46 protein-coding genes and 2 tRNA genes (2 of these 48 only partly in view) are annotated in these 57671 nt (G+C 60.1%); 21 read left to right on the forward strand and 27 right to left on the reverse strand.

What is annotated here, in order from left to right; all coding sequences use genetic code 11:
• Both QMG46_RS13000 and QMG46_RS13005 read right to left on the reverse strand, forming a co-directional pair.
• On the reverse strand, positions 1-316 hold the 5' end (the start) of the coding sequence (locus tag QMG46_RS13000; protein ID WP_281848254.1) for a TonB-dependent receptor family protein. Its footprint begins 1793 nt before the window's first position; the window shows 316 of its 2109 coding nt (coding positions 1-316); it begins with the start codon at positions 314-316; the stop codon falls past the left edge of the window.
• 12 nt (positions 317-328) lie between these two features.
• Positions 329-1078 carry an HpcH/HpaI aldolase family protein gene (locus QMG46_RS13005; protein ID WP_281852890.1) on the reverse strand — a complete coding sequence of 250 codons (750 nt, stop codon included), beginning with the start codon at positions 1076-1078 and terminating at the stop codon, positions 329-331.
• Positions 1079-1433: 355 nt separating this feature from the next.
• On the opposite strand from QMG46_RS13005, the gene QMG46_RS13010 reads away from it, so the two are divergent.
• A tRNA-Arg gene (locus QMG46_RS13010) sits at positions 1434-1510 on the forward strand.
• 321 nt (positions 1511-1831) lie between these two features.
• Positions 1832-2323, forward strand: a complete 492-nt coding sequence (locus QMG46_RS13015; protein ID WP_281848255.1) for a hypothetical protein — start codon at positions 1832-1834, stop codon at positions 2321-2323.
• A gap of 94 nt (positions 2324-2417) precedes the next feature.
• Here QMG46_RS13015 and QMG46_RS13020 read toward each other — a convergent pair whose 3' ends face one another.
• Positions 2418-4004 carry an MASE1 domain-containing protein gene (locus QMG46_RS13020; protein ID WP_281848256.1) on the reverse strand — a complete coding sequence of 529 codons (1587 nt, stop codon included), beginning with the start codon at positions 4002-4004 and terminating at the stop codon, positions 2418-2420.
• Positions 4005-4332: 328 nt separating this feature from the next.
• On the opposite strand from QMG46_RS13020, the gene QMG46_RS13025 reads away from it, so the two are divergent.
• The 4 genes from QMG46_RS13025 to QMG46_RS13040 all read left to right on the forward strand — a co-directional run bounded on the left by QMG46_RS13025 (position 4333) and on the right by QMG46_RS13040 (position 11416).
• Positions 4333-6837 (forward strand): membrane-bound PQQ-dependent dehydrogenase, glucose/quinate/shikimate family, encoded by a 2505-nt coding sequence (locus QMG46_RS13025; RefSeq protein WP_281848257.1) that lies wholly within the window; start codon positions 4333-4335, stop codon positions 6835-6837.
• 19 nt (positions 6838-6856) lie between these two features.
• The gene (locus QMG46_RS13030) at positions 6857-8569 is read left to right on the forward strand and encodes a lipase family alpha/beta hydrolase (protein ID WP_281848258.1); all 1713 of its coding nucleotides are present in this window, start codon (positions 6857-6859) and stop codon (positions 8567-8569) included.
• A gap of 90 nt (positions 8570-8659) precedes the next feature.
• Positions 8660-9022 (forward strand): DUF2946 domain-containing protein, encoded by a 363-nt coding sequence (locus QMG46_RS13035; protein WP_281848259.1) that lies wholly within the window; start codon positions 8660-8662, stop codon positions 9020-9022.
• Positions 9023-9145: 123 nt separating this feature from the next.
• Positions 9146-11416, forward strand: coding sequence for a TonB-dependent receptor (locus QMG46_RS13040; RefSeq protein WP_281848260.1), 2271 nt, complete (start codon positions 9146-9148; stop codon positions 11414-11416).
• Positions 11417-11582: 166 nt separating this feature from the next.
• Here QMG46_RS13040 and QMG46_RS13045 read toward each other — a convergent pair whose 3' ends face one another.
• The 7 genes from QMG46_RS13045 to QMG46_RS13075 all read right to left on the reverse strand — a co-directional run bounded on the left by QMG46_RS13045 (position 11583) and on the right by QMG46_RS13075 (position 20539).
• Positions 11583-12959 carry an MFS transporter gene (locus tag QMG46_RS13045; RefSeq protein WP_281848261.1) on the reverse strand — a complete coding sequence of 459 codons (1377 nt, stop codon included), beginning with the start codon at positions 12957-12959 and terminating at the stop codon, positions 11583-11585.
• Between the two features lie 185 nt (positions 12960-13144).
• Positions 13145-14089: a dihydrodipicolinate synthase family protein gene (locus QMG46_RS13050; RefSeq protein WP_281848262.1), complete on the reverse strand. Its 945-nt coding sequence runs from the start codon at positions 14087-14089 to the stop codon at positions 13145-13147.
• Positions 14090-14123: 34 nt separating this feature from the next.
• On the reverse strand, positions 14124-14981 hold the full coding sequence (locus tag QMG46_RS13055; RefSeq protein WP_281848263.1) for an IclR family transcriptional regulator: 858 nt from the start codon (positions 14979-14981) through the stop codon (positions 14124-14126).
• A gap of 306 nt (positions 14982-15287) precedes the next feature.
• Positions 15288-16808, reverse strand: coding sequence for a CoA-acylating methylmalonate-semialdehyde dehydrogenase (locus tag QMG46_RS13060; RefSeq protein WP_281848264.1), 1521 nt, complete (start codon positions 16806-16808; stop codon positions 15288-15290).
• Between the two features lie 13 nt (positions 16809-16821).
• On the reverse strand, positions 16822-18327 hold the full coding sequence (locus QMG46_RS13065) for an aldehyde dehydrogenase (RefSeq protein WP_281848265.1): 1506 nt from the start codon (positions 18325-18327) through the stop codon (positions 16822-16824).
• A 34-nt stretch (positions 18328-18361) separates the two neighbouring features.
• Positions 18362-19750, reverse strand: coding sequence for an MFS transporter (locus QMG46_RS13070; protein ID WP_281848266.1), 1389 nt, complete (start codon positions 19748-19750; stop codon positions 18362-18364).
• A gap of 54 nt (positions 19751-19804) precedes the next feature.
• Entirely contained in the window at positions 19805-20539 is a 735-nt protein-coding gene (locus QMG46_RS13075) for an enoyl-CoA hydratase/isomerase family protein (protein WP_281848267.1), read from the reverse strand.
• Between the two features lie 119 nt (positions 20540-20658).
• Here QMG46_RS13075 and QMG46_RS13080 point away from each other — a divergent pair, with 119 nt between their 5' ends.
• Entirely contained in the window at positions 20659-21366 is a 708-nt protein-coding gene (locus tag QMG46_RS13080) for a GntR family transcriptional regulator (RefSeq protein WP_281848268.1), read from the forward strand.
• A 494-nt stretch (positions 21367-21860) separates the two neighbouring features.
• Positions 21861-24086: an NHL domain-containing protein gene (locus tag QMG46_RS13085; protein ID WP_281848269.1), complete on the forward strand. Its 2226-nt coding sequence runs from the start codon at positions 21861-21863 to the stop codon at positions 24084-24086.
• 93 nt (positions 24087-24179) lie between these two features.
• Here QMG46_RS13085 and QMG46_RS13090 read toward each other — a convergent pair whose 3' ends face one another.
• The 4 genes from QMG46_RS13090 to QMG46_RS13105 are packed head-to-tail and all read right to left on the reverse strand — an operon-like array spanning position 24180 to position 27372.
• A complete protein-coding gene (locus QMG46_RS13090) occupies positions 24180-25391 on the reverse strand; it encodes an epoxide hydrolase family protein (RefSeq protein WP_281848270.1) in 1212 nt (403 codons plus the stop codon).
• A gap of 49 nt (positions 25392-25440) precedes the next feature.
• Positions 25441-25761, reverse strand: a complete 321-nt coding sequence (locus QMG46_RS13095; RefSeq protein WP_281848271.1) for a DUF1634 domain-containing protein — start codon at positions 25759-25761, stop codon at positions 25441-25443.
• Positions 25758-26621: a sulfite exporter TauE/SafE family protein gene (locus QMG46_RS13100; RefSeq protein ID WP_281848272.1), complete on the reverse strand. Its 864-nt coding sequence runs from the start codon at positions 26619-26621 to the stop codon at positions 25758-25760. The genes QMG46_RS13095 and QMG46_RS13100 overlap by 4 nt, the downstream gene beginning before the upstream one ends.
• 10 nt (positions 26622-26631) lie before the next feature.
• Complete coding sequence (locus QMG46_RS13105) at positions 26632-27372, reverse strand: GntR family transcriptional regulator (RefSeq protein ID WP_281848273.1); 741 nt, start codon at positions 27370-27372, stop codon at positions 26632-26634.
• Positions 27373-27434: 62 nt separating this feature from the next.
• On the opposite strand from QMG46_RS13105, the gene QMG46_RS13110 reads away from it, so the two are divergent.
• The gene (locus QMG46_RS13110; protein ID WP_281848274.1) at positions 27435-27926 is read left to right on the forward strand and encodes a DoxX family protein; all 492 of its coding nucleotides are present in this window, start codon (positions 27435-27437) and stop codon (positions 27924-27926) included.
• 121 nt (positions 27927-28047) lie between these two features.
• On the opposite strand, the gene QMG46_RS13115 is transcribed toward QMG46_RS13110, so the two are convergent.
• Complete coding sequence (locus QMG46_RS13115) at positions 28048-28662, reverse strand: isochorismatase family protein (protein ID WP_281848275.1); 615 nt, start codon at positions 28660-28662, stop codon at positions 28048-28050.
• A 268-nt stretch (positions 28663-28930) separates the two neighbouring features.
• Between QMG46_RS13115 and QMG46_RS13120 the strand changes: the two genes are divergently transcribed.
• Entirely contained in the window at positions 28931-29842 is a 912-nt protein-coding gene (locus tag QMG46_RS13120) for a LysR substrate-binding domain-containing protein (RefSeq protein ID WP_281848276.1), read from the forward strand.
• 23 nt (positions 29843-29865) lie between these two features.
• On the opposite strand, the gene QMG46_RS13125 is transcribed toward QMG46_RS13120, so the two are convergent.
• Positions 29866-30657 (reverse strand): pirin family protein, encoded by a 792-nt coding sequence (locus QMG46_RS13125; protein WP_281848277.1) that lies wholly within the window; start codon positions 30655-30657, stop codon positions 29866-29868.
• A gap of 405 nt (positions 30658-31062) precedes the next feature.
• Between QMG46_RS13125 and tehA the strand changes: the two genes are divergently transcribed.
• Complete coding sequence (gene tehA, locus QMG46_RS13130) at positions 31063-32076, forward strand: dicarboxylate transporter/tellurite-resistance protein TehA (RefSeq protein ID WP_281848278.1); 1014 nt, start codon at positions 31063-31065, stop codon at positions 32074-32076.
• Positions 32077-32149: 73 nt separating this feature from the next.
• Here the strand turns inward: tehA and QMG46_RS13135 are convergent.
• The 8 genes from QMG46_RS13135 to QMG46_RS13170 all read right to left on the reverse strand — a co-directional run bounded on the left by QMG46_RS13135 (position 32150) and on the right by QMG46_RS13170 (position 39166).
• Positions 32150-32225: transfer RNA gene (locus tag QMG46_RS13135), tRNA-Ala, on the reverse strand.
• A gap of 621 nt (positions 32226-32846) precedes the next feature.
• Positions 32847-33335 (reverse strand): PhzA/PhzB family protein, encoded by a 489-nt coding sequence (locus tag QMG46_RS13140; protein ID WP_281848279.1) that lies wholly within the window; start codon positions 33333-33335, stop codon positions 32847-32849.
• A 44-nt stretch (positions 33336-33379) separates the two neighbouring features.
• Positions 33380-34225 carry a PhzF family protein gene (locus QMG46_RS13145; protein WP_281848280.1) on the reverse strand — a complete coding sequence of 282 codons (846 nt, stop codon included), beginning with the start codon at positions 34223-34225 and terminating at the stop codon, positions 33380-33382.
• Positions 34226-34230: 5 nt separating this feature from the next.
• Positions 34231-34815, reverse strand: coding sequence for a pyridoxal 5'-phosphate synthase (locus tag QMG46_RS13150; RefSeq protein ID WP_281848281.1), 585 nt, complete (start codon positions 34813-34815; stop codon positions 34231-34233).
• A gap of 41 nt (positions 34816-34856) precedes the next feature.
• Entirely contained in the window at positions 34857-35228 is a 372-nt protein-coding gene (locus QMG46_RS13155) for a hypothetical protein (RefSeq protein ID WP_281848282.1), read from the reverse strand.
• Positions 35225-37090 (reverse strand): anthranilate synthase family protein, encoded by a 1866-nt coding sequence (locus QMG46_RS13160; protein WP_281848283.1) that lies wholly within the window; start codon positions 37088-37090, stop codon positions 35225-35227. The genes QMG46_RS13155 and QMG46_RS13160 overlap by 4 nt, the downstream gene beginning before the upstream one ends.
• Positions 37087-37713, reverse strand: a complete 627-nt coding sequence (locus QMG46_RS13165) for an isochorismatase family protein (RefSeq protein ID WP_281848284.1) — start codon at positions 37711-37713, stop codon at positions 37087-37089. Before QMG46_RS13165 ends, QMG46_RS13160 begins: the two co-directional genes overlap by 4 nt.
• A 31-nt stretch (positions 37714-37744) precedes the next feature.
• Positions 37745-39166 (reverse strand): class II 3-deoxy-7-phosphoheptulonate synthase, encoded by a 1422-nt coding sequence (locus QMG46_RS13170; RefSeq protein WP_281848285.1) that lies wholly within the window; start codon positions 39164-39166, stop codon positions 37745-37747.
• A 361-nt stretch (positions 39167-39527) separates the two neighbouring features.
• Here QMG46_RS13170 and QMG46_RS13175 point away from each other — a divergent pair, with 361 nt between their 5' ends.
• The 7 genes from QMG46_RS13175 to QMG46_RS13205 all read left to right on the forward strand — a co-directional run bounded on the left by QMG46_RS13175 (position 39528) and on the right by QMG46_RS13205 (position 50130).
• Positions 39528-40574: a methyltransferase gene (locus QMG46_RS13175; RefSeq protein WP_281848286.1), complete on the forward strand. Its 1047-nt coding sequence runs from the start codon at positions 39528-39530 to the stop codon at positions 40572-40574.
• Positions 40575-40719: 145 nt separating this feature from the next.
• A complete protein-coding gene (locus QMG46_RS13180; protein WP_281848287.1) occupies positions 40720-41049 on the forward strand; it encodes an antibiotic biosynthesis monooxygenase family protein in 330 nt (109 codons plus the stop codon).
• 93 nt (positions 41050-41142) lie between these two features.
• On the forward strand, positions 41143-42357 hold the full coding sequence (locus QMG46_RS13185) for an FAD-dependent monooxygenase (RefSeq protein ID WP_281848288.1): 1215 nt from the start codon (positions 41143-41145) through the stop codon (positions 42355-42357).
• A gap of 70 nt (positions 42358-42427) precedes the next feature.
• A complete protein-coding gene (locus QMG46_RS13190) occupies positions 42428-44086 on the forward strand; it encodes a flavin-containing monooxygenase (protein WP_281848289.1) in 1659 nt (552 codons plus the stop codon).
• Between the two features lie 592 nt (positions 44087-44678).
• A complete protein-coding gene (locus QMG46_RS13195; RefSeq protein ID WP_281848290.1) occupies positions 44679-45443 on the forward strand; it encodes a PAS and helix-turn-helix domain-containing protein in 765 nt (254 codons plus the stop codon).
• An 853-nt stretch (positions 45444-46296) separates the two neighbouring features.
• Complete coding sequence (locus tag QMG46_RS13200) at positions 46297-48819, forward strand: TonB-dependent receptor (protein WP_281848291.1); 2523 nt, start codon at positions 46297-46299, stop codon at positions 48817-48819.
• 249 nt (positions 48820-49068) lie between these two features.
• Positions 49069-50130, forward strand: a complete 1062-nt coding sequence (locus QMG46_RS13205) for a glycerophosphodiester phosphodiesterase (protein ID WP_281852891.1) — start codon at positions 49069-49071, stop codon at positions 50128-50130.
• 190 nt (positions 50131-50320) lie between these two features.
• Here the strand turns inward: QMG46_RS13205 and QMG46_RS13210 are convergent, their stop codons facing one another.
• Complete coding sequence (locus QMG46_RS13210; RefSeq protein ID WP_281848292.1) at positions 50321-51817, reverse strand: hypothetical protein; 1497 nt, start codon at positions 51815-51817, stop codon at positions 50321-50323.
• Between the two features lie 310 nt (positions 51818-52127).
• On the opposite strand from QMG46_RS13210, the gene QMG46_RS13215 reads away from it, so the two are divergent.
• Together QMG46_RS13215 and QMG46_RS13220 are read left to right on the forward strand one after the other, a co-directional pair.
• Positions 52128-53105, forward strand: coding sequence for a phytanoyl-CoA dioxygenase family protein (locus QMG46_RS13215; RefSeq protein ID WP_281848293.1), 978 nt, complete (start codon positions 52128-52130; stop codon positions 53103-53105).
• A 245-nt stretch (positions 53106-53350) separates the two neighbouring features.
• The gene (locus QMG46_RS13220; protein ID WP_281848294.1) at positions 53351-55000 is read left to right on the forward strand and encodes an MASE1 domain-containing protein; all 1650 of its coding nucleotides are present in this window, start codon (positions 53351-53353) and stop codon (positions 54998-55000) included.
• Here the strand turns inward: QMG46_RS13220 and QMG46_RS13225 are convergent.
• Together QMG46_RS13225 and rnd are read right to left on the reverse strand one after the other, a co-directional pair.
• Positions 54978-55439 (reverse strand): hypothetical protein, encoded by a 462-nt coding sequence (locus tag QMG46_RS13225; RefSeq protein ID WP_281848295.1) that lies wholly within the window; start codon positions 55437-55439, stop codon positions 54978-54980. The genes QMG46_RS13220 and QMG46_RS13225 overlap by 23 nt on opposite strands.
• 229 nt (positions 55440-55668) lie before the next feature.
• Entirely contained in the window at positions 55669-56787 is a 1119-nt protein-coding gene (rnd, locus tag QMG46_RS13230; protein WP_281848296.1) for a ribonuclease D, read from the reverse strand.
• 103 nt (positions 56788-56890) lie between these two features.
• Here rnd and QMG46_RS13235 point away from each other — a divergent pair, with 103 nt between their 5' ends.
• On the forward strand, positions 56891-57671 hold the beginning of the coding sequence (locus QMG46_RS13235; protein ID WP_281848297.1) for a formylglycine-generating enzyme family protein. 1163 nt of this gene lie beyond the right edge of the window; the window shows 781 of its 1944 coding nt (coding positions 1-781); its start codon is at positions 56891-56893; the stop codon falls past the right edge of the window.

The raw sequence follows: 57671 nt of genomic DNA on the forward strand, positions 1-57671 counted from the left end.
CGCGAAGCATGATCTGCGGCAGTACGCCGGTGCCGGTCTCGTCGAAGATCTTCACGCCAGGCACGTGCTGCAGGGCATCGTCCAGCGAACGATACGCGCCAGTGGAAAGCGCCTTCTGGTCGATCACCTGGCGGCTGCCCGCATAAGTGCGTACGTCTTCGACTTTCGATGCGCCCAGTACATTTCCCTGGACGGTAACGGCCTGCAGATCGCGCGGCTTGGAGCTGTCGACCGTGTCGTCGGCGTAGGCTTGCGCGCAGAAAAGAGCGCAGCCGATCGCAACGCTGAGGCACTGGGGGCGGTACTTGAAACGCAAGGTCTGAATCCTTCAGGAAGCGGCGGTAGTTGGAGAGGAAACATGGAGCTCACGCCGCCGTTCGCGCAGCGCCGTCATCAGCAGCCCGCGGTCTTCGCCGGCGAGTAGCCAGCGCGGTTTGCGTGCGAGCCAGTAATCGCGTTGTTTTTCGTCGCGAGGGTTGGCGCAGAAGGGCACACCCGCAGCATCGCAATACGCCGCCATACGCAGTAACTGATCCCAGATGCGATCGTGCATGGGTTGCGGTCCCAGGCCCATGTCGAGCGCGAGATCGAGGGCGCCTTCCATGACTAGAGAAATGCCGGGTACGGCAAGGATCTCGGGCAGGGCATCGATACCGGTCGCGCTTTCGATCATCGGTACGACGCGGATGGCGTCACGGGTCCAGGCGATGTAATCGTCGAGCGAGGTCTTGCCGAATCCGGTGACTCGCCCGCCGGTGATGCCGCGTCGACCGAACGGTGGAAAATGTGCAGCCTTGACTGCGCGCTCCGCTTGTTCGGCGGTTTCCAGACGCGAAATCACTACGCCTCTCGCGCCGGCGTCCAATACACGTCCGATCAATTTTTCATCGACTTCGGGTACGCGCACCCAGGGTTCGCACTGACCCAGTTCGCAGGCGCGTATGGCGTGCTGAAGTTGATCGGGCGAGAGCAGTTGATGCTCCAGATCCAGCACGACGAAGTTGTAGCCGGCATGCCCGAACATCTCGCACAACAAGGGCGACGGAACCGAGTTGAGTAATCCGACGGAGCAGGGCATGGCTGGCCAGGCGGCAAGGGAACCCATGCAAGTTATCGCGAATGCGAACCATTATCAATAGCGATAATGCCAACGGAGCCACAACTTTTGTGCTTTGCAGAAAGCGGCCGCGTTGGAGATTTTTACAGGATCAGAAAAAAGCCCGCCCATTCGTCATCCCGGCGTAGGCCGGGATCTAGTGACTTTGTGGTCGGTTGTCGCGAGAGCTACCAAGCATCTGCTCTGGCGCGAAACCGGTAACCGAAGCCACTGGATCCCGGCCTGCGCCGGGACGACGAGTAGTAGGAAGGACTACACCATCATTGCCCACTCGTGCTTTCCCCACATCCCCGTTCCCCGCTATCCTTTATCGGATGGCCCCGTAGCTCAGCTGGATAGAGCGACGCCCTCCTAAGGCGTAGGTCGCCCGTTCGAATCGGGCCGGGGTCACCAGTGATGAGGTCATGTGCGATGTTCAATCGCATCGATGACTCACCCTTATCGAGGGTAAATGGCAGGCGTTTTAATCGCCTGATTACAGCATTTTGTTCACTTGGCTACCGGTAGTGTATCGCCCGGTTTGGGGCCAGCAACGGCCTGAACTGCGGCTCGAGAGCCGGTCATTCTGAGACTCTCATCACGTCGGGGGGCGGTGCCGGATGGCGCTGCCGAGCCGCCATTTGCCATGCTGGCACTAGTCCAGGGAACATTCCTCGCGCCAGGTAGGGTTGGCTTACCAGGCTTTTTTCATCCACCTTTAAAGGGGACGTCGCCATGTTCGGTTCGATCAACTCGCAAAATCGCTTCTCCCGCCCTGCCGTCATGGCCGGTCTGCTTGCGCTGGCACTTTCCACGCCGGTGTTGGCCGATGACCCGCAGAGCAATGGCCTGGGTCAATCCTGGCCGAATGCACAGGACGTAAGCTCCAGTCCGAATTTTCACGTGTATGTGTTCGTACGCGATGGTGTGCGCTACCTGCAGGTCAACGACACGAACGGCCAGGTACGTGGCGCCGTTGCTGCTGCCGCTGGCCAGTTCCTGGTATTGCCGCTGGGTTCGGATTCGCAGCGTGTGAGTACACCGCAGACACCGGCCGCGCCGGTGCCGTCGGGTGTACAGGCCGGTACGCCGCAGACGGTTTATTCCGATAGCACTTCGCAGACGCAAGTCACCGTGACTCCGCTCAGCAACGGCACCATGCTGATGAGCACGAGCATCTGCAAGAACCCCGAAGACTGCTCTTCGGCTGCCGCTGGGGCGAAGTAACCACGTCGCCCCACAGTAGTGGGGATGGAGAATGGGGCGAGCGTGTCAGTACAGAAAGTGGGAGTGTTGAAGTTGCATAACGGGCTTCGGCGCGTTATGCAACTTCAGCTTCTGTGAGAAGCAGGGTAATACGCGGGCGGCCTTCGGTGGATCGCATTCTTACGTTGCCACCGTAGACTTTGGCCTGGCCGCGTAATGCTTCGAGATCCATACCGCTTGCGCCAAGGTGGCGCTGCAGCATGCTGCCACGAATGAAAGGCTCGTTAGCGGCTTCGCCACCTTCGATACTCATCAGCGCCCAGACCCGCTCGCCAGTGACGCCAACGCGCAGGCGCAGATGGATGCGTTTGCTGTGATATTGCGTACACAGGTGCAGCGCCGCTTCGCATGCAAGGCGGTAAAGCGCGATGGGCAATGCCGGCCCCAGTTGACCCGGCGCACGATTTTGAACGTCGCAACGATAGGCGACGCCTGCTTCATCCAGTGCACGGGCCAGCGTGCCATTGCTCAATGTCACCGGCAGGTCTTGCTCGCGCTGAAGACGCGGCGAAAGTCCGCCGGCCAATTGATAGAGCTGCTGTTGCGTTTGCGCTGCATCCCGGCGGAAGCCGCGCTGTTCAGCCGGCGATAACAGGCGCTGGAAACGATCGAATATGTAGTCTTGCGACACGGCCATGATGTCGCGCATATCTTCCAGCGCTTCGGCTGCCTGATGCAGACGCCGTTCGCTTTGCAGGATGCTGCTCTGTGCAAGCTGGATGGCGCGCCGCTCGTCGATGCGTTCCTGCTGCTCGCGCGAATGCAGCGCGCTGATGCGGCTACCGAGCAACAGCAAGATGCCGCTGGTCAAGGCGATAAACGCCTGCGCAGCTACCGTGCCCGGATCGCGGGCCGCAGGCATGGCGATAATGACGCAGATGCTGGCCAGCGCGCTGCCGATAGCAGCGCCACGCCAACCATTGCGCAGAGTGAGCGCCGCCACAGGCAGGAACATCGCCATGCGGGCGATTTGCGCAATCTCATCGCTGCCCTTGATTGCCAGCCAGGTCAAAAAGAACAGGGACGGCACAAGAATGACGGTGCTTTCCAACGCCAGCCGGCTGGAAACGAATTCGTTCCAGAGTTCGCGCCAGGTCGATTTGTGCCGCGCTTCATTGAGCCACAACAGCAGAGGCGTCAGCGTGATAATGCCCACGCACTGGCCGAGGAAATAACGTTCGGCCAAGAGATGGTAGGGCGGTGATACGTATCCGGCCGGCGTACGCAGCATGGAGAAGATCACCAGGCTGTAGGCCGCCCATACGGCCGATACGGAAAGCGCGCAGGCCAGCAGAGGAGCAACGTTGGCCGAGACCTTGTCGCCCAGCCGCGGCCAGCGATTACGAAATGCCCGAATGATAGGCATGGCCAGTACAACGGTGGGGAAGGCGCGAAACGCCGCCCAGCCCCAGCCATACAGCGGCCCGCACTCGATAGCCACCGCGCCAAGCGACGCGAGTTCACCCACCGCCAGGGCAGGCCAGAATCGATAAGGCAATACGAGGAGTAAAACGAGCCGCAACCCCGCGTAGGGCTGAAAATGTGAAATGACGAATTGCTGCGCGATATAACCGACAATTCCATAGCCTATGGCTACGGCCGCCTGCTGCAGCCAATTAGGCATTCCCTTTGCTTTCAACATTCCCGCACTCCCTGATTTGGAAAACGGCATCCCTTGGAGGCACACCGTTTACGGGCCACGCGTTGATGGAAAATACGCCCTGGACGTCGTCCGCTCATCCCCCGACGAGTAGGCTCTTGGTTCGCGATGTTAGCAGCCATATCGGCCTTTTGCGCAAAGTCTGAAGCCTCCTTGAGCAGAATGTGATGCAAAGCAAAATCCTGCGACGATATGACTGAAATTCATAGGTTTATCTGACGTTCGTCGTCACGAAATCGTGACGAAAGGTCCACAACCATGGGTCGTCCTGGTGGCACCTGCGCCGCGGGCCCAAAAGAGCGAGAAAGCCATGGCTAAGACATCACGATCCGGGGCGTGGTTGTGGGTGACGGGGCTGGTTTTCATCGTGCTGGGTCTGGTATTGGCCGTGGGCGGAGGCTGGCTGGTGAGCCTTGGCGGCTCCTGGTATTACCTGATTATCGGCCTGGCCTTAATCGTCGACGGCTATTTGTTAATTGGTGCTCGTCGGGCAGCTTTATGGCTTTACGCATTGATATTGCTGGGAACGGCTATCTGGTCGGTCCTCGAGGTGCGCTTCGACTGGTGGCAGCTGGTGCCCCGTATGGCGGTCTGGTTTGTGCTGGGGCTCTGGCTGGTGATGCCCTGGATCAGCCGGCGTCTGGTCGTGGGCGATCCCCATGGGCAGAGGAGAACCTGGCCGGTCTGGCTGGCCCTGGTCGTGAGCCTGGTGGTCGGTGTGGTGGGCTATTTCACGGACTACCACACCCTGGCCGGCAGCGTGCCGGAGGCCAACATGGCGGCGTTGGGGACGGACGGCTCGGGCGTCCCGCCAGGCGAATGGGTGGCCTATGGCCGTTCGGGACTTGGCCAGCGTTATGCCCCTGCCGCCCAGATCACGCCGGCGAACGTCGGTCAGCTGAAAGAGGCCTGGACCTTTCATACCCGGGACTTCAGGGGGCCGACCGACCCGTTCGAGATCGCCAACGAGGTCACTCCGCTCAAGGCGAACGGCAAGCTGTATATCTGCACGGCGCATAACATCGTGATCGCGCTCGACCCGGACACCGGCAAAGAGCTGTGGCGGTTCGATCCGAAGATTAATCGCGACGCGAAGACCTACCAGCACATGATCTGCCGTGGCGTTGCCTACTACGACTCCGGCAGCTATGCCGCCGCCGCACCGGCGACCGCGGCCAGTGTGGCGACAAAACCCGCTGCATCCGGCGCACCGGACAAGCCGGTGATGGCAACCCGGGGCGCCGTGCCTGCCGATGCGATCCATTTCGATAGCTGCCCGCGACGCATCTTTGCGCCGACCGCCGATGCGACCATCGTGTCGATCAATGCCGACAACGGCCAGCTGTGCACCGACTTCGGCGACAAAGGTGTGATCGGCCTGTATCAGGGCATGTCGATGACGCAACGCGGCTTTCTCAATCCGACCTCGCCGCCGGTGGTGACGCAGCATGTGCTGATCGTGTCGGCCGCCGTGACCGACAACGACTCCACGCACGAGCCTTCCGGCGTGATTCGCGGCTACGACATCGACTCGGGCCGCTTGTTGTGGAACTGGGATTCGGCCAACCCCGACGAAACCGCGCCGCTGGCGCCAGGCCAGTTCTATAAACACAACTCGCCCAATTCCTGGAGCGTCTCCAGCGTCGATGAAAAACTCGGCATGGTGTACATCCCGATGGGCAACCAGACGCCGGACATGTGGGGTGGCAATCGCTATCCGGAAGGCGAGAAATTCAACAGCTCGATCGTTGCGCTCGATATCGCCACCGGCAAACTGCGTTGGGTGTTTCAGACCGTGCACCATGATCTGTGGGACATGGACGTCGGTGGACAACCCAACCTGATGGATCTGGATACGCCACAAGGCAAGGTGCCGGTAGTGATCGCTTCGACCAAGCGCGCCGACATCTACGTGATCGATCGACGCGACGGCAAGCTGGTGGTGCCCGCACCCGAACAACCGGTGCCGCAGGGTGCCGCCGAAGGCGATTACAGTGCACCGACGCAGCCTTTCTCCGCGTTGTCGTTCAAGCCGGAGCGGCGGCTGCGCGAGAGCGACATGTGGGGAACCAATCCGTTCGATCAGCTGATGTGTCGCATCCTGTTCAAGCAGCTGCGCTACGACGGCATCTTTACGCCACCGTCGGAGCAGGGGTCGCTGATCTATCCAGGCAACTACGGCGTGTTCGATTGGGGTGGCGTCGCGGTCGATCCGGTGCGCCAGGTGCTGGTCGGCAACCCCAATTACGTAGCCTTCGTATCCAGGCTGCATCGTCGCGACACGATCGATGCCAAGGGCGGCACCGGTAGCGAGCAGGGATTGCAGCCGATGACCGGTACGCCTTTCGCGGTCGATCTGCATCCCTTGCTGTCGCCGCTGGGTATTCCCTGCCAGGCGCCGCCGTGGGGCTATGTCGCCGCTGTCGATCTGAAGACCATGCAAAAGGTGTGGATGCATCGCAATGGCACGGTCATCGACAACGCGCCGTTGCCGATCCCTTTGCCGCTGGGCGTGCCCAGCCTTGGTGGCGCCATCACGACAGGTGGCGGGGTGGTTTTCATGAGCGCCACCCTGGATTACTACTTCCGCGCCTACGACCTGCGTACCGGCAACAAGCTGTGGGAAGTGCGCCTGCCGGCCGGTGGCCAGGCGATACCGATGAGTTACGTATCGGACAAGACCGGGCGCCAGTACGTCGTGCTGATGGCCGGTGGTCACGGTTCGCTCGGCACGAAGATGGGCGATTCGTTGATCGCCTATGCCTTGCCATCGTCGGGAACGACGCAACCGGCGCCAGCCCAATCGGCACCGTGAGCAGAAGGCGGGTTCGGTGGTGAGCGGTGCAATGCGCGCGCAGGCGATGCCATGGCAGGCCGTGGTCATGGTCTGCATGGTGTTGTTATTGGTCGCCTGTGCGCCGGTAAAGCCATCGCCGTCTGTTAGTGCACCTCAGCACGAAGCGGTCGACTGGCTGGCCCAGGCACGTAGCTGGGCGACGGATGCATCGCATCAAAAACGCCCCGAATTCGCGCAGCGTGCCTGGTTGCGTTGCGCCGCCGCCGGCTATCGCGCGCTTGCCAACGATGCGGGGCAGGCGCGTGAGGCCCTGCATTGGTACAGCCTGTGCACGACGCGTCTGGTGGACGACGTGTTCGATCGCGATGCGGATGGTTGGACCTCGCGTAACTTGAGTTTCGGCGACGACACCATATCGCTCGTGATCGACGCGATGCCGGCGAGCCTGCATGGACCGTTGCAGCTGGTGCCGGCCGATAGCGTCACGATTCCCGAAAGCTTCGGCGTGCGCCACACGGTGCCAGGCGTGGGCGTGCCTTTAGTGGTAGCGGCACAGCGTTGCAGCGACAAACCGTTGTGCAAGCTCTATCCGCCAGAAGGCGTATCTCGCGCGGCGACTGCGTGGATCGATGTCGATGCACAGGACCGGCCTCGTCTGCATATCACCGATCCAGAGCATGCCCCGGATATCGTGATCGGCTCGACGACCTATCCGCTGGCGCGCGATACCACCGCGCCCTATGCCTATCTGTTCGATCAATCCAAGCTCAAGCGCCTGGCCGTATGGAACCTGATCGGCGGCAAGGAGATCGGTTTGCGGCAGGGGCTTTATCTGCTGGAGGATTACGACCCGCACAAGACGCCGATCGTGATGATTCACGGCCTGGGAGCCAGTCCGCTGATCTGGGGCAAGCTGACCAACCGCGTCCTGGGCACCCCCGAACTGCATGCGCGCTATCAGATCTGGCATGTGGTTTATCAAACCGATGCGCCGTTGCTGGTAAGCCGATTGCGGGTGCAGCAGTTTCTCGATCAGGGTTGGAAGCTGCTCGATCCTTCCGGTGCCGATCCGGCCAGGCAGCAGATGGTATTGGTCGGTCACAGCATGGGCGGCGTGATCGCTCGATTGCTCAGTGCGGACAGCGGCGATCTTTTATGGCGTACCGCGTTTACCGTGTCGCCGGAAAAAATCAAAGCGAGCGCGGACGATCTGGACATGCTCAAGCGCCTGTTCTTTTTTCATCCCTACCCGGGCGTAACGCAGGCGATATTCCTGGCCGCGCCACACCTGGGTAGTCCCGTGTCGCAACGTCTCCTCGGCCGCATCGCGGTGCTGGTGCTGAACCCCCATGGTCCTGAACTGGATGCGTTGCGGCGCATCGCCAAGAACGATCCGACGGCGGTACAAAGCAACTTGCTGGCGGTTTATCAATCGGCTGGTCTGAGCAGCGTAAGCACGATGCGCGATAACCAGCCGGTCAGTCATGCCAGTCAGTCCCTGATGCCGGCGCCGGGTATCCGTTACTACACGATTGCCGGTGATCTGCCGGGTGCCAGCGTGCGCGGCGATGGCATCGTGCCGTTGAGCAGTGCGGTCATCCCCGGTGCCGTATCGACCACGATCGTGGCATGGGGACATAAGCTTTATAACAACCCGGAAGCGATCGACAAGGTCATCGGTATCCTGAACGAGAAGCCGGTCGATCGAGAAAATCCGCCGCGTGACGCTTTGTCGCAACAGAAACCTTGAACCCTGGTCCAGGGTTTGTGGGATGATCCCGCCGACGTGCATAAGGGGCACTTGAGAACGATGTCACGCAGGGCGATCCAACGACGATGTGTGGCTTGGCTGGCTATTGCCGCCATGGCCTTGGTCGCGTTCGCTCCCGGCATTTCCCAGTACCTCGTTGCCGTCCATGCGATGACGAGTGTGGACGCGCTGTGCCCCGAACATGCGGCGCAGGCCGATCACACGCATGCCGGCCACCGCACGCCGGACATGCCGATGGGCGAGCACGGCGACGCCTGCGGCTATTGCACGTTGCTGTGTCATTCGCCGGTAACGCCCACTGTGTTTCGACTCCCGGTCATCGCCACGCAGATGCGTGCCGATGCGCCGATACGTGTTCCGGCCATCCATAGCGATAGCGCGGTCGTCCTGAGCGCGGAGCCACGCGGGCCACCTGTTTTTTCCATCGGTTGAATATTCGTGCCGCTTCGGCGGTATGTCTTTCATGATGCCTGGAGCGGCGCTCGACATGAGCGTCGCTGGTGTCGCGTTCCTGCGTCCAGGTAGCCGGCGCAGATTACCGATTGGAAAAACACGATGGATGCCCCTGATATCCGGCGCCTGGTCGCGCTGCCGTTATCGCTATTGTCTGCCTCGCTCTGGCTGGCTCATGCGGCCGATGCGCCGCCCGATCCCCAGATCACCGATCTGCGCGCCATGAAGGTGACCGCCAAGGCGCCGCAAGGCGAACCGCATTTTCCGGCTGTGCAGGTCAGTGTGCCCGCGGCGCGCATTGCCGCCACCGTCAATGCGGTCGATGTCGAGGACGCGGCCAAATACCTGCCCAGTGTGTTCATTCGCAAACGCAACTACGGTGATACTCAGCCCGTATTGGCGACGCGTACCTGGGGCGTGGGATCGAGTGCGCGTACGCTGGTCTATATCGACGACATTCCGATTTCCGCCTTGATCGCCAACAACAACACGATCGGTGCGCCTCGTTGGGGCATGGCTTCGCCCGAATCGATCGAACGCATCGATATGCTGTACGGCCCGTTTTCCGCCGAGTATGCGGGCAATTCGATGGGGGGCGTGATGCATATCGTCACGCGCATGCCGGAGAAAACCGAGGTCACGATCAAGCAGACCGAAGCCGTGCAGGATTTCGATCTCTACGGCACGCACGATCATTTTTCCACCAGCCAGACCAGTCTCACGGCGGGCGGTCGTTACGGCGACCTGGGTTGGTTTTTCTCGGCCAATGCACTCAATAGCTTCAGCCAGCCGTTGTCGTATATCACCAGCGCCGGATTTCCTGCCGGTACGGAAGGCGCCATCGCAGCGAAAAACAAACTCGGGCAAACCGCCAACGTGCTCGGTGCGGGCGGCCTGTTGCATACGCGCATGCTCGATCTCAACGGCAAACTCACCTATGACATCACGCCGCAGTGGCGCGCAACCTATATGGCCGGCTTCTGGAGCAACCACGGGCAGTCGCAGGCGCAGACGTATCTGACTGACGCCAGTGGTGCGCCAAGCTTCGGTCGCACCGCAGGCTTTGCCAGCAATATCTACGACTTGAGCGCGCATCACCTGATGCAGGCGTTCTCGCTGAAGAGCGACACGCGCGGCAACTTCGATGGCGAAGCGGTCGTAACCCACTATGCGTTCCTGAAGGATCAGCAACTTTCACCCGCGGGTGTGCTCGGTGGCACCGACCTGACGACGAACGGACGCCTTGCAAGTTACGGCGGTACCAACTGGTCGACCGTCGACCTGAAAGGTTATTGGCGCCCGCAAGGTTACGGTGGAGGCCAAGAGGTTTCCTTCGGCGCGCATGGCGATCGCTACGAGCTGGTCAATCCGACGCGCAACCTGAGCGATCGTGACGATGCCGCAACCGCGACGACGCTGTTCTCGGCGGGCAGCGGCAAGACCACCACACAAGCAGTGTGGATCGCCGACAATTGGCAATTTGCGCCCGCATGGTTGTTGACGGTCGGTGGTCGCTACGAGTGGTGGAAGGCCAGCGATGGTTTCAACTTCAGCGGCGGCAAGGCGGTGCAGCAGCCAGTCGAGAAGAGCGACGGGTTCTCGCCAAAGGCAACGCTGCAATGGCAACTGGATCCGAGTTGGCGCATCACCGGGTCGCTGGCGCGCGCCATTCGTTTTCCCACGGTGAGCGAGCTGTATCAGCTGGTGTCGACCGGCTCGACGTTTACCTCGCCCAATCCCGATCTGAAGCCGGAAAAAGTGCGGAGCGGCGAACTGGCGATCGAACATGGGCTGTCGCAAGGGCTGTTGCGGTTGTCGCTGTTCCAGGAGAACACCAAGGATGCCTTGATCGCGCAGACTGCATTTCTGCCGAATGTAGCGGCTCCAGTCAACTTCACCACCAATGTCGGCGAGGTGCGCAACCGTGGTGTCGAGCTGGTGGCCGAACAGCGCGATGCGTTGATCCATGGGTTGGAGTTGTCCGGTAGCGTTACCTTTGTCGACTCGACCATTCTTTCCAACGACAGCTTTGCCAGCACCACCGGTACTACGTCGACCGGCAAGCATGCGCCGAATGTTCCGCGCTGGCGTGCCACGGCGGTGGCAACCTATCGTCCGGATGATGCATGGGCCTTGACCGTGGCTGGTCGTTACAGCGGAAAGCAGTATTCAACGCTCGATAACACCGACAACACGCCGCATGTGTTTGGTGCATTCGACAGCTTTACCGTGTTCGATGCGCGCGTGCAGTACCGCATCAACGAGCATCTGACCGCATCGGTTGGCGTGGATAACTTCACCAACGAGAAGTACTTTCTGTTTCACCCGTTTCCGCAGCGGACGTATGTGGCGGATATGGAGTTGAAGCTTTAGGCTCGCTTCGCATCGCCTCTTGTTGCCCCTTACCCCAACCCTCTCCCCCGGCAGAGCCAGGGGAGAGGGGGCACTCTGGGGCAAGCTTTCAACGCTGCGCGCTTTTGCTCCCTCTCCCCTGGCTCTGCCGGGGGAGAGGGTTGGGGTGAGGGGGGCTCTAAGCCCCTCAAGGCGACAACTCTTCCAATACCCGCCCCTTGGTCTCGGTAGCAAATAGCGCGCACGTCACGGCACCGACAATCGCCACCACGGCAAAACTCAGAAACACCGTATGTACCCCCGACTCGGCCACCACAAAGCCGATCAACGCCGGTCCAGCCATCGAGCCCGCGCGCAGCCATGCACTACCGATACCGGCCCCCACCGCACGCATGCGCGTCGGATAAAGCTCGGCCGAATACAGATACAGCGAATAGGTGATCGTCTGGATGATCGCGTAAGCGCAAGTGGCGAATACCAGCACCTGGATGGCGGTGCTGGCACCGATGATCGACAACACGCCCAGAGGAATGACGGCCAGCCCGAACGCACCGATATACCAGGGCCGCCGCCCCACCTTGTCGATCGAGATAGCGCACACAAAGGAGACGACAACCGCCACAGTGGTCATGATCAGCCCATACAGCAGGCTCGTTCGCAACGGAATATTGAATACGGTGCGATAAAGCGTCGGCAGCCAGGTCGCCAGACCGTTATTGATCAGGTACGAACAGAACCACAGCACCCAAAGCGTCAGGGTGCGTTTGCGGTAGATGCCGGAAAACAGATCACGCCAGGAGCCACGTTCGAACGATGCCACGATGCCTGTGGCGCGTATCGGTGGCGGTAGCTCGATACCGCGATCGGTGACGTCTTTTTCTAGGCGGGAGATCACATCTTCCGCTTCGGGAATGCGCCCATGCGTGAGCAGCCAGCGCGGTGACTCCGGCAGGAAGAAGCGCAGCGGCACGGTTAATACCACCGGCACCACGCCGATCCAGAACATCATCTGCCAGCCGAACCGAGGCACCAGTTCATAGCCGATCAACGCGGCAAATACCAAGCCGACCAGGAACAGCAATTCGTAGAGCAGGAAAAAACGCCCGCGACTGCGTGCGCCGACGAATTCGTTGACATAGGCGCTGGCCACCGGCACTTCACCGCCGGTACCGATGCCCTGGATAAAACGGAACACGATCAACGACGTCGCATTCCAGGAAAAGATGCAGGCCACGCTCATGATCGCGAAGATACTGACCGTGATCGTCAGCGTGCGCAGGCGTCCGATGCGTTCGGCCAACCAGCCGAAGAACAGCGCGCCGATCAGTTGCCCCAGATAGCCCGAAGAAATCACCAATCCCACTTTGGACGGAGGCAGCTGCCACAGCTTGGCGAGCACCGGCATCGCATAGGCAATCGCGAGCGTCGTGTAGCCGTCGAAGAACGTTGCCGAGCCCACCACCATGCGTGCCCATACCAGCGGGCGCGATACCGGCAGCCGTTCCAACCGGGCTACGATCCCGGCGGCCGAGCGGTCCACGTCCGCGTTTTCTTTGATCGTCATGCGTATCTCCACCAAAACCATCCCGGCACGGGCAGCCACGAGCGGCCGCATTGGCGCCTGTCTGAGCGTTTGCTAGGCTTGGGACGCGGATGGCGCGCCAACGCCATCCGTATCCTTGGAGCTTCAACGAGTGTCTGAGGGGCCGTCGGCGTGTGCGGTCGGAAAAATCGTCACGCCGATGGCTTTCATGCCGCTGCCTGCGACTTCAGGAAGCCGGCGCCTTTCACCGCCGCTTCGATCGCCTGCAACGCGGCACCTTCCGGAAGACGTGTCGGCGGCTGCACGGTGGCCGATTTCAGGATGCCGGCGAACGACATCGCCACCTTCATGCGGGCATGTGCATCGCCGGTCGGCTCGCCGCCGCCGTAGACCACATCCTTGAGTGGATTGATCTGTGCCTGGATCGCCTGCGCGGTCTTCAGGTCGCCCGCCTGCACGGCGGCGTAGAGGTCGATGATCTTCTGCGGAATGAACGAGGCAAAACCGACCAGTGCGCCGTCGACACCCTGGATCATCGAGGCCAGCAGGTATTCGTCGTGGCAGGTGAGGATGGTGACGCTCGGGTCGGCCTCGCGAATGGTGCGGATATCGCGGGCGTACTTGTTCATATCGCGCGTGCCGATCTTCATGCACTTCACATGCGGCAGCTTGGCCAGCGCGGCCAGTGTCTCGAAGGAGTACGACGCGCGCGTCCAGGCCGGATAGATGTGCACGATGATGTCGAGCCCGGAGCCTTCGCCCACGGCGCGGAAATAGTCGACCACGTTATCGGGCTGCTGCATGCCAAAGCGCAGCCAGCCGTGTGGCGGCATCAACAGGATCGCGCTGGCGCCGGCATCGCGCGCCATCTTGGCATGCTCGACCGCTTCGGTAATGCCTTCGCAGCACACGCCCGACACCACCGGCACTTTGCCCTTGGCTTCTTCGGCGACGATGCGTGTGACGCGTGCGCGCCGCTCGGCGGTAAGTGCGAATACTTCGCCGGTGTGGCCATTGGTCACCAGGCCGCCGATGCCCTGATGCGACACCAGCCATTGCGCAAAGCGGCGCAGTTCCGCCTCGTCGATCGACAGGTCGGATTGGAAAGGAACCTGCAGGGCAGGGAGGATGCCCTTGTAAACCTGACTCATGATGTGACTCCGTTGTTTCGGGGAGGAAATAAACTCAAAAACTGGTACTGCCACTTGCTTCCAGTGCACGGGCGATCTGCTTGGCCGCCGCGCGCACGGGTTCGAGCGCTGATGTCTCGAATTCTTCGATGGTGGCCCGCACCGCCGGTGCGGCCACGCTGATCGCGCCGACGGGGTGCCCATCCACATCGAGCACCGGGACAGCGATGATGCGCAGCCCTTCGGTCAAGGTGGACGGTGCCAGCGCGTAGCCCTTCTTGCGGATCTTGCGCAGCGCTGGCATCACATCGGCCACGCTGCGTTTGTCCTGGTAGCTATGCGTGCGATTGGCGTCGGCGATGACGATGCGCTTCATGTCCGGCTCGGAGAGAAAGGCCAGCATGCTCTGGCCGATCGCGCTGATATGCGCGGGAAGCGTCGAGCCGACGCGAATGTCGACACCGAGGCGGATGGCGCCGGCGCGCACGCGTTCGATGTAGAGCACGTCGGGCCCTTCCAGTACCGCGAAGCTTGCCGCTTCGCCCAAGTGCCCGACCAGGTCGCGCAGGTAGGGGCGCACGATCGCGCGCATGTCCTGGTGGGCGAGTGCATTGAAGCCGAGGTCCAGCACTTTCAGCGTCAGACGGAAACGCTTGGTCTCGGGAATCTTCACCACATAGCCGAGGCTCACGAGGGTGGCGAGCATGCGGTGGGCGGTGCCCGGATCGAGGCCGGCGGCCAAGCCGACTTCGCTCATCGTCAGCTCGGGCGTCTCGGCGGTGAAGGCTTCGAGGACGCGAAAGCCCTTGGCCAGCGACTGCACCGTGCTGCGCATGTCAGGCGCAGCCAGACCGGTGCCGGCAACGCGGGTGGGGGCGTTGCTGTTCTGTGCTTTCTCGATCGGCTTGACCATGGTCGCCTCTTCTGTAAACTTCGGAATGCGAAAAAGTTTTCGTATTTCGAAATTAGAATCTGCCCCCATGCTGTGCCGATCAAGTTGCGGCGCAGCAATGTGCTTTGTGGCTGTGTTTGGCTACATGGGGAAAACAGCGGCGCATGCGATGGCGCGGTGAAAAGCCCCCCTCACCCCAACCCTCTCCCCCGGCAAGCAAGGGGAGAGGGGGCACACTGGGACAAGCTTTCAACACTGCGCGCTTTTGCTCTCTCTCCCCTGGCTTGCCGGGGAGAGGTTTGGGGTGAGGGGGCTCTTGAAGCGCCCTTACTTAGCCACAGGCATCGTAAATTCCGCACCCTTGCCGATCGAATCCGGCCACCGCTGCATGATGCTCTTGTAGCGCGTATAGAACCGCACACCTTCATCGCCATAGGCATGATGATCGCCAAACAGCGAACGCTTCCAGCCGCCGAACGAATGCCATGCCATCGGCACAGGAATAGGTACGTTGATGCCGACCATGCCCGCATGCACCTGACGACCAAAGGCACGTGCCGTGGCACCGTCGGACGTGAAACAGGCAGCGCCGTTGCCGAACTCGTGTCGATTGATCAGCTCCACCGCCGACTTCAGATCAGCGACGCGCACCACGGCCAGCACCGGCCCGAAGATCTCCTCACGATAGATTTTCATCGCAGGCGTGACGTGATCGAACAAGCTCGCACCCAGGAAAAACCCCTCGCCATGCGTTACCGAGTGCTCGCGGCCGTCAACTACCAGCTGCGCACCTTCCGCGACGCCTGCTTCGATATAGCCGGCTACCTTGTTGCGATGGGCAGCGGTCACCAGAGGGCCCATCTCGACGTCCTTGCGCATGCCATCGCCGATGGAGAGTGTTTTGGCTCGTTCGCGCAGCAACGGCACCAGTTCGTCGCCGATATCGCCGACAGCCACGGCCACCGAAATCGCCATGCAGCGTTCGCCGGCCGAACCATAGGCGGCGCCGACCAGCGCATCGACGACTTGCTCCAGATCCGCATCGGGCATCACGACCAGATGGTTCTTGGCGCCACCCAAGGCTTGCACGCGCTTGCCACGGCGGCTGGCTTCGGTATGGATGTATTCGGCAATCGGTGTCGATCCGACAAATGACAGCGCCGAGACGTCCGGATGCTCGATCAAGGCGTCGACTGCGACCTTGTCGCCATGCACGACATTGAAGACACCTGCCGGCAACCCGGCCTCGGCCAGCAGTTCCGCCAGGCGCACCGACGGCGCGGGGTCGCGTTCGGACGGCTTCAACACGAACGTGTTGCCGCAGGCGAGGGCGACGGGGAACATCCACATCGGCACCATTACGGGGAAATTGAAGGGCGTTATGCCAGCGACTACGCCCAATGGCTGGCGCAGATTCCAGTTGTCGATGCCGCCGCCGACGGCATCGGAGTGATCGCCCTTGAGATGGCTGGTGATGCCGCAGGCGAACTCCACCACTTCGATGCCGCGCGTCACTTCGCCCTGTGCATCGGAAAAGATCTTGCCGTGCTGACGCGTAATCAGCGCTGCCAGTTCGTCGCGATGTTGCTCGAGCAATTCCTTGTAGCGGAACATGATGCGCGAGCGTCGTAGTGCGGATGTATCTGCCCAGGCGGGAAAGGCGGCTAACGCGGCCTGCACGGCCTGGTCGACTTCCGCGGCGGTTGCCAGCGGCACCTGCATGTCGATGTGGCCGGTGGCGGGATGATAGACGGGCGCGGTGCGGCCCAAGGTGCCGGCGACACGCTTGCCGCCGATGTAATGCTCCAGCTCCGCGTTGTTCGCGGTGGCTGTGGAATGCGCGTTCATCGTCGATGCCTCGTCAATTGAGCCGCTTGGGCTGTCCGGAGTTGTCGTACCAGTCGTTGGTGACGCCGCTGGTGTTGATGGTGACGGCGCGCGGCTCGGAGAACTGGTCGAACGATTCGACTCCCGTCTCGCGGCCGGTGCCGGAGTTCTTGAAGCCGCCCCACGGCGAGGCTGGATCGAGCCGGTGGTGGTCGTTCACCCAGACCATGCCGAAGGTGAGCTTGCCGGCGACGCGGTGCGCACGCGCGACATCGTTGGTCCACACGGATGCTGCGAGACCGAACTGCGTGCCGTTGGCAATGCGCAGTGCGTCGGCTTCGTCGTCGAACGGCATGATCACGGTCACCGGGCCGAACACTTCTTCCTGGCCGATTTCCGAATGCGGATCGACGTCGTAGAACGCCGTCGCCTGCAGATAGAAACCATCGCCCGGTACCGCATTGCCGCCGGCCAGTACTTTCGCACCGTCTTCGCGCGCACGTTCGAGCATGCCAAGAATGCGATCGCGCGAGCGGGCTGAAATCACCGGTCCCAACTGCGTGGATGCATCGGCGGGATCGCCCACGCGAATGCTTTCCACCTTGCCGCGGAAACGCTCGAGGAATGCGTCGTAGACCGAGCGCTGCACCAGGATGCGTGCGCCGCAGACGCAGGTCTGGCCGGCGCCGATAAAGGCCGCGAACGCAGCGCCATTGACCGCGCGCTCTATATCGAAGTCGTCGAAAATGATCACCGCGCCCTTGCCGCCGAGCTCCAGCGTGGTCATCGCAAAATGCTGTGCGGCAGCTGCGCCGATCTCGCGGCCGACCGCGGTGCCGCCGGTGAAGACGATCTTGGCGACATCCGGGTGTTTTGCCAGCGCCGCGCCCGCATCGCGCCCTTCGCCGTTGATCAGGTTGACCACGCCATCGGGTACGCCCGCTTCCTTGAGCAAACGCACCAGCAGCAAGCTGGTAATCGGCGTTTGTTCGGACGGTTTGATCACCACGGTATTACCCGTGGCCAACGCGGGCGCCAGGCTCTTGGACAGAATCATCAAGGGATGATTGAACGAAGTCATCAGCGCACACACGCCCAGCGGAACGCGTTGCGTGTACACCAGATATGGCCCTTCGACGGGAATCACATCGCTGCGGCGGGTCAGCGCCAACGCGGCAAAATAGCGGTAGAACTGCGGCAAGCGCGAGATCTGCGCGCGCGTTTCCGCGACGGGGCGGCCGTTGTTGAGTGTTTCCAGGCGATAGAAGTCCTCGATGTTCGCCTCGAACAGATCGGCGAAACGATTGAGAATACGCGCACGCTCGTGGACGGACAGCCCGCTCCACACATCGCTGTCGAACGCACGCTGCGCCGCCTCGACAGCGCGGTTGACGTCGGTCTCGCCGGCAGCGGCAAGTGCGCCGATGGCACGTCCCGTGGCTGGGTTGACGATATCCATCGTGCGCCCGCTGGCGGCGGGCGTTTCTTTGCCGTCGATAAACAACGGCACATCGAACGGTTCAGCAGGTTTCACGGTCATGACTTGTCTTCCGTTTTACGCGGCCGCTCGTGTTCTAAAGCGGCGGAGGGGGAGTGATATGGGTCAGCTGCGTGTCACGGGGAAATCGCGCATCGCCCGCGGCGACTTCTTCCAGGCCGCGGCCCTTGGGTTCGACGCCCCAGGCCGCCACCACCACAATCTGCAACAGCAGCAGTGAAAGCATCATCGCGAGCACGCCGGTGATGCCGTAGTGGCCGAACAGCCATACCACCGCAAAAGGCGTGAGGATGGTGGCGCCGCGGCCGAAGGTGTTGCAGATGCCGGCAGCGCGCAGGCGGATTTCGGTGGGGAAGAGCTCTGGCACGTAGATGCCGAACAGCAGCGCCACCAGCACGTACACCGGGATGACCAGCAGCAGGCCGACCAGGGTCAACAGGATCGGCTGGTCGACGAACGGATAGATCGCCCCGAACACGATCGCCATCAGCGAAGCGCTGATGATCACGCTCTTGCGACCCCAACGGTCGGCGGTGAGTGCGCCGATGCCCGAGCCAATCGGCGCGCCCAACGACATCACGAACGCGAACATGAACGACTTGGCGATATCCATGCCCTGGCTGACAAAGAACGTCGGCAACCAGGTGACGAAGCCGTAGAGCAGGGTGTTGATCACGATCAACACCAGGCAGCCGACCAGCAGCCGGGGAAGGATCTGCGGCGAGAACAGCGACGAGAACGCGCGCGAGAAGGTCGGTGCGACCGTGGTGGCGGGCGGTGGCAGCGGACCTTTCTCCGCGGCGACTTCCGCCTCGATCCGGTTGAGCAGTTCGTCGGCTTCGCGGTCATGCCCATTGGCGGCCAGCCAACGCGGCGATTCGGGCAACTGCTTGCGCGCATACCACACGGCGATCGCACCCAGGCCACCCAGCACGAACATCACGCGCCAGCCGAGCATTGGTACCAGCAGCAATCCGGCGAGCGCGCTGATCGGCAAGCCGGTGACCACGAACACTGCCATGATGCCCTGCAGCCTGCCGCGCGCCTGCGGCGGTACGAATTCGGTCATGGTGGCGTAGCCGACTACGTTTTCCGCGCCCAGCCCCAGGCCCATGAAAAAGCGGCACACGATCAGGAATACCATGTTCGGCGCAAACGCGGAGGCCAGCGAAGCCAGGCCGAAGATCATCAGGTTGGCCTGGTAGGTGAAACGCCGGCCGAAGCGATCACCCAGAAAGCCCGTGGCGAAGGCGCCCAGCGTCATACCCAGGAATGTCATGGAAACGAACATGGCGTTCCGCGGCAAGCTGGAGAAACCGCTTTTCAAGGTGGCGCCAAGTACCGTCGAGGCGACATAGATATCGAAGCCGTCGAAGAACATGCCGATGCCGATCAGCCACATGATGCGCCGATGAAACGCGGACATGGGCAACCGGTCCAGTCGTGCGCCTGCATTGATGGCCATGAACATGTCCTCCAGCAGCATCGAGACCGACCGGCGTGCCGGCCGGTGTCAGGATCAGGATTGATGGGCTTGCAGGCGCAGTGTTTGCACGGTGAGCAAGTCAGTAGCGTGACGGAAATTACTGTCCATCGATTGCGCCTGCGCGGCAAGGAAGTACGCCTTGCACTGGCGGGTGCCCTCGGGATCCATGGCCAGGATACGTTCGACCAATCGGTCGGCTTGCGCACGCAGCGTGTCGCGCGGGCAAACCGTAGTGATCAGGCCGATCTCCAGCGCGCGTGCCGGAGTGAAGTCGTCGGCCAGCAGGATCAGCGGAAAGATGTGCTTGGGCAGCGCGTATTGGCCGAGGTAAGCCATGATCGCCGCAGGTGGAAGGCCCTTGCGCATCTCGGGGAACGACAGCGTGGCGTGCTCGGCGACCAGGGTGAAATCACACAGTACCGCCAGGCCGATGCCGAAGCCGGCGGCGTCGCCTTGGACCTCGGCCACCGAAATCATCGCGGTTTCACGAATGGCCTGCTTGAGTGCGATCAGGCGGGCGACCTCGGTGCGGATGGCAGTGGCATCGCGGCCGGCTCGTTCGCGGCCACGGCAGAACACCTCGCCCTGGGCGCGGATACGTAGTACCTGAGCCGTGGGAGAGGCGGCTTCGGCGCGAAGGCTATGCAGCATGTCCTCGAACATCGCACCGGTGATTTCATTGCCGGACTGGGGATGGTCGAGCGTGAAGATCAGGCTGTCGCCTTCACGGGCAATGTCGACCTTCGCGGGAGAGACGTTATCCTTCATGAGCGGGCTCTCAACAAGATTGTATACACTGTATACAATCGGTTTGACGCATGCACATTGCACTGCAGCATCCGTTCCGACACGCACCACGACACGCTTCAACCAAGGGAATGCACGCCATGTCCGATCCGCTTACCGCCATCGCCGAACGCCTCCGCGCCAACCGCCGTCCCGCCAGCGGCAGCGGCGAGGCGCTGAGTGACGTCGTGGTCATTCCCGCCTTGCGCGAGGCCATTGTCAGCAACCTGCTGCCGCCGGGCGAGCGCTTGACCGAGGTGACGCTGGCCGCACGACTCAATGTGAGTCGTACCCCGGTTCGCGAAGCCTTTGCGCAGTTGGAACGCGAGGGCCTGGTCACCATCGTGCCGCGCGCCGCGGTGTTCGTTCGTGAGGTCAGCGAGCGCGACGTCGAAGAAACCTATACGGTGCGCGCAGCGCTCGAATCCCTGGCTGTCGAGTTGGCGACCAAACGTCGCTCGCCGATGGCTGCCGCGCGTCTGGACGAAGTGCTCGCGGACATGAGCGCTGCCGTTTCCCATGGGGATGCGGTGGCCTACACCGATGCGTTGGACCGTTTCTACGCCGCCATCATGGCGCTCTCCGAAAACATCACCCTGCATGCCACGCACACCACCTTGCTCGGTCCGGTACGTCGCTTGCGTCGTATCGCCATGAGTCAGCCGGGCCGCATGGAAGCTTCGCATCAGCAGTCATTGAAAATTCGCGATGCGATCGTCAACGGCGACCCCTCTGGCCCGGAGCTGATGCGCGAACAGCTCGCCAATGCCTGTCACTCGGCGATGGATGTGTTGCGCGCAGGGCATTGATGTAGTGCGGTCTTTGAGGAGCGCGCCCTCCTGCAAAACAAAGTTTCGGAAGCCGACAGCGAGTGCTTCATTAATTGATGCGTAAGAATTTGCCGTTACCGATGCGCCACGTGTTTCTTCCAATTAGAAATTAAAAGTCTTTGGTTAAGGTTGGTGTGGCGATTAAGTACTGCGTTTCTTTGTTTCGTGATTTAAAGCACAAACCATTTTTTGATAGAACGCTATCAAATTCGAGGCTTCATCTTGTGTGATTCAGCACGCTCGATAGGTCATCGAAGGCGTCATGGGGAAGTACATAAATCTGGTGGTTTTGTTGGTTGGTAATACCGTCCAAGTCTAGTCGACTCTCGTTTTTGGACGAGGGTTCGAGCGCGATTGCCATTTTGTTTCGCACGCTAAAGCGACCGGCAGATCGGTGCGCTTGAAGCCGTTGCGGGCTGGCGTATGCAATTCCATTTCTTACCTTCTTGCCGCAGTCAGACGGAGAACGACGAATGAGTGCATTAAAATGGATACGAATTCGACCCTGTTACGTCATCGCCGTGATATGCGGTGCGATGGCCGCTTTCTGTTTCCCGGCGCAAGCCCAGATCAATTCCTCGGCATCCGCGCTGGCGGCAACACCCTCGAGTCGAGTTGAGATCAATGCCGCAGCTCCACCCAAAGGTCTGGACGACTGGCGCGCATCCATGGAGTCGAATTTCAAATCCATCAGAAATGCGGCGGTCAAGGTCAACGCGGCCGCGGAGGGTTGCTATCGGGCGACCTACCCGCAGACGCAGTGGGAGAGCATTCCCTGCGTGACGGCGCCGGTGCAACCCTATGCGCCGAAGTCCCCCGGTCAGTTCTTGCACAAGGGGGCACTCAGGAGCCCGGTGCAGACCGAAACGGTCGGCAATGGCACGGATTACTCCGCAGGTATCTCAGGTGCGCGGCTGACCTTTGCGCAGGGCTCATTTGACAGCGTAAGTGGCCTGACATCGGAGAACGGCAACGGAACCGCCAACCTGTACTCGCTTCAGCTCAATGCGAGTCCATTTGCTACGTCGGTTTGCACGGCTGCGTTGGGACCCAACTGCCAGGGTTGGCAGCAATTTCTATATACCCCCGAATTCGTCGGTAGCACCGCTTACGATGTCTACATTCAGTATTGGCTCCTGTTCGTGACGCAATGCCCCGGCGGCTGGACCGTTTCGTCCGGCGGCTGTTTTAAGAACAGTTCCGCGGTTTCCGTTCCTAACGGGGTCAATGCGATAACCAACCTGAGCAACTTGACGCTGAGCGGCAGCATCGCCAGCGGTAGCGACACCGCGACCCTGGCATCGGGTACGACTATCTACAAGATGTCGGCCCCTGATAGCGTCCTGAATCTGGCAGGGGGATGGAACTACGCCGAGTTCAACATCTTTGGCGCGGGCGGCGGTAACCAGGCTACGCTCAATAGCGGGTCGACCCTGGTGGTGCGCACCACCGTGGACAACGGAAGCTTGACCGCGCCGGCGTGCCTGCTGAGCGGCGAGACCGCCGAAACCAATAACCTCAACTTGGTCAATCCCTGCTGCCCGTATGCAGGTATTGCCGCAACCGGCACATCAAGCGGTATGAGGCCTTCGATTGCATTTGTCGAGTCCAACGCCACGAGCTTTCCGATTGTCACCTGCTCAAATCGGCCGCCCTTGACCATCATAACGGTGGCCGGTGGCAACGGTCGTGGTTATTCCGGCGATGGCGGACAAGCACGCGCGGCGCAGTTGGAATACGACAACGAGGTGGCGGTGGATTCTGCCGGCAACGTTTACATTGCAGACAAGAGCAACCAGCGGGTTCGCAAGGTGAATCCCACTACCGGAATTATCACGACAGTTGCCGGAAATGGGGTGCAAGGCTATGCGGGCGATGGTGGGCTGGCCGTCAATGCAGAGTTGAACTATCCAGGAAGTATCGCGCTGGACGCCGCAGGCAATTTATACATTGCGGACGAGGGCAGCTATCACATCCGCAAGGTGTCGGCGACCACCGGTATTATCACGACGATAGCGGGTACCGGTAACTATGGCTTTTCCGGGAACGGTGGCCTTGCTACGCAGGCCGATATGGTTCCCTGGGCTATTGCAGCGGATGCTGCCGGCAATGTCTACGTGACCGATCAGACCTATCGCATTACCAAAATTACCGCGTCGACCGGCATCCTTTCGACGCTCGCCGGAAATGGCACGTCGGGCGATACCGGCGACGGTGGAGCGGCCACCAATGCCGAGGTAAGAGGTTACGGCATTGCCGTCGACGGATCGGGCAACGTCTATTTCTCGCAGATCAGCGACAACGTCGTGCGCAAGATCAACGCTTCGACGGGAGTCATCACTCAGGTCGCGGGTGTCGCCAACTGCTGCGGCATCGGTGCTCTCGGCGATGGTGGCCCGGCGCTGAGTGCCACACTCAACTTTCCCAATGGCCTGGCCGTGGATCATGCCGGCAATCTCTACATTTCGGAGTTCGGGCATTACCGTGTCCGTAGAGTTTCCGCGGCAACGGGCATCATCACCACCGTAGCCGGGAACGGCACCGCAGGTTCAACGGGCGCCGCGCCCATTGGGGATGGCGGCCCGGCCACCAATGCTGTGGTCAGTCCCAACAACGTGGCACTGGACGCCATCGGAAACATCTATGTTTCCGATGGCGAGAACTTCAGCGTGCGGGAGATCGCACCACCGATTTACTGACGCGGGTCTTCGAATGGCCGGGGGAGTCCTTTGGTATCCCCCGGCCACAATCTGCTGCGCCGCTCCTGGGGCTTTGCGTCAGGGCATTGATGGCTATGCAGGTCTGGCCTGCGCTCGCATCGGGCGAAACATGTCGCGCAGATCGTCAATGACTGCGCTCGCATTCTCGTAATACCCGAAATGGCCGCCGGTTTCGTGGGCACGCGCGTACACGGTATTGAAGAACTGCGCACGCGGGCCCGACTTGAAGATCGCGACGCGCTGCTCGGTGTTGACGCCGGGCGGATTCTCGCCTCCAAGAAAGGTTATGCCGGTAGGTGCCTCCACGACGGGTTGTCGATCATGTGACGGTGTCCAAGGATGTCGGGCCGCGTCGGCATAGGCACGCATCGACGATCCCGCCGTGCCGGTCACCCAGTAGATCATCGTGTTGGTGATCATGTGCTCCCTGGAGAACACGCGCTCCGGATCGCCATGACTGTCGCCCCACGCTCGCCAACGTTCCAGCAGCCACGCCAGGAGTCCGACGGGAGAGTCAGTCAACGCATAAGCGAGCGTCTGTGGATCGAGCACATGGACGGCGAAATGCGCGGCGAATTTCGTGCTGCCTGCGGGTGGTTTTTTGCCGGTATCCCAGGATCGCGCCGTAACATCCCACGGGCGATCGCTGTTGAACTGGTCCAGCAGCATGGGATGCATCAAGTGCACGCCATAGAGGCGCTCGGCATATTTGTGCCCCAGTTGCGAAGACACCAGGGCGCCCCAATCGCCCCCACTGGTTGCGTAGCGCGAGTAGCCGAGTACATCCGTCATCAGATGGTTCCACAAGTCCGCCGTGCGCCAGAAGTTGACGCCTGCGTGCGGCGATGGTCCGGAAAAACCGTAACCGGGAAGTGAGGGGATCACGACATCGAATGCGTCGGCCGGATCGCCGCCGTGCGCGCCGGGATCGGTGAGTGGCTCGATGACCTTATGCATGTCCCAGAACGACCACGGCCAGCCATGCGTGAGCACGAGCGGCATGGGGGAGGGGCCTTTCCCTTTGACATGCATGAAATGAACCGGCACCCCGTCCAATACCACTTTATAGTGAGGAAACGCATTGATTCGTCGTTCCACGGCGCGCCAGTCATATGCATGGCGCCAGTAGTCGACCAGGCTTTTCAGATAGGCGCGATTGACGCCATAGCTCCAGTCATCATTTCCCGGGTCGTCAGGCCATACGGTGCGATCCAGTCGCTGGGCGATATCGGCGAGTACGGCATCGTCCACCTGGACGGTAAAAGGTTCGGGTTGCTGACTCATCGAGAACAACTCCACAGGATGAAGAAACCGGTGCAATCCGCGTCGACGCTCAGGCGATGCGCATGCCCGTGAATGCGGCTACGCCAATCACGGCGAGGACGGCAATGGCCATGACGCCGAGCATCACGTCACGCGTTCGAACAAAGGCAATAGCCATCAGCAGAACGCGCAGTATCGGAAGGAGAATAAAAAGTGCGATGCCAGCCGTAATAGTGCGCGCGCAAGTGAGGGCTGACATCACATGTCCCCAACGCAGGCACTGCATGGTCAATCCGATGGCGATGGCGGCCGACCCCAGCCACGTTCCGATGGAAAGAACATTTGCCAACAGGCGTTCCAGTTTGCGCTCGCCGGGGCTGTCCATGCTCATGCTGCATCTGCCTTGAAATGAAATCCCAGGGCCGTCATGAACATTTGCGCGGCCAGCCCGATCAGCACCAGCGCGAACACCCATCGAAGCTTGTCGCTGGGTATCAGCATGAGAAGCCGCGCGCCAATCCATGCACCCATCACCGAACCGAGCGCTATCGGCCCGGCGATGGCAGGATGCATGTCGCCATGAATGAAATAGGCCACGCCGCTGGCCGTCGCCGTCACGCCGATCATGAAGTTGGAGGTGGCCGAGGAAACCTTCATCGGCAAGCGCAGTGCCGAGTCCATCGCCGGAATCTTGAGTACGCCACTGCCGATGCCCAGCATGGCGGAGATCACACCGGCGCCATACATCAATGCGAGTCCCAGATGCAGGCGTCGCACGCAATAGAACACCGGACGACCATGCGTTTGATCGGGATAGCTGGAATGAAGCCGCAACAGGCTGGCCCAGTCGGACGCCTGCGCCTGCTCGGCAGGTTGCGTTGATTCGCGTCGCCGGCTGACCATCTGCCAGGCGGAGATCAGCAAAACCACGGCAAACAATACGCACAACGATGAGGCCGGGAGCCGGTTCGCCAGCAGGACGCCCGTCAATGCGCCCGATGTGGTCGCCACTTCCAGCGTGATGGCCAAGCGTATGTTCGTAAGACGGTTTGTCAGGAAGGAGGCCGCGCTGCCGCACGAACAGGCGATGACCGATACGATGCTGGCCGCTACCGCGGTGCGGATGTCCATGCCCCCGAATACGGTAAGCAGCGGCACGATAAAAATACCGCCAGCCATGCCCAGCGTACCGCCGACAGCGCTTGCGCCGATCGCTATGGCAAGCAGCCAGAGGGTAAACCCGATGTGCAATGCGATGCCGTCAGCGATCGACAGGCTTGCGACGAGCGAGCCGGGTACGGAACCGAATGAGGTCGCCGCGATAGTGCAGTTTCTCGTAGTCGATGGGCCGATTGTCGGCGGTGTAGGACGTACGCTCGATAAGAAAGATGGGGCTGCCCACATCCACCGCCAGCGCCAGGGCGACATCGTCGTTTGCGGCGGTTGCCTCGAGTTTGTATTCCGCTTCGATAAGCGGAATGTCATAGCGTTGTTCAAGCAGCTTGAAGATCGGCTCGGCGGCCAGATCATGCGAGACGATCTTCTCGCCGATCTCGCGCGGCAGATAAGTTTCGTCCAATGAAAGTGCCACTCCGCTGGCCAGGCGCACGCGCCGGATGCGCATGACCGATGTGCCCACGTTCACCGAGAGATTCCTGGCGACATCGTCGTCGGCCGCCACGATCGCGTGGTCGATGACACGCGCGGTTGCGACCAAACCCAACGAATCCATGTCTTCGACAAAGCCGGTGAGCTCGGTCATCTCCTGGATGATTTTGGGTTGCGCAACGAAGGTGCCCGTACCACGGCGAATTTCGACCAGACCGCGACCGGAGAGGTTCTCGATGGCCTTGCGGATCGTCGTCCGGCTGACCGAGAAGCGCTGGATCAACTCGTCTTCCGTGGGCAGCTGGTGACCGACGGGAAAGGAGCCATCACCGATGGACGAGGCAATTTCGGCCTCGACGACCGCATAAAGGGGTAGGGCAGATGGTGTCTTCATGTTTGACATCATGACATAGTGACATCATGATGTCTATCTCATCCCCCCTCCCCGGATATGTCGTGAACCCCCTGATCGAACGCTGCTCGCAGCTATTTTCCGCACCGCGCCAACATTGGGCCGCCCTTCCTCTTCGCCTGATCGTTGGCTTTGGTTTCATGCAACACGGCTACGCCAAGCTGGCGCGCGGACCCGATGACTTTGCGAACATCCTGCATGCGCTTGGCATGCCTTTTCCCGACCTGCTGGCTTGGGCAACCGTCGCCATCGAGCTGCTGGGTGGATTGGCCGTGCTGCTCGGCGCCTTGATTCCACTAGTCAGCATCCCGATGGCGGTCGTGCTGCTGGTCGCCATTTTTACCGTGCATCTGCCAAACGGCTTCAGCTCGATCAAGCTTCAATCGGTCACGGTTGCCGGAGCGCACTTCGGACAACCCGGCTATGAGACGGATCTGCTTTATCTGGCGGGCTTGATCGCCTTGGTGTTGGGAGGCTCTGGTCCGCTGGCAATCGACAGGCTTTGGCTTGGTCGGTCTGCTCAGTCCAATGAATGATGCGAGCGGCGCTCGGGCGCATTGAGAAACCTCTTATCCGTCGTTCCGATAGCTGGTTACGCCGAGCCCCGGCGTGACCAGCTTCGCGGTTGTAAAGCAACTTGCCCGCCGTAGGTGCCCTTTATTTGCTCAGCGCCTGGGCGACCTGGCCCATAAGAACGGCGAAGGGCATATCGAGCGCGGCATAAACATCCAGTGTTTTCGGATCGGCGTTGTCGCCCATGATCTCGACCATCAAGGTGGAGTAATCGGAAACTTCGATGCCCAGCGTATTCAACCGCGCCAGTCCCGCCTCGCGCTTGGCGGCCGAGAAGGTGCCGCAGGCATCGAGCGCGATGATGGGCTGGTAGCCCTCTTCGCGCGCCGAAATGGCGGGCAAGGATGCGCAGACTTCGAAGGAGAGGCCCGCGATGATCAGGTGATCGCGCTTGGTCGCTTTCACGGCCGCAACGAAAGGTGCGTAGTCCCATGCATTGACGGTGGAACGATCCATGATCTCGCCATTGCCAAGGACTTCTTTCAGCTCGGACGCCGTGGGACCCCACATGCTGTCGCGGGCAGTCGTCACTGCCACGATCGGCAAGCCAAGCACCTTGGCAGCTTTTGCCAGGCCAACTACGTTGTGCTTCAGGTCGCTCACGGTCATGTCGCGCACGCCGGTCATCAGGCCAACCTGGTGATCGATGAGCAGCACGGCGGTGTTGTCGCGGGTCATGCGGGTGCGTTGCGTGGTCATGTGAGTTCTCTCTGATTGGGGTGGGATGTGTGCCGTTTGAAGGCATAGTCATTCCGACAGAGAGGAAAAACTTAGACAAGACGAAAACAGCGTTTTTCGCTGGGATTCAACTTCCATGTTCTTGGACGATGAGTGGGTTAGATATTCGTCTTCCAACAGGTTGAACGCTGTGTCTACACGTCGGGATGGGCGAATGACTTTTTATGGCAGCGATCATGGCAAGCTATCCCGCAGTGACGCGGGTCAGTCCCGACTTGAGAGAAAAGCCATGCTCGACCTCAACGATTTCTACTTGTTCGTGCAGGTTGTCGATCGCGGCGGTTTTACTGCCGCGGCGCGGGTGCTGCAGGTGCCCAAGTCCACGCTGAGTCACCGCATTCAACAGCTCGAAGCGAGCCTCGGTGTGCGTCTGCTCAATCGAACGTCACGGCATTTTGGCACCACGGATGTGGGCAACGATTTCTATCGGCATGCCGTGGCGATGGTGCAACAGGCAGAGGCAGCCGAAAATGCGATCAAGCTTCGCCTGGATGAACCATCGGGATCGGTACGCTTCACTGCGGGTGTTGCGACGATGCAGTTTGCCGTCAGGGATATGCTCTCGAGCTTTCTGGAGCGTTATCCCAAGGTCGATCTGGTGGCTCACGCGACGGACCAGAATGTAGACATCATTGGCGACAACTTCGATGTGGCCATCCGGGCGCACTCCGATCCGTTGCCCGACTCGGGCCTAGTCCAGCGCACACTTGCTCCCAGTCCGTGGTTTCTGTTTGCCGGAGCCGCTTACGTCGACAAGCATGGCATGCCCATGTCGCCTGACGATCTGGCCGACCATCCTTCGCTGTTCATGATGCGCACGGGTGTGCTGCCTCGATGGCGGCTACGCCACGTCGCGGGTACTCGTCCCGATGTCGTCGTATCGCTTTCGCCACGTCTGGTCAGCGACGACATGGTGAGCTTGAAGCAGGCTGCGGTTGAAGGCTGTGGCATCGTCGCGCTGCCCGGATACGTGTGCCGCGACATGGTAGCGACAGGGAGCTTGCGCCGCGTCCTGCCGGAGTGGCTTGCAGGCGAATCCACGATCACTGCGTTGCTGCCTTATCGGCAGGGCCTGTTGCCGTCAGTCCGGGTGTTCCTGGAACACCTGGCTACCGAATTTCCCAAAGTCGTGCTCATGTAGATCAACAGATGCGCCCGGTGCCGTCATCGAGGGAGAGCTTCTCCAATGGGACGCGCCGCCGCTAGAAAGAACTGACCGCCATCGATGCTCGACAGGGTGACGTCAGCAGATCGGCCGGCAGAAACAACCAGCGCGTTCCCGGCCTCAAGGGACACGGCCTCTCCATCCAGCACGACATGGATATTGCCCCTGACAGCGTAAATCCAGGCCTGCCGACTCTGTGGCAGCGCATGGGTGAATGCACCATCGGTGCCGAGAGTGCCATCGAGCATGGTCATGTCTTCGGGTGTGCCACCCGCACCCTGGACGCCACCGGTCGCACCCACCATGACGCGAACGCGGTGATCCTTTCCGGTGATGATCGGCATCGCCGCTGCCTGGACGTGCTGTGCGCGTGGAGGCTCACCCTTCAGTCGGTGGGGCAGGTTGACGAAGATTTGCAAGGCGTGGATGCGGGCGTCGGCGGCGGGCCGTTCTTCGTGGGCGGCACCACGGCCCGCGGTCAGCCAGTAAAGATCGCCCGGTTCGAGCGCGACGTTATGGCCGAGCGAGTCACGATTGAGGAACTGCCCCCGGGTGTCTTCAAAGAGAGCGCTGACGGCGGAGATGCCGGTATGAAGATGCGGCTCGAAGGTCGGTGCCGTCATCACGAAGTGGTCCACCATGAGCAGCGGATCCATCGCGCCGCCAAACATGTCCTGGGTGAAGTGCTGCGCGTGGAAGCCTTTGCCGATGACTTGCGATTTTCCGGAGACAGGCCGACCGAGGCGCGTCTTCTCCTGCGATGGGTGCTGCTTTTGCTGGCTCTTGTTCATCCCGTCCTCTTTTTCCGTGGGCTTTTCAAAGCCTAGGTTCAAGCCGGACGGGGGAGAAGTCGTGCGTCATGGAACGCAGGTTCCAATAGGTGGGACGATCATGAGGAAAGAAGCGCTTTCAGGAGCGTTGCCCCCTAAATCGTCATCCCGGCGCAGGCCGGGATCCAGTGACTTCGGTTGCCGGTTTTCGCGATAGAGCAGATGCTTGTTGACTCTCGCGATAACCGATTGCAAAACCACTGGATCCCGGCCTGCGCCGGGATGACGATAGGGGGAACTGAGGGGCAACTCATTGGATGCAGCGTCCAACCCCATGCGCTTCAAGCTGAAACCGAGTCTCTCTAGAGTCCGCCTTACATCGAAAGCGACATAACGCTCAATCCACCCAGTAAAAGGCAACACGACATGACTGATCCAGTGGCATCACATTCGTTTCCACGTGTGCCCGCGTCGTTTTTTGGCATCGTGCTTGGACTGGCGGGCTTGGCCAACGACTGGCGGGCGGCTCATGTGGTCTGGGCGCTTCCAGCCATCGTCGGCGAGGTACTCGTTGCGATCACCGTGCTCGCATGGCTGCTGATCACCGTGCTGTACGGATGCAAATGGCTTGTCGCCCCCGCCGTTGCAAAAGAGGAAGCCGTACACGCCGTTCAATGCTGTTTCATTGGATTGGCTGGTGTCGCCACGATGCTCGTCGCTCAAGGCGTCCTGCCTTACTCCCGGCCCGCAGCAATCGCCTTGCTCCTGATCGGCGCTGCCTTTACGGTCTTCTTCGGTCTCTGGCGCACGGGTGTTCTTTGGCGGGGTGGGCGCGATCCAGCAGCGACCACGCCGGTGCTCTATTTGCCGTTGGTCGCCGGATGCTTCGTATGCGGGATCGTCCTGGCAAGCGTGGGTTGGCCGGAGTGGGGGCAACTGGCCTTTGGCGGCGGATTCTTTACGTGGTTGGCGGTAGAGTCCGTGCTGCTTCATCGGCTTTACACCGCACCGGCTCTCGCGCCTGCCTTGCGGCCTACGCTGGGCATTCAGCTCGCGCCTCCCGCGGTCGGTGCGGTTTGCTACCTGTCGGTGAGCGGCGCTCATTCCGACCTGGTGGTGCACATGCTGATTGGCTATGCCTTGCTCCAGGCCCTGCTGCTCATTCGGATGAGCCGCTGGATCGCCGAACAACCCTTCGGTGCATCCTATTGGGCGTTCACGTTCGGCGCGACGGCATTAGCTGGCGCAACCATTCGCGTATCGATCGGCGATCCGCACGGCGCCATGGCCATGCTGGCACCGGTCCTGTTCGTTCTGGCAAACGTGCTTGTGTTGGGTATCGCGGCCGGGACCATCGGGTTGCTAATTACGGGTAGGCTGTTTCCGCCTGCGCAAACGCCCGCTTCGCCGATACCCACAGTGCCCCAGAAAGCCACCTGAAATCGTTGCAGGGCGGGCAAACAAAAAAGCCTTGGAAACAGTCAGTTTCCAAGGCTTTTTGGCTGGTATGAATTGGTGGAGCGGAGGAGGATCGAACTCCCGACCTTCGCATTGCGAACGCGACGCTCTCCCAGCTGAGCTACCGCCCCACGAAGCTCCAATCATATCAACCCTCACGATTCCTGCCAATATCGGTTCCGGCAGGCACCCACAAAGGCGCGCCAAGGGTTTGTCGGGGTTGTTGCCTCATCCTCTTGAAGGATGGGATGGCGCGAAAACCGTCGATGACCGAAACGAATTTCAGGAGGGAAATTGTTCTCAGGAAGGCATTAGGGGCAATCTGAGGGCAGCGACGGACGATGGAGTTCCCCCTGACGCGCACCAGCAAACAGGGTGAACGTTTGGAGGCGCCCGCATGAAGTGGCTCGACAGCATCTGAGTAACGTGGTGGAGCACTTGCGGCATCACCGTGTGGACCATCAAGACAATCCACTGCGACTCAAACCTGTCACTATCACGCGTCGGTTCCAAGTCCTCGGCGCCGTCTACAACGCCGCGGTCCAAGACAAAACGTCGTGTTTCATGGATGTGCTCAATAGAAGAAATAAAGCCGGGACCATATTCCCTGTTGGGCCCTATGGTGTGGAGCTTGGGTGGCTATCGGGACGACCGGTTGTTGTCTCGCCGATCATGACGGTGCCAGTGAGCCGAAGATGAGATAAAAGGCCGCACTTATGCGGCCTTTTTTGAAACTGGATTTGTTCGTGGGCTTACTGCGGCAACCCTTCTCGCTTGATCCCTGGAATAGGGATGCCAAGCGCTTTCATTTGCTCATAGGGATTCATGAATTCCCGATTCTGCTTGATCTTGCCGTCTTCCATGAGGAACGAGTGGATAAAGTGGTTCGCGTAGTAGCCGGGTGGATACCCTGGGAACAGGATCTTACCTTCGCCGTCGCATTCAACCCAAAACCGGTTGGGGTCTTGAGTCTCGTAGATTTGAATGTTCTTCCACTCCCAATCGGGGAAGCATTGGAGTGACCATACGCCATGGGCTTTGAGCCCATCGTGCCCCTTTGAAATGATGGGCATGCCGGTGTCGTTGGTCCACAGGCCACCACTGCCGTCCTGGGTGAACAAGAGATAGCGGGTAAGCCGGCCCTCGCCCCGTCGGCTCATATAGTCCTCTACGACACGGCGGTTGCGCGATCGGAGGTCATCCTGCGCTGCAGCGGGTTGGAGTTCGGGGGAAGTTGCCATCAGTCGCTCCTTTGATGAAGATTCGAAAACAGGTGAGCCGGGTCCTACGGGCGCCAACGGCTGAGAACCCCTCGTCCAACAATGGCCGCAGCCCCGGATACACGGATGGGGCCAATTGAGGAAAGATTGCCCTCGACCACGGTATGCATGACCGATTTGCGCCCCATTTCGACGCCCTGCCAAATCTCGATCGCCGTGCCGAAGTCGAGGAGGCCATGGCGAATGAGGTGCAGCGCGAGAGGTCCCGCTGCGGAGCCTGTGGCCGCATCTTCGGCGACCCCATAGGCGGGTGAAAACATACGCATCCGCCAGTGATCCTGGTCACGGGCAAAGCAATTGGCGGCCATGTCTTCGAGCGTCGCGAGAACGCGCAGATCGGGCTTCAAGGCCGAGAGCGCGTCACGGTCGGGCAGGCCAACGAAGACATGTCGAGGCCCATTGCGGTAAATCTCCACGGGTAACGTGGAGTCGGTCAGGCCGAGGCCTCGAAGTAACGTTTCAGCATGTGCATATGGTTCCCAGGTCGGGATGGGCTGAACCATGCTTGCGGTGCGCAGGCCGCCCTGATGATCCCGATCAAGGCGAAACGGAACCGTCCCCATCGCGGTTTCAAGGGAAAGCGACGCCTTGTCGCATTTGTTGCCCAGAACGATGGCCGTGCCCAGCGTGGGATGACCGGCGAAGGGCAGTTCATTGACGGGGGTGAAAATGCGAACATGAAAATCGCCGTCGGCAGATGGGGGAAACACGAATGTCGTTTCCGACAGGTTCAACTCCCGGGCAATGCGTTGCATGTCCGTAGCCTCCAGGCCGATCGCGTTGACGAAGACCGCGACGGGGTTGCCTTGGAAAGGTGTCTCCGTGAACACATCTGCGATTTCGTAGTCCATGGGCCTCACGGTTGCAGTCTCCGGTGGGTCCAACCGCCATCTGTGGCGTCATAGCGAAGCCGACGATGAAGCCGATCGGATGAGGCTTGCCAAAACTCGATCGCGACGGGCTGCAAGGCATAACCCACCCAACCATCGGGGCGTCGGAGGGCATCGGGTGTCTCGCCCAATTGGCGAGCGAGGGCACGCAAGGCGTCTTCACTGCCCAGGGGAGCACTTTGGTGCGAGGCGATGGACATCGCGTAGGTGGCGGGTGAGCGACGCGCCCAAAGGGCATCGGACACGTCGCCCGTTACGCAATTGGTTGGCCCCGATAGGATGATCTGTTGCTTCGTGTCATGCCAATAGAGGACACCGGAAGCCCATTGGGTGAGGGCGATCTCGCGTCCCTTTTGGCTGCTGGCGTGAGAGGTGAAGATGAGTGCCCGCTCGGTAACTTCGAGTAGATGCACCATGCGATTGGACGCGTGGCCCCGTTCGTCAGCGGTGGCCAGTGCCATGGCACCGGGCTCTGGAACTTGGCGCAGGCCAGCGGCTTTGAGCCATGCGCGCAGGATGCCGAGGGGTTCGGATGGAGGGGCGTCGAACACGCATCCATCCGGAGGGGCCACCGTGGCGGTGTCATACTCTGTCATAGCGCGTTCTCAAGATGATTGTCGACAGCGATGGGCTGGGAATTGGGTGGCGGCGAGTGCATGGCGGTGGAGACAATGACGCCTTGGTCGATCAGTACCTCAACGTCGAACGTGGTGCGCCAGGTGGGTGGGTAGCCAATGAGTTCCGTTGCCCGATTGGGTGGCAACGGTTGTGTGAGAAATTCGGGCGAATTCCAGACAACCACGGCGCCCCAGAGGTTTTTGTCTGGATCAGACATCCAGAACTTGGAGCGCATGCCTTGGATCGCTTCCCAGGGAGCGACCCCTTCATCATTCAGGTATTGACGAAGGGACTCGATGGTTTGGGTGGACTCAGTGAGGTTCCACCAACTGATGGTTGCGATCATAGAGCGAGCACCCGTTTCATACTGGAAGCCATGATGTCGACGCCACGCTGGGTTAGGAGCGATTCGGCGTGGAATTGAATTGAAGCGAAGCGCGGTCCACGAAGCGCATGCACCTCATTCGATTGCGTATCGCGGCTGACTTCGATGCGGAGGTCGTCGCGCACGCTGAAGCAGCTGCAATCGCACTTGGCGACAAACGTGTTGTAGAAGCCCACAAGCTCAGTGCTACCAAAGAAGTCGATTTCGCGCTGGACACCCTGATTGGGCTCATGCCTCTGCACCAGTTCAAGGCCCAATTCGATGCACAGAATTTGATGGCTGAGGCAGACAGCAAAGAAGGCTTGTTGGCGGGCAAGCATCTGCCGCATCACGTCGCGCATACTGACGATGCGGGGATCACAGGTGTCCCTGGGATCTCCTGGACCGGGGCCCAAGACGGCAAGATCGTAAACCTCTTGCAGCAATCCCGGGTCGCAGTAGCTTTTGACGGTGACATCGAAGCCGATGGCTGTCAGCTGTTGAGCGAGCATGGCGGTGAATGCATCTTCCGCATCAACGATGAGAACCTTCTGGCCTTTGAGGGAGGCATCAACGCGGATCCGGTCTTCGGCTTCGGTGAGCCAGAAGTTGGCAATAGCACCATTGCGTTGGCTCAGCGCCGCCTGGACCTCCGGCGAGTTGGCAAAACCGCGATTGGATCGATGGCCGAGAGCGGCCAAAAGGGCCTTTGCCTTCGCCCGCGTCTCCGCTGCCTCAGAGGACGGATCGGAGTGCCGGACGATGGTGGCGCCCACGCTAATCGACATTCTGCCCGCTGCGTTGATTTCTGCCGTGCGGATCAAGATGGCCGAGTCCATCTGGTCCGCACCCTCTTGATCTCGCCCGATCAAGGCGAGAGTGCCAGCGTAGTAACCGCGGCCCGTAGGCTCATTCCGCGCGATCACGCGGCACGCGTTTTCGATGGGGCTACCGGTGACGGTCGGTGCGAACAAGGTCTGACGCAGGATGAAACGCGGATCGGCCGACGTGCGCCCCTCAATGAAATACTCGGTGTGGGCGAGCCGAGACATCTCCTTGAGGAAGGGACCAAAGACCCGACCGCCACGTGGGCAGAACTTGGCCATCATTTTGAGCTCTTCATCGACCACCATGTAGAGCTCGTCCTTTTCCTTGGCATCCGCCAGAAAGCTCATCACCCCGGATAGCGTCGGACCGGACGCGGGGTAGCGGTAGGTGCCACTGATCGGGTTCATCGTGGCGGTGCCATGATCCAGGCTGATGTGCCTCTCGGGGCTGGCGCCAATGAAGGTGCGATCACCCGTGTGAAAGAGGAAGATCCAGTAGGCGCCGGTCTCCTGTTGCGCAAGCCGGCGAAAGGCGGCGAGGGCAACGGCGGGCGCATAATTCGTGAAGTCAGCCGTGAACGTGCGTTTGATGACAAAGTTAGCGCCTTCCCCGCGACCGATTTCATCGTCGATAACTTGGCGCACGATTGCCTCGTAGGCGGCGTCATCAATGTCAAAGTCACCCGTCGAGACAGTGGAGTCGACCAGCGGGATCGCCTCCAAGGCTTCCACCAATGGGTATTCTTCACGATGGGTGACATGCATGGCTTGGAGTTTTTCTCCGCCATCCAGGCAGCAGTAGCCACGCTCTCGCAATTGGGCATAGGGGACTAGGACCAGCAACTCGTCATCCACGGTGTTCAGCGGAGGAAGATCCGAAAAGCACTCATGGTGATGGACTTGGCCGGCCAGGAGTTCCAGTGTCGGGGTTGAGCCTCGTTCCAGTCGCCACAACAAGGCATAGGCCTCATAGCCGACGGTTCCACCGACAATCTGTTGCAGCAGTGAAGTTTTCATCCCAGTGCCTGCTCGGTCGTGAGGACCACTGCACAGCAGCGAGCGGCATGGTTGAGCGCCATCATGTGATGATCCAGCGAGAAATCCGCAGTCGCATCCGCCACCACGAACGTCTCAATGTCATTGGAAAACGACTCAATTGCAGTGGTCAAAACACCAATGTGAGCGTAGACGCCGCCGATGATGAGCTGATCACGGCCCGCCTCTCGCATCCGATCCCGGAAATTTGAGTTCCAGAAGGCGCTGTAACGCCACTTGGTCAACAGCCAGTCGTCTGGATCGGGCGCGAGCTGGTCAACGACCGCGCGATCTGCGGGATCCACATGCATCCCGGCGCCCCAGAAGTCTTTGAGCAACCCCCGTTGGTCCGACGTCATTCCCCCGGGTTGGGCGGTGTAGGCCACCGGCATACCCGTCGAGACCGCGTAGTTGCGCAATGTGGCTGCATTCTCGATCAACCGCGCATCAAGCCCGGCCTCGGCGAACGGGCGCAAGAAGTATCGCTGCATGTCATGAATGAGCAGCACGGCCCGATTCGGGTCAATGGACCACCGAGCAATGTTCTTCGGCAGTTGGTGAAGGGTTGGCAAGGAGTAGTGCTGAATGGAGGGAATGCCGCTCATGTCGTCGCCTTGCTGAAAAGTTGGAGGCGCATCAGAGCGCACCAGCGAGACTCAGATTTTTGCGCTCATCGAGGGACGCCGATGGCCGAGTAGCCCGGTTCGCGGATGCAATCAACATCGAAAGCTCCATTGCCTGCTCGTAATTCAAACGAGGATCGACGGTCGTTTTATAGGCACGACCAAGGTCAGTCTCGTCGAGGGACCGAGCACCGCCCAGGCACTCGGTGACGTCCTCACCCGTCATTTCGAGATGAACACCACCCAGTCGTGTTCCCTCACTGGCGTGGATGCAAAACGCTAGATCCAGCTCGTCCCTGATCTTCTCGAATCGACGGGTCTTGTAGCCGTTTTGGGTGGTCTCGGTGTTCCCATGCATGGGATCGACAACCCACAGCACTCGCCGTCCCGCATTACTGACCGCGCGCAGGATGGGGGGCAACGCCTGCTCAATGTGATTGCGGCCCATTCGCGTGATTAGCGTCAGGCGGCCAGGCTCATCCGATGGGTTTAATCGATCAATCAGTCGCAGCAGATCGTCAGGTTGCAAGGTGGGGCCGATCTTCACCCCTATGGGATTGCTGAGGCCTCGGAAGTATTCAACATGGGCACCTTCGAGGGCGCTTGTGCGCATGCCCAGCCAGGGAAAATGGGTCGAGAGGTTATACCAGCCACCCCGGTGCGGCACTGCCCGGGTCAATGCCTCCTCGTAGTGGAGCAGAAGACCTTCATGTGAGGTGTAGAAGCCGCCATGAAGGCGGTCTTCGACGATGTGTCCACCGAGCGTCTGCATGAAACGGAGAGAGTCAGCGATCTCATCCACTGCGCGTCGATATTCGACGGCGCTCGGGGACTGATCGATCCAGTCCAGTCGCCAGAATTCTGGACGGCGCAGGTCGCCAAAGCCACCCTCGACAAGCGCTCGCGTGAAATTGAGTGTCAATGAAGAGAAAGCGTGGGCTTGGAACATCCTTTCCGGGTCGGCTTCTCGGCTGATGGGATCGAAGTCGAGTCCGTTGACGATGTCGCCGCGGTAGCAGGGTAGCGTCACACCGTCCCGGCTTTCGATGTCGCTTGAGCGTGGTTTTGCATACTGGCCAGCGAAGCGACCAAGCCGGATCACCGGCTGCTTCAAGCCGTGGGCAAGGATAAGGCCCATCTGGAATAGCACTTTGAGGCGATTGACGATGATCTCGTTGGTGCAGTCAATGAAGCTTTCCGCACAGTCGCCGCCATGAAGCAGGAACCGGCGGCCTTCCTGCGCTTCGGCAATAGCCCATTTGAGTTCGAGTATTTCGCCGGAAGTGACCAGTGGCGGCAGCTCGCGCAGCCGCTGCCCAACTTGCGCCAACCTCATCTCATCCAGATACCTTGGCTGCTGAAGCGCCGGCCGACTCCGCCACGAGTCAGGGGACCAGTTCTCGTCAGATGTCGTCGCAGTCGATGAAGCAACCATCGCGGTGACCTCACTGTGATGCAAGGATGCTTATGCAGCACCCCGCTTGAACGTCGTTGGGTTGCCACCATCGAACGCCCTGAACGATGTTCAGGCTGCAACACAGTGGCTGAGCCTTTGGTCGTCGAGAGCTGTTCAACAATTGCAATGAATGCCACGGCTCAGCGGGAAGGTAAGGTTGCATAAACCTTTTGCCCTGATCGGAGAGCCCGGTCGATATGAAATTAGCAAAACAAAATTCAACGTTTAACCGTATAAACCACGTAACTCATCGTTTTGCTCTCGGGTTAGTTTGCATGGCGACCGGCGTTGTGAGTGCTGCAGCCGGTTCCCCACAAACCTAAACTTAGGAGAGAGCATCATGTCTCATCTGGCGCAAGCCACGATTGATGAATCGGCGACCGTCGAAATGCCGCCGCATTACGCACTTTTGCAAATGATTACCGGCTATTGGGTAACCCAGGCGCTCTACGTCGTTGCGAAGTTGGGCGTCCCCGACGCCTTGGTGGCAGGGCCGCGTCCTGTCGAGGAGATCGCCTCGGCGACAGCAAGCCAACCGGACTTGCTGCGGCGATTGTTGCGTGCGCTGTCGAGCATCGGCGTCTTCACCGAAGCGCAACCTGGCGCATATGCCCTGACGCCGATGGCGTCGCTGCTGCGCACCGATGTACCCAATTCCATGCGCCCGCAGGCCATCATGCACGGTGAAGAACAATATCGCGCCTGGATTGACACGCTTCACAACGTGAAGACCGGCGAGACCGCTTTTGAAAAGCAGTTTGGCACGAGCTACTTCGGCTATCTGGCAGGCGCGCCCGAGGCTGACCGGGTTTTCAATGAAGCACAAGCTGGTTATACCCGGGAAGTCGCCGGCGCCGTGGTGGATGCCTATGACTTTTCAGGTGCTGGAACGGTAATCGATGTGGGCGCCGGTTATGGTCCCTTGTTAACCACCATTCTCAAGCGCAATCCAGGCGTCAAAGGTATTTTGTTCGATCAGCCGCACGTCGCCACGGCAGCTGGTGATTTGCTCAGCAAAGCAGGGGTAAGCGATCGGTGTGTTGCACAAGGCGGTGATTTCTTCGCCTCCGTGCCTGCCGGAGGCGATATCTACATCCTGTCTCTGTTGCTACATGATTGGAACGACGAGCGAAGTGCAACCATCCTTCGCCACTGTCGCCGTGCCATCGAACCGAATGGGAAGCTCCTCATCGTCGAGCTGGTTCTGCCCGATGGCGAAGCGCCCTTCTTCGGGAAGTGGCTCGATCTGCATATGGCGATTCTTCTTGGCGCACGGGAGCGAACGGCAACGGAATTTCAAGTCTTGCTGTCATCGTGCGGATTTCAGATCAATCGCATTCTCTCGACGCCGACCGGCATGAGCATTGTTGAAGCGGTACCCATTTGATCGAAGAACCGTAGAAATTACCGATGCCGCTGCGAGGTAGGTTCACTAACGTAAAGACTCTCTCGGTCAGCGGAAGCTGTGCGAGGTGATCCCCGTGAGCCAGCTCACACCGACCATCAGTGGTTAATCAACGAAGGAAATGATCATGGCAAAGAAACAGGCTGTCATTCAGGCGGATGAGACCGTGACCTTCATCAACGTGTTTGATGTCGATCCGGACAAGCAGCAGGAATTGATCAAGGTGCTCAACGAGGGCGCTGCAAAAGTCATCAGCAAGCGCCCAGGCTTCATCTCCGCGAGCATCCTGGCAAGCAAGGACGGCACGCGGGTGGTGAATTATGCGCAGTGGCGTTCGTTGGACGATATCAAGGCAACGCGTGAAGATCCCAACGCTGCGCCTTTCGCCAAGAAGAGTGCCGAGCTTGCCAAGGCCACGCCGCACGTTTACACGGTTTCGTCCGTCCATAGCGTCTAACTCGCTGCAAATCGCTGCGGGATGCCGGTTACCGGCTCCCGCTCAACGAGGGCGGGTTCCCACGGTCACCTAAGTTCTTCAGGAACGGCAATCATGGCGAACACTCAGTCGAAGATCGTGATTGCCGGTGCGGGCATCGGCGGCTTGTCATGTGCGCTGGCGCTTCATGCGCGTGGCTTCTCCAACATCACCCTTCTTGAGGCCGCGTCTGAATTTCGGCGTGTCGGTGTCGGAATCAATATTCAGCCGCTTGCAATCGCCGAATTGGCGCTTGTTGGATTGAATGATCAGTTAGATCGCTTCGGCATCCGAACCCGCGCACTGGACTATTGTGACTCGCATGGCCAACGCCTCGGCACGGAGTTGCGTGGCATAGGCGCGGGGCATCGGTTTCCGCAGTATTCGCTTCATCGCGGCGATCTGCAGCACATGCTGCTGGAGGCCGTTCGAGATCGCCTGGGTGATCAAAGCATTATTCGGGGCGCCCGAATTGACCGATTCCGCGAGGAGAAGGACGGGGTCATCGTCGAGTCGAGACATGCGACGTCCGGCGCTCAGCGGACCCTTATTTCGGACCTGCTCATCGGTGCAGAAGGTTGGCGTTCCAACGTCCGAGCTCAATTGCATCCCGAGGCGATGGCAGTGAGGCATGCTCGTGTTCAAATGTGGCGAGGTGTCACTGAGATCAACGAGTTTCTGGATGGTGAGACGATGATTGTTGCCAACGACAATCAGACTCGCCGGCTCATTGCTTATCCCATCAGTGCCGCCCACAGATCAGAAGGCAAGGCCTTGATCAATTGGGTTTGCCTCGTCCCCGATGCATTGCTTCCTGCGAGCGCGCTGAATTCACCCGTCAAGGAGCGGGCGTCAGTAGAGGAAGTCCTGGATCAGTACAAACACTGGCGGATGGAATGGCTTGATCTAGAGAAGCTATTGGGTGGCAGCGCCAACGTCTATCGCGATTCCATGGTGGATCGAGAGCCGCTAACGTACTGGGGGACTGGGCGCGTCACGCTATTAGGCGATGCTGCTCATCTCATGTATCCGGTCGGAGCACATGGGGGCTCACAGGCGATCCTTGATGGATTCACGCTGGCGGATGCGCTCACCGAATCTGACGACGTGACGAGTGCGCTTCGCTGCTATGAGGCCGTGCGTCAACCGGCCACCAGCCAGGTGGTTCATGCCAATCGCGATCGCGACGCCGCCGAACGCGCCATGGCTGATCGGTCGGAGCAGGAGAAGGCCGCCGCTTTGACCAACATTACCCAAACCTATAACGCCATCGTCGAGCGTACCGCGTGAACGTCTGCGCCAGGTGGCGCAGGAAGTAGCGTGGGTTGTGCAGGCGAGCGTAACCCTGAGGAGTGACCTCGTGAATCACCATGACCAAACGCATCTAGACAGCACACGATTCGATGCAATCGTGATCGGTACGGGCATCGCCGGCATCTACATGTTGCACAAGCTGAAGAACGAGCTCGGTTTTACCGTCCGAGCGTTCGAGAAGGGCGGTGGTGTCGGTGGTACGTGGTTTTGGAACCGCTACCCAGGGGCTCGATCGGACACCGAAAGTTCCGTCTACCGGTACTCGTTCGACCAGGAGACCTATCCGGACTGGAAATGGCATCGTCGCTACACCGATCAATCGGACATGTCCGCCTATCTTAATGCGATTGTCGATCGGCACCATCTGCGTGAGCACATCCAGTTCAACACCGCGATCGTGTCGGCCATCTTCGACGAAGAGACCGCCGAATGGGCAGTCGAAACCGCCAATGGCGTTGTGTTTCACTCTCGATACTTGGTCACGGCAATCGGTGTCTTGTCTAAGCGTAATATCCCCGAGTTCAAGGGCACCGAAACTTTTAAAGGGCTCCAAGTGCACACTGGCGCTTGGCCGGAAGGGCTGTCCCTGGCCGGGAAGCGGGTGGGCATCATTGGCACCGGCTCCACTGGGGTTCAGTTTATTCCCGCTGCGGCGCGCGAAGCGGCTCATCTCACTGTCTTCCAGCGATCGGCCCAGTATTGTGTGCCTGCAGGTGAGAACCGAATGTCCGAGGAGTTCGTGGACGTCTACCGGGCCAATTTCCAGTCTTACTGGCAGGGCATTCGAGGTTCCCGGATCGCTTGCGGTTTTGAAGAAAGCGCGGTGCCGGCGATGAGCGTGGCTACCGAAGAGAGACAGCGCATCTTCCAGCAGGCGTGGGACGCAGGGAACGGTTTTCGGTTCATGTTCGGCACGTTCTCGGATATTGCCATCGATCCCGCCGCAAACGAGGCGGCTGCCTCCTTCATTTGCGGCAAGATTCGTGAGATCGTGAAGGACCCCGAGACAGCGAAGAAGCTGTGCCCCACGGAGCTCTACGCCAAGCGCCCAGTGTGTGCAGACGGCTACTACGAGACTTTCAATCGAGACAATGTGTCTCTGGTCGATTTGAAAACAAATGCCATTCGAGAATTCACCCCAGCCGGAGTGGTGACAGAGGACGGAATCGAACATCCGCTCGATGTGCTCGCCTTTGCCACGGGCTTTGAATGTGTGGAGGGCAGCTACCTGGAGATGAACATTCGCGGACGCAGCGGGGAGGCACTGCGTGACCACTGGAAGGAAGAGCCGACCAGCTATCTGGGCATCACGGTGCATGGATTTCCGAATTTATTCATGGTGCTCGGCCCCAATAGTGCGTTTAGCAACTTGCCGCCGAGTATTGAGACCCAGGTCGAGTGGATCGCTGAACTGATCGGGCATGCCGAGCGGGAAGGGATTGCCACAGTGGAAACGACAGTTGAAGCCGAAGCGGGCTGGACCGAGACATGCAAGCAGATCGCGGCTTATACCCTCTTTCCACAAGTCAAGTCCTGGATCTTTGGTGCCAATCTTCCGGGCAGGCCCAATCGAGTCCTCTTCTACTTCGGCGGCCTGGCGGGTTACCGTGAGACCTTGGACAATATCCGCGTAAACGGTTTCGCTGGTTATCAGTTGCCCACGAAGGCATCCAAGCACGTCGCCGAAGAAGAGGCAGCGACCTAGGGCCTATCTCTTAGTCAGAAAAATCGAGTTGAAGTTGTAGAAAGCCCCGTGTTATCCAACACGGGGCTTTCTATTAGGGGTTTTTTACGGTGTTGACGGTTTCGATGTGATTGCCGAGCCGTTAGTAATATGAGGCTTGGTTCAAGATTTATCAAAGTGGTCAACGGTCATTTGAATAAATCTAACGAACGGCCAATTGACACCATGGCAATACTATTGTCTGATCCGGTCGCAGCACCTCGATTGAGCAAAGAGGGCCGATACCTAAATGACGTGATCGGCCTTGGATCGCGGTGGCGTGGGATCGAAGGGATGGGATGATGCGTTAAAGCCCATCGGTAATTCGATTTCTACACGTCGCGTCTTCACATTGCGGTGGTTGATCCATTCGGCGAGCAGCTGGCGGGCCGACTGGGCAAGTCGTGCATCGCAAGAACGTGAGCTATTCGTAAGAGTTTCGATCGGGCATTCCGGAGTGAATGACCCATGGATTTTTGTGCCTGGAACTCGGCTTGGGCATCGTGATGGCGGACGCTGACGGCGCGGTGAAGTCCGTCGAGGATGTACTCAACTCAGCGCAAGGACATGGAAGATGAATCAGACAATCAGCAAAGCATTTGCGCGCATGATCGATCAGATGCCGGGTGCCTGTGGATGTAAGAATGAGCATTCTGTATTTATCTGTGCGAATGAAGAATTTAAAGCGATAGCAGGGTTGCGTTCGGGTGATTGCATTGTTGGAATGACCGATTTTGATTTGCCTGGCGAGATGGCGTTTCATGCAAAAACGTTTCAAGAACAAGACAGATATGTATTAGAAAATCAGGTGCCGATTACAACTTTTAACGTATACCGTATGAAGTGTGCGAGGATAAATGCGTATCTTGTCAATAAAAAGCCATTTTTTGATCAAGAGGCCCAGGCGCGCGGTATCTTGATGCATTTGACAGATATGTCTGCGCTGAATGTTGGCCTCCTGGGTCCTTACCACCAAGAGTCGGGCAGAGTGTTCGGTGGTCACCGTTCACCACTGGGGGTGAGCTACGTCATCGCGGGAGGGGATACAGATTTGGATATCACTCGACGGGAATATGAGGTGTTGTTCTTCCTGCTGCGCGGCGCGACAGCGAAGCGCATCGGTCAGTTTCTGTCGATTTCGTCCCGGACGGTCGAGCAATATGTGACCATCTTGAAAGAAAAGTTTGAAGTACTAACCAAGCAGGAGCTGATCGAGAAAGCCATCTTGATGGGCTACTACTACGTCATGCCGGACTCAGTTTTACGCGTCGTCCGAAGTGATGTTGGTGAGGTTCGTTCGGTGCTACGAGGTAGGGCGCATGCCCCTGTCATAGTTTGATGCCTCAGTGAGGAGGCGATCGCCTTCTAACGACGTGCCAAAATCGACTGCGGTAAACCTTCAGTTGCGATCGCGTTCCCTGACCTTGGAATGGGGCGGATGATGGGCCAGGTTAGCCTCGGCGCGATCTTCTGCCTAAATAATTCGAAGTTCTTGCTCTACACCATTCCAAAAAACCGCACACTTGCGACATGCGGTTTGAGCATCCATGTGAGCGTCTGTCGGAATGACGTGCGGGGCATGCGACGTGACCTTGGCCAGTTGTTTCCTTGCCAACCCAACAATGCTCGATCTCGTACCGATGCTGCCGGTCTTTCCAAAGCAAGAGCGACCGAGCGGGCGTTGAACCTGCCTGCGCGTTCTTCCGTCAGCTTCGCGAATGGTAAGTCTTGTTGAATGACGGAATGGGGCACGGATGCAAGTAGAAGCTGCCTTCAGAACAGCATTCGCGCAGCTCGCCTATGCCTCAGCCACGATCGAATTCTCGATCCCATTCGCCTGCAACGCCTGCAGGTGGATTGCCACGTCGTCGCCATGAGATGCGACATGAAGGGATTATGAATGGAGGCATGGACGTCTAGACGTCTCATCGCATGAAGTTCTTTGGCGAGTCACGGGATCGTAACTTTTGCACTGCATCATTTGCGCACTGACGCGCAGATTCGCACGATCCAGGGGGAGTTATCGGCGTCGCGCTCTTCGCGCGTGTGCTGGTGCCACGCCGCATGTCGGCGTCATTCCTGTTGAACGCCCACCCCGGGGCGATCTGCGCTAAGCATTGTTGTAATTCGATGCCGTAGTGGCTTGGCCGCTTTGGCGAGCATTCTTTGCGCGACATCACTTGAGGAACTCCATGATTTTCGATCAAAGCAGAGCGTTTCGGTTGCCGGCGACGCCTATCCATTCCGAGCTCGAAGAGCTTTCTGTGCGTGGAGGGACGCATTCGCAGCGCAAGCTCGCAGGCGCGGGTGGCAAGGTCAAGCTATTGGCCGCGAGCGTACTGACCGTGTTGAGCGCCATAGCGCATGCGGGCGGCAGCGACATGCCGCAGGCGCCGGTCTCAGTGACGACTGCCACCAGCGGGACCGCGGCAACCGGCGGCACGCCGGACAATGCCACCCAGGACACCGCCAAGCAGCTCGATGTGGTGAGCGTTTCGGCGAAGAACAGCACGCGTTCGGCGGTGTCGCTGAGCGGCTCGGAGATCCAGAAGATCCTGCCCGGCACCAGTCCGCTGCAAGCGATCCAGACGCTGCCTGGCGTGCTGTATCGCACTGCCGATCCGTGGGGCAACAACGAGCAGAATGCATCGCTGTTCGTGCATGGCTTCAACGGCCAACAGCTTGGTTACACCATGGATGGGATCCCCCTGGGTGACCAGCAGTACGGTAACTACAATGGCCTGACGCCACAGCGCGCGATTATCAGCGAGGACATCAGCAGCGTCACCTTGTTCTCAGGCGCCGGCGACCTGGCCACCGCATCCACCTCCAATCTCGGCGGCAGCGTAGCCACCTTCTCCAGCGATCCGGCGGCTGAAATGGGTGGTCGCTTTTCGCAGACCATCGGCAGCCACGATGCCACGCGCACCTATGCGCGCTTCGATACCGGCCGCTTCGCCGGCGACAATTCGGCCTATGTCTCGGTAATGCACCAGGATCAGCGTGCATGGGATTTCCGTGGCCATCAGCGCGGCAACCAGCTTGACGGCAAGTTCGTGCATCACGACGAGCACGGCACTTTCACTTTTTTTGCCGACTATTCGGACAAGACCGAGCCGAATGAGGACTCCATCTATCACGGCACGGTGGCGGGCCAGGGTGGCATGCCATACACGCGCGCCTTCATGTATCCGGATTTCCAGCAGGCGCTGAACTATCTCGGCGCCAATGGCGCGCCGCCGGCCGCGGACGGCAACAACTACCGCAACTACTATAGCGATGCGCAGCGTACCGATTACCTCACCTACGCCAAGTACGAGTGGAACCTTAGCGATTCGCTGACCTGGTCCAACCAGGTGTATTTCCATCACGACGATGGCGCCGGCGTCGTGGCCGGGCCGATCCAGGTCGCCGGTCTGCCTGCGCTGTTCGCGGTGTATTTCCCGAACCAGAATCTGAAGCAGGTGTTCGGCGGATCCGGTTATGCGATCCGTACCACCGAATACGATATCAATCGCCGCGGCTGGCTGTCCGCAGTGAACTGGAATACCGACACCAACGAACTAAGCACGGGCGTTTGGTGGGAACACAATCAGGTGTCGCAGGACCGGCGCTGGTATCCGCTCGACGTGAACAATCCGGGTGCTTCTACACCGTATTCGCGGCCGAACAATCCGCTGATCACCCAGTATGAAGACAAGGCACGCAGCGACGTCATTCAGCCCTACGTGTCCGACCTGTGGCGTGTTGCGCCGGACATCACGCTGCAGGCCGGCTTCAAGTCGAGCTTCCAGTACGCCGACGGCTGGTACCCGGTCGAGCCGTTGCCCAATTCCACCGTGGGTGTGACGCAATACCCCAACGGCACCATCAACAGCCACAAGGCTTTTCTGCCGCAGCTCGGTGCAACCTGGGAGGTCAGCGCGCACGACGAGCTGTTCTTCAATGCGCAGCAGAACATGCGCCAGTTTGCTACCGCCAACAACCTGTCGCCATGGAGCCTGGGCAGCCAGCAGGCATTCAATATCTTCAAGCAGACGGTGAAGCCTGAAACGGCGTGGGTGTACGAACTTGGCCTGCGTTCACAGCATGATTTTGATGTCGGTCCGTTCACCGGCCTGGATAGCCAGGTCAGCGTCTACCACGTGAATTTCTCCAACCGTCTGCTGCAGATCAGCCCGACGCCAGTGATTTCCTCGATTGTCGGTGGTGCATCGATCATCCAGAACGTCGGCAGCGTCACCACCGATGGCGCCGATCTCGCCGCGACGCTGCATATGGGCGAGCACTTCAGCATCTACGACGCGGTGTCCTACAACCACTCCAAGTACGACGACAACTATTTCAGCGGTACAACGTTAGTGCCGACCGCTGGCAAGAAGGTGCCGGGCAGTCCGGAATGGATGAACAAGTTCATCATCAGTGCGAACTACGGACGCTTCACCGGGCAGCTGAGCGGTGACACGGTGGGCAAGGTTTACGCGACCTATACCAACGACCTGTCGATATCGGGTTATTTCTTGATGGGTGCCCAGCTCAGCTATGCGTTGCCGCTGGACAGTTTCCTGCACGATGCCAAGCTCAGCCTGAACGTGACCAACGTGACTGATCGCAAGGGTAACTACCAGGTGGTGGTGGGGGCCGCTTCGGGCACCTACAACACTTACCCGATCGCGCCGCGGCAGTGGTTCCTCACCTTCTCGACGAAGATCTGATAGGACGCTCTATCAGGCATTCGCGACATAGGTAGAGATTCTGTCGTTCCCAAGTTGTCCTGCTGGCTTAAGGGCGCCTCGATATCCTTCGAGGCGTTCTTTCGAGTCAAGGACGAATCGTTGCGACAAGCCCAAGCGCCTGCACGACGGAGCAGGCGCCGATATGGCTCATGTCGGATTTCAAACCCACGGAGGCAAGACATGCGACACGTTGTTTTGATGATTGCGGCCGTATGGGCGACCTGCGCGATGACAGCTCACGCAGCAGAAAAGCCCCTGGCGGCCAAGGTGCTGGTGATCGGTCATCGTGGCGCCAGCGCGCTGCGCCCGGAGCATACCCTCGCCTCATACGGCAAGGCGATCGCCGATGGCGCCGATTTCGTCGAGCCCGATCTGGTGATGACCAAGGACGGTGTGATGGTGGCGCGCCACGAGAACGAGATCGGTGGCACTACCGATGTCGCCAGCCATCCCGAGTTCGCCAGCCGCAAGACCAGCAAGGTCGTGGACGGTGAGACCATCACAGGTTGGTTCACCGATGACTTCACCCTGGCCGAGCTGAAGACGCTGCGGGCGCGCGAGCGACTGCCGCAGTTGCGCGGCACGAAGTACGACGGCGAGTTCCAAATTCCCACCATGGACGAGATCATCGACTTTGTCGCGGCGGAGTCGGCGGTGGTCGGCCGGCCGATCGGCATCATCCCGGAGATCAAGCACAGCACTTACTTCCAGAGGCTGGGTCTGCCGATGGAGGACAAGTTGCTCGCCACGCTGGCGGCGCACAGCTATACGCGCACCGCACCGGTTGAGATCCAGTCGTTCGAGATCGCCAATCTCAAATACCTGCACGAAAAGCTGGGTGGTGCGCAGGCACGTCAGAAGCACCCGAATATCCGCTTGCTTCAATTGCTGGCGGATCTGCCCGAAAGACAGACTTACGATGTGACTGCCGCGGGCGGCAAGCTGCGCTTTGCGGACATGATAACGCCGACTGGCTTACGCCAGATCGCCAGCTACGCCGATGCGATCGGTCCGTCCACACGCATGATCATTCCACTCAAGGCGGACGGCACCCTGGGCCAGCCCACCGCGCTGGTACACGACGCACATGCCGCTGGACTGGAACTGCATCCCTACACGTTCCGGCCGGAGAATCAGTTCCTGGCCAAGAACTTCTGGCAGGGCAGCGATCCGAAGACGTTCAACGAATCGGGCTCAGTTGCTGAGATCCGCGCTTATATCGACGCCGGCATCGACGCGTTTTTCACCGACGATCCGGCCATCGGTCGCGAGGCGCTCGACAAGCGCTGATACTTATCGGGAGCAACCGGGTATTTGCGATCAAGTTGGGAGCGGGCGATCCGCATGCGGATTGCTCGCTTCTATCGCGTCGCTAACCGCTCCGCAGTGCTGCAGATCTTTACCGTGTCGATGTACCGAAAGCAGAGCGACGTCATCGGCACCGCGGGAAGGCATCCCGCGGTGCGAATGGAAGTGCCGTTCAATGAACAGGATGCTTCACGACAATCCGGTTCACGGAAAAAGGCGGTAGGACGAAATGACGCCCATCGAAGGCGTGCGTTCCGTGGGATAGCACATGCTCCGAGTCCACGATGGTCGTCAATGAAGGCGCATTGATACTTTCCATCGTTCCTTGCCCCATGCCGGGATATTTCAGCGTCTGTGGCTTGGATGAGAGATTGACGATGATCCATTGGCTCGTCTCGCCCCTCAGGGCAATACCGGTCACGGAGGGATAGGGCGTTCCTGACTTCGGATGGACCATGGACGTCTCGGGAAACGCCAGGGCAGAGACAGATGTCGCTTGCTTTAACGCGCCGCCAAACAGCGCATACGCTTGCCCTGTGGCGGTCAAGTCGCCGGCAGTCGCGTGAAAGGTCATGCTTTTGTTTTGGCACGCGTTCCAATACGACGATGTGTTCTGAAACATCAAGGAACCCGTGCTGCCCGTCATGTTGTAGAGCTCGATCTGGTCGACCGACGGTGTTGAGAGAAACTGGATGGCCATCTGTGCCTGGTAGAGCGCTTCCAGCCACGTGCCGGTGAAGCGGGCGTTGGAGGTGCAGTCTTTGAACCCGCTAAATTCGGTCACCCATAGACGAAGCCTGGCTTTCTCGATCGGGTGCACTTCACCCGAGACGATCTTTTCCCAGTCGGTGAACACATTGCTCAGCACCGCATCCGGGGCGGTTCCGTCCCAGACCCCGCCATCGACGATGCTGTCATAGCGATGCAGCGTGATGGCGTCCACATCATGGATCTTGCCGACCACCGCCTCGTTCCAGTTCTTGGTACGCGCATCGCCTGAGGAGGGAATGGACCCGACGGCAGCGATGTTGGCATGGGGATAGTCTTGCCTCAGACGCGCGGTCCACTGATTCATGTCCGTCGCATAGTCGGCGGCAGTGGGGAACGCGCGATCGTGGTCCGGCGAACTCCAAAAGAACTCGTTGCCAAGTTCCAGATCTTCGACCGGAAGCTTCATGCCACGGGCGGCATCGAGCATGCGAAGCTGGTTGGCGACGCCTTGCGACAGATTGGCACGAGGCAGCACAGCGTTATTCAGCGTCATGACGTTCAAGCTGTAGATCGGGTAGGCCCCCGTGGCGCGGGAGAGATCGAGGAGGGCGTTCAGGGAATCCTGCGTTTGACTGGCCTTGCCCATGGGATAGACGGTTCCCTTCTGCCAATCCCAGTAGTTGCCCACGTCGCCGCCCGGAAAGCGGATCGCTTCAATGCCGGCTTTCTTGATCGCTCTTTGAAGCATGGGATCGGTCCACGAAAGGATCGGTGGACTCATGTAGCTGTTTTCGATGTTGACGCCGAAGAAATGCGATGAAACCTCATGGGGCGGCGAGATCATCTTGGGTAAATCGGCACCCTGCGCGAAGGATGCCGGGCACACGCTCAGGAGTGCGCATCCGATTGCGATCACATGCGAAAGGATGAGCTGACGTCGGTAGTTAAGGCGAGCCATGTTTTTCCTCCGTATCGATGATTTACCCAAGCCAAAAGACGAGCGCGTTCCCACCGTGCCGAGGAGGAGCATGCCGGCCCCGAAGAGTGACGTCTTGAAGATGGAAAGTGTCTTTCAGCCACCGGCGATGACGTTGGCAGCAAGAACGGGCCTGAAAGGCGACATGTTGACCGTCGTGCGCGACGCCAGTCATCGTGCGTGCAGCCAGCCCCTTTCTTGCCAGCACGAAACGCCTCATGATTCTGCGCAGCCTCGTCGAGGCGCTCAGGACCGGAAAATTTCAAAATAGCGAGGGGGCAGGATGGTCGAGGTGGCGACGAGTCTTGGTATCGAGGAGTTGCATACCTACTGGGCTTGCCAATGCGCACCAGGATCCGCTGCGCGGCTACCGCAGGATGTCGAGAAGGCATTGCTGGCGGGCTTGCGTCTTAACGTGCTGGAAACCCTGCGCTATTTGCATCACGAGCGGCCAAGTTATGCGCAGTTCGAAGCCTGGGTATGGGAGCGCAATGACGGCGAACTGACGGAAGCCTCGCTGGACCGCTTGCGGCGTGCACTGGCAGGCGAGAGGGTCGGCGCCGAAGTCGGCCATCTCGATCATGTAGAAGGCCTGAGCGCGGACGATCTCGCACACTGGCACGAGCATGGCTACGTCATCCTGCGCAACGCGATCAGCCCGGAAGCGGCGAAAAATGCAGAGATGGCCATCTACGATTTCCTGGGGATGGACCGCGACGATCCGGAGTCCTGGTATCGCCCATCGCTGGGCCATTCCATTTGGGTGCCGCTGTTGCGACACCCGGCCCTGGTCGCCAATCGTCGCTCGCCACGTATTCATAAGGCCCACGCCCAATTGTGGGGGCGCGAAGATCTTTGGGTAACCATCGACCAGGGTGGACTGAATCCGCCGGAGCGCAATGACTGGCCGTTCCCCGGACCGCATTTGCACTGGGACGCCACGCTGGCCGAGCCGCATCACCTTGAATTGCAGGGCATCCTGTATCTCGTCGACGTCACAGAAGACCAGGGCGCCTTCAGCTGCGTGCCAGGCTTTCATCGCACGCTGAAGCAGTGGCTGAAAAGCGTGCCCGCAGGCGTGAATGCGCAGGATCATGCGCGACGCACCTTGACGATGACGCCGATTGCCGCAAAGCGCGGCGACATGATCATCTGGCATCACCTGCTGCCGCATGGCAGCAGTCCAAACCGAGCCCAACGACCGCGCGTCGCCCAATATATGTCGCTGCGGCCCACGCGCTTTGCCTATACCGAGGAATGGAAGTCTTGATGGCGGTGGCTTCGCTGGCGACGGCACCCAGGTGGCTGCGTCATCACTCTTGAGATGGGCGTTTAATAAATCACTCGATCGTCAGGTCGCTGCGGTGGCGTGACCCATCACACATAATGTCGACGAGAGCAGCCTGAAAATCGGGTATGCTGATTGAATCGTCATTTTGGCGAATGCGGATACCAAGCCCAGGACCTCGTGTCGTCGGGCATCTTGCGTCAAGGTTTTGGGCGAAGAGGTAAGGGATGCAAGGAGCAAGGTGGGGCGAAGCATTCAAGCAGATCATAACCGCGCTCGGTTATGCAGCCGGCTATTGGATACTTCAAAAAATTTCGTTTCCCTATTGGGTCCTCTTTGCGGGTTTCAGACTCGCAACGTTGATTTTCATTCCTCAACGTTACTGGGGCGCCTTGGCGCTTGGTGAATTGGCTCCATTGGGTTATCTGGCGGTGTCGTGCGCTCCCCAATACGGCATGGCATGGGCGGCATTGACCGTGTTCCCGACGCCGATTGTTCTTGCGATGCCGTTGGTGCATGCCTGCAAGCGCTGGCTGCGCATGTTTCCCGTCCGCGGCGGGGCTCGCATGGGTGTCCTGCTGTTATGCATGTTGGCGGTAGCCTCGCTGTGGACCCTCATGAATACCGGGCGTCTGGCGGTCACGCGCGTACCGGCTGATTATCACGTCGATTACAGCGCCGCGCTGGCACGCTGGTTCATTGGTAATTTTCTCGGGGTACTGACGGTAGTGCCGTTGGCGGTGTGGGTGCGCGAGGCCTGGCGCTCGACTACCGTGGGAGAGCGGTGGCAGCGCGTGATGGATAGCCGCCTGCTCATGGAAGGCGCCTTTCTGTTGGTGCCGGCGCTGGGCTTGCTGGTGTGGATCGCCACGCACGCGACCGCCGGCAGCAGCGAGGACGCCGCCCGGATGGCAATGTTCCTGCCAGTGGTGGTTCTCGCGCTTCGGCATGGCTGGCAGGGCGCGGCGGTGGGTGGCACCCTGGCAAGCGTGGCGGTGGTGCTGACTATGGAAGGCATGGACGATGCGGGGGCCATCCAGGCAGAGACCTTCATCGCCTTCGCGATCAGTAGCATGTTGTTGCTGGGATCTCGCATCAGTGTGCTCAATCAACGCGATGCCATGGAGCGCGTACAAGTGCAGGATGCATTGGTGCTGGCACGCCGGAACATTGCGATCGGTGAGGCCCGGTTACGTGTCGCGGCCGAGTTCCTCGAGCAGATCCGCGAAATGATCCACGTGGGTTATGAGCACATGCTCACCCAGCTCCGGCATACGCCGTCGGTCGACAGTCGGCTCTATGCCAGGCAGGCAGCACTCGCCCAGGAGCAATTGTTCCGTTTGTCCGATGGGCTGTACCCCACCGGTTGGCGGGACAAGGATCTGGTGTTGGCCTTGCGCCAGGGCCCACTCGCGCGAGCGCTCGATGAAGCCGGCGTGAGCTATTGGTGCGAAGCCCGCGGCGACTTTTCCAAGGTCTCGTCAGCGCTTCACTTGGCGATTTACCGCCTCGTCGGCGAGTGCTTGGCGTTGACGTGTCAGAACTTGCCGCCCACGCATGTTCGGGTACGGTTACGCGCCGGCCAGCGGGGCGGCCAGCCCTGGGTCGGGTTGCGTTTGCGCGCGTCGACGGAAGTCGATCGTGTCGCGGCGGTTCGCCTGGATGACGTGCGGCTACGCCTCGGTAGCGCGGGGTTGAACTGGGGAGCTGCCGAAGATCGTGCGCGTTCCTATCAAGGGCGGTTGCGTCAGACTCACGTGCCTGGCGGCCAGGTGATCGCGGCGGTGCTGCTCGACCCGGAGACTCAGGTGCGAGCCACCCGCGATCCGACGTCGTGGATCGCGGGTGGAGAGGTCACTGTGCCGGGGCGGCCATGATCTGCGTATTGCAGGTGATCGGATCCTTGCATGCGCTGACGGCCTGAAGGCGCACCGTGCCGTTGCGCTGAGGCTGGGCGGTGATCGCCACCTCGTCATCCTGGTAGACCGGCTCGGCGTTGACGGCCGGCGCTGCCGCAGGAGCATCGGCGGCCGGGGCATTCTGGACGACAACTTGCGCGGCGGTGCCGATCGGCAAAACCAGCATCTGGCCGCCAGCTGTCGCCAGGGCGCCCCGCACGCGGCCGGCCGAATCATTGATCTGGATAAAGCGGACGCCATCCTTCACAAACACAAAGACGTGGTAATGAGCGCTGGAACTCAGGTCCGGTGCATTGGGCCAGGATTGGCCCAGGCCCGAAGACGGCGGCGAGTCCGCCAAGGCGGCTCCGGAGATGAAAACGCTTGCAGCAACGAGATAACGCAATAGCTTGCTCATAAAGCCCCTTAATTAGGTAGTTACAGGTGTGTAACGGGCCTCAATCTAGCACTCAATCTATGCTGCAGAATGGCTTGAAACCGGGGCCTGCCCCGCATTTTTCATTTCAGTCCTAGAGGATTTGAACTAAGGGCAGGACCTTAAATACGACGCTCCAAAACGTCGATTGCGATCCGGCCACCCAGGTCAAAGTGAATAATGGTCGAAACGGTTCGACAAGCCGTCGAGCCTAGGCGGGGAGCAGGGCACTCAGCGGCGCGTGCAGCACGTCCCGGCGCCAGCCTTCGAGGAAGTCCGGCCACTCGGCGGTAACGACGTATTCTTCCAGCGCTTTGCGCGGGCAGAGCAGGCCGGGGGGCAGGTCGAGTTCTATCGCCAACGCATCGACCTTCTGCTTCATCACGCCGAGCGCCTGCTTGGCGGCACCCTGCGGCATCATGGGAATGGCGGCGGTGTCGGCGATTTCTTCTTCGCTGATCGCCGGTACCAGCAGTTGCAGCAGCTCGGCACGCTGCGGCGAGCGCAGTGCTCGCTGACCGCGACTGCGTTGTTCGAGATCGGCGGCGCTGCTCGGCGGCTGCTGGGCGAGGTTCATCGCCAGCGCGTCTTCGAGCAGCCAGGGGCGAGGGCGATCCTGGGAGCGTGCGGTCTGATCGCGCCACAGCAGGATGCGACGCAGCCGTGCACGCTGCACGGGCGTCCATTCGGCGGCACCACGGAAGGAGCGCTGCGGTTGCGGGTCACCCTCGCGGAAGCAGGCGCGTTGCTTCAGGCGTTCGCAGTCTTCGGCATGCCAGGCCTCGCGGCCGCGTTGCTTCAGGCGTTCGGACAATTGCTCGTGCACCGGCTTGAGATACACCACATCGAGCGTGGCATAGCTGCGCTGCGATTCGGTCAGCGGACGCTGCAGCCAATCGGAACGGGTCTCGCCCTTGTCCAGCTCGACTCCAACCAGTTCGGCAACCAGTGCGCGATAGCTGATACCCAAGCCCATGCCGACAAAGGCGGCGGCGATCTGAGTATCGAACAATTGGCGGGGGCCGCCGGGCAACATGGACGAGAGCGCTTCGAGATCTTCGCTCGCGCTGTGCATGACGGTGACGGCGTCGCCATCACCCAGCAGCGGGCGCAAGGCATCGCCGATGGAGAACGCCAACGGGTCGACCAGCGCATAGCGTTCGGCAAAGCCCAGCTGCAACAACGCCAATTGCGGATAGAACGTATTGCGCCGCATGAACTCGGTGTCGAGGCCAAGCGCTGCGTTGTGCGGTACCGCCTGCAGCCATTGATCGAGTGCGTCGCGATTGTCGATCCAGTCGGCGGGTGGCACCGGGGGAAGGGATTGCATTATTTACGTCCTTGAAACCGGTGGAACGCTGCTCATTGTCCTGTCACCGGTTTGTGCCTATGGTTAGCAGCGCACCATAGCAGGCCACCCAAGGACGCACACTATGCCGAGCAAGGAAACCGTACTTCGTCAACGCGCCTTCGGTGGTGCGCTCGGCGTCGTTCTGCTCGGGATGGCGCTGGTCTATCACTTTTTTCCGCGTGTCTTTCACGTCGATCCGGCCCAGGTGGCTCCGCGGCGTTCGATGAGCGTAGGGCCGATGACGTCGTCGTTTGGCGCGCCTCGCGCTGCGCTGCCCGAAGCGTCCGAAGTCGATGCCGGCCCGCCGCTGACCCTGGCGCCGACCGATGTGATCGTCGCCCGCATGACCGCGAGGAACACCCAGCTGCCGGAACAGAAATCGGCCGATACGCCGCAAGTGCAGGCCTTGCTGGTCGATGCCGGCAAGGCCTTGCGCGCCGGGCAACTGGTGGGCGACAAGAACAGCGCCGCGGCGCTTTACCAGGAGGCCCTCAAGCTCAAGCCCGATAGCCGCCGCGCGGCGCAGGGCCTGTTCGAAGTGAAGGCGCGGTTGGTGGCTGCCATCGGCCAGGACGTGGCCATGGGCGATGCGGATTCGGCCAACGACCTGCTGACCGCATTGAAAACCTTGCCCGACGCCGAGGAAGACGTCGCCTCGCTCAGCCAGGAGATCAAGACGCTGAACGAGGTCCGTCCCTTGCTGGCCAAGGCTGCCAGCCTGTTGCAGGAGGGCAAGGCCGACCAGCCCAAGGGCAACAACGCCCTGGAGATTTACCGGCAGGTACAACAGCTCGATGCGGATAACGCCGTAGCGCAGCAGGGTCTGCTGCAGGTGCAGCGTGCCGTGCTGGACCGCGCGCTGG

This window comes from Dyella sp. GSA-30, from assembly GCF_027924605.1.
Classification (GTDB): Bacteria; Pseudomonadota; Gammaproteobacteria; order Xanthomonadales; family Rhodanobacteraceae; genus GSA-30.

Coding starts and splice junctions, on each gene's coding strand:
- QMG46_RS13165 (WP_281848284.1), bottom strand. CDS start 37,713: ATGAGCGGCATTCCCTCCATTCAGCACTACTCCTTGCCAACCCTTCAC.
- QMG46_RS13210 (WP_281848292.1), bottom strand. CDS start 51,817: ATGGCTCGCCTTAACTACCGACGTCAGCTCATCCTTTCGCATGTGATC.
- QMG46_RS13120 (WP_281848276.1), top strand. CDS start 28,931: ATGCTCGACCTCAACGATTTCTACTTGTTCGTGCAGGTTGTCGATCGC.
- QMG46_RS13080 (WP_281848268.1), top strand. CDS start 20,659: ATGTCCGATCCGCTTACCGCCATCGCCGAACGCCTCCGCGCCAACCGC.
- QMG46_RS13195 (WP_281848290.1), top strand. CDS start 44,679: ATGAATCAGACAATCAGCAAAGCATTTGCGCGCATGATCGATCAGATG.
- QMG46_RS13050 (WP_281848262.1), bottom strand. CDS start 14,089: ATGAGTCAGGTTTACAAGGGCATCCTCCCTGCCCTGCAGGTTCCTTTC.
- QMG46_RS13020 (WP_281848256.1), bottom strand. CDS start 4,004: ATGTTGAAAGCAAAGGGAATGCCTAATTGGCTGCAGCAGGCGGCCGTA.
- QMG46_RS13105 (WP_281848273.1), bottom strand. CDS start 27,372: ATGAAGACACCATCTGCCCTACCCCTTTATGCGGTCGTCGAGGCCGAA.
- QMG46_RS13170 (WP_281848285.1), bottom strand. CDS start 39,166: ATGGTTGCTTCATCGACTGCGACGACATCTGACGAGAACTGGTCCCCT.
- QMG46_RS13055 (WP_281848263.1), bottom strand. CDS start 14,981: ATGGTCAAGCCGATCGAGAAAGCACAGAACAGCAACGCCCCCACCCGC.
- QMG46_RS13145 (WP_281848280.1), bottom strand. CDS start 34,225: ATGGACTACGAAATCGCAGATGTGTTCACGGAGACACCTTTCCAAGGC.
- QMG46_RS13075 (WP_281848267.1), bottom strand. CDS start 20,539: ATGAAGGATAACGTCTCTCCCGCGAAGGTCGACATTGCCCGTGAAGGC.
- QMG46_RS13015 (WP_281848255.1), top strand. CDS start 1,832: ATGTTCGGTTCGATCAACTCGCAAAATCGCTTCTCCCGCCCTGCCGTC.
- QMG46_RS13175 (WP_281848286.1), top strand. CDS start 39,528: ATGTCTCATCTGGCGCAAGCCACGATTGATGAATCGGCGACCGTCGAA.
- QMG46_RS13095 (WP_281848271.1), bottom strand. CDS start 25,761: ATGAGCATGGACAGCCCCGGCGAGCGCAAACTGGAACGCCTGTTGGCA.
- QMG46_RS13220 (WP_281848294.1), top strand. CDS start 53,351: ATGCAAGGAGCAAGGTGGGGCGAAGCATTCAAGCAGATCATAACCGCG.
- QMG46_RS13225 (WP_281848295.1), bottom strand. CDS start 55,439: ATGAGCAAGCTATTGCGTTATCTCGTTGCTGCAAGCGTTTTCATCTCC.
- QMG46_RS13060 (WP_281848264.1), bottom strand. CDS start 16,808: ATGAACGCGCATTCCACAGCCACCGCGAACAACGCGGAGCTGGAGCAT.
- QMG46_RS13025 (WP_281848257.1), top strand. CDS start 4,333: ATGGCTAAGACATCACGATCCGGGGCGTGGTTGTGGGTGACGGGGCTG.
- QMG46_RS13085 (WP_281848269.1), top strand. CDS start 21,861: ATGAGTGCATTAAAATGGATACGAATTCGACCCTGTTACGTCATCGCC.
- QMG46_RS13005 (WP_281852890.1), bottom strand. CDS start 1,078: ATGCCCTGCTCCGTCGGATTACTCAACTCGGTTCCGTCGCCCTTGTTG.
- QMG46_RS13045 (WP_281848261.1), bottom strand. CDS start 12,959: ATGACGATCAAAGAAAACGCGGACGTGGACCGCTCGGCCGCCGGGATC.
- QMG46_RS13155 (WP_281848282.1), bottom strand. CDS start 35,228: ATGATCGCAACCATCAGTTGGTGGAACCTCACTGAGTCCACCCAAACC.
- QMG46_RS13115 (WP_281848275.1), bottom strand. CDS start 28,662: ATGACCACGCAACGCACCCGCATGACCCGCGACAACACCGCCGTGCTG.
- QMG46_RS13070 (WP_281848266.1), bottom strand. CDS start 19,750: ATGGCCATCAATGCAGGCGCACGACTGGACCGGTTGCCCATGTCCGCG.
- QMG46_RS13065 (WP_281848265.1), bottom strand. CDS start 18,327: ATGACCGTGAAACCTGCTGAACCGTTCGATGTGCCGTTGTTTATCGAC.
- QMG46_RS13090 (WP_281848270.1), bottom strand. CDS start 25,391: ATGAGTCAGCAACCCGAACCTTTTACCGTCCAGGTGGACGATGCCGTA.
- QMG46_RS13205 (WP_281852891.1), top strand. CDS start 49,069: ATGACAGCTCACGCAGCAGAAAAGCCCCTGGCGGCCAAGGTGCTGGTG.
- QMG46_RS13160 (WP_281848283.1), bottom strand. CDS start 37,090: ATGAAAACTTCACTGCTGCAACAGATTGTCGGTGGAACCGTCGGCTAT.
- QMG46_RS13125 (WP_281848277.1), bottom strand. CDS start 30,657: ATGAACAAGAGCCAGCAAAAGCAGCACCCATCGCAGGAGAAGACGCGC.
- QMG46_RS13140 (WP_281848279.1), bottom strand. CDS start 33,335: ATGGCAACTTCCCCCGAACTCCAACCCGCTGCAGCGCAGGATGACCTC.
- tehA (WP_281848278.1), top strand. CDS start 31,063: ATGACTGATCCAGTGGCATCACATTCGTTTCCACGTGTGCCCGCGTCG.
- rnd (WP_281848296.1), bottom strand. CDS start 56,787: ATGCAATCCCTTCCCCCGGTGCCACCCGCCGACTGGATCGACAATCGC.
- QMG46_RS13040 (WP_281848260.1), top strand. CDS start 9,146: ATGGATGCCCCTGATATCCGGCGCCTGGTCGCGCTGCCGTTATCGCTA.
- QMG46_RS13185 (WP_281848288.1), top strand. CDS start 41,143: ATGGCGAACACTCAGTCGAAGATCGTGATTGCCGGTGCGGGCATCGGC.
- QMG46_RS13180 (WP_281848287.1), top strand. CDS start 40,720: ATGGCAAAGAAACAGGCTGTCATTCAGGCGGATGAGACCGTGACCTTC.
- QMG46_RS13200 (WP_281848291.1), top strand. CDS start 46,297: ATGATTTTCGATCAAAGCAGAGCGTTTCGGTTGCCGGCGACGCCTATC.